The organism is Cyanobacteria bacterium GSL.Bin1, from assembly GCA_009909085.1.
Taxonomy (GTDB): domain Bacteria; phylum Cyanobacteriota; class Cyanobacteriia; order Cyanobacteriales; family Rubidibacteraceae; genus Halothece.
Genome location: JAAANX010000065.1, coordinates 1 through 57671, shown reverse-complemented (window position 1 = coordinate 57671; position 57671 = coordinate 1). Strand labels below are relative to the sequence as shown.

Annotated in this window: 53 protein-coding genes, 1 tRNA gene and 1 pseudogene (1 of these 55 running past the window's edge); 31 read left to right on the top strand and 24 right to left on the bottom strand. The window is 44.8% G+C overall.

Annotation, left to right across the window (positions count from 1 at the left end):
* Positions 1-1164, top strand: the 3' portion of a protein-coding gene (locus GVY04_08015) for a class I SAM-dependent RNA methyltransferase (protein NBD16081.1). It extends 78 nt beyond the left edge of the window; the window shows 1164 of its 1242 coding nt (coding positions 79-1242); its start codon lies off the left edge, out of view; its stop codon occupies positions 1162-1164.
* Between the two features lie 36 nt (positions 1165-1200).
* On the opposite strand, the gene GVY04_08010 is transcribed toward GVY04_08015, so the two are convergent.
* Positions 1201-2232 carry an adenosine deaminase gene (locus GVY04_08010; protein NBD16080.1) on the bottom strand — a complete coding sequence of 344 codons (1032 nt, stop codon included), beginning with the start codon at positions 2230-2232 and terminating at the stop codon, positions 1201-1203.
* Positions 2233-2453: 221 nt separating this feature from the next.
* Here GVY04_08010 and GVY04_08005 point away from each other — a divergent pair, with 221 nt between their 5' ends.
* Together GVY04_08005 and GVY04_08000 are read left to right on the top strand one after the other, a co-directional pair.
* Complete coding sequence (locus tag GVY04_08005) at positions 2454-3824, top strand: adenylosuccinate synthase (protein ID NBD16079.1); 1371 nt, start codon at positions 2454-2456, stop codon at positions 3822-3824.
* A gap of 45 nt (positions 3825-3869) precedes the next feature.
* A complete protein-coding gene (locus GVY04_08000) occupies positions 3870-4520 on the top strand; it encodes a 50S ribosomal protein L25/general stress protein Ctc (protein ID NBD16078.1) in 651 nt (216 codons plus the stop codon).
* Between the two features lie 79 nt (positions 4521-4599).
* Here the strand turns inward: GVY04_08000 and GVY04_07995 are convergent, their stop codons facing one another.
* From GVY04_07995 to GVY04_07985, 3 genes are all read right to left on the bottom strand, one after another.
* Entirely contained in the window at positions 4600-5901 is a 1302-nt protein-coding gene (locus GVY04_07995) for a PDZ domain-containing protein (GenBank protein ID NBD16077.1), read from the bottom strand.
* A gap of 82 nt (positions 5902-5983) precedes the next feature.
* On the bottom strand, positions 5984-6307 hold the full coding sequence (locus tag GVY04_07990; protein ID NBD16076.1) for a DNA-binding protein: 324 nt from the start codon (positions 6305-6307) through the stop codon (positions 5984-5986).
* A gap of 271 nt (positions 6308-6578) precedes the next feature.
* Complete coding sequence (locus GVY04_07985; protein ID NBD16075.1) at positions 6579-8525, bottom strand: FAD-dependent oxidoreductase; 1947 nt, start codon at positions 8523-8525, stop codon at positions 6579-6581.
* A 29-nt stretch (positions 8526-8554) separates the two neighbouring features.
* On the opposite strand from GVY04_07985, the gene GVY04_07980 reads away from it, so the two are divergent.
* The 5 genes from GVY04_07980 to GVY04_07960 all read left to right on the top strand — a co-directional run bounded on the left by GVY04_07980 (position 8555) and on the right by GVY04_07960 (position 13560).
* Entirely contained in the window at positions 8555-9328 is a 774-nt protein-coding gene (locus GVY04_07980; GenBank protein NBD16074.1) for an ABC transporter permease, read from the top strand.
* A gap of 3 nt (positions 9329-9331) precedes the next feature.
* Positions 9332-10225 carry an ATP-binding cassette domain-containing protein gene (locus GVY04_07975; GenBank protein ID NBD16073.1) on the top strand — a complete coding sequence of 298 codons (894 nt, stop codon included), beginning with the start codon at positions 9332-9334 and terminating at the stop codon, positions 10223-10225.
* Positions 10226-10405: 180 nt separating this feature from the next.
* On the top strand, positions 10406-12130 hold the full coding sequence (locus GVY04_07970; protein NBD16072.1) for an MBL fold metallo-hydrolase: 1725 nt from the start codon (positions 10406-10408) through the stop codon (positions 12128-12130).
* A 70-nt stretch (positions 12131-12200) separates the two neighbouring features.
* Positions 12201-13175 (top strand): L-lactate dehydrogenase, encoded by a 975-nt coding sequence (locus tag GVY04_07965; GenBank protein NBD16071.1) that lies wholly within the window; start codon positions 12201-12203, stop codon positions 13173-13175.
* 244 nt (positions 13176-13419) lie between these two features.
* Complete coding sequence (locus GVY04_07960; GenBank protein ID NBD16070.1) at positions 13420-13560, top strand: hypothetical protein; 141 nt, start codon at positions 13420-13422, stop codon at positions 13558-13560.
* Positions 13561-13585: 25 nt separating this feature from the next.
* Here the strand turns inward: GVY04_07960 and GVY04_07955 are convergent, their stop codons facing one another.
* Both GVY04_07955 and GVY04_07950 read right to left on the bottom strand, forming a co-directional pair.
* Positions 13586-14320, bottom strand: a complete 735-nt coding sequence (locus GVY04_07955; GenBank protein NBD16069.1) for a beta-carotene ketolase — start codon at positions 14318-14320, stop codon at positions 13586-13588.
* 45 nt (positions 14321-14365) lie between these two features.
* Positions 14366-14566 (bottom strand): annotated as a pseudogene (locus GVY04_07950) (HEAT repeat domain-containing protein).
* Positions 14567-15797: 1231 nt separating this feature from the next.
* Between GVY04_07950 and GVY04_07945 the strand changes: the two are divergent.
* A complete protein-coding gene (locus tag GVY04_07945) occupies positions 15798-17219 on the top strand; it encodes an NOL1/NOP2/sun family putative RNA methylase (GenBank protein ID NBD16068.1) in 1422 nt (473 codons plus the stop codon).
* A 147-nt stretch (positions 17220-17366) separates the two neighbouring features.
* On the opposite strand, the gene GVY04_07940 is transcribed toward GVY04_07945, so the two are convergent.
* The 5 genes from GVY04_07940 to GVY04_07920 form a co-directional block, all read right to left on the bottom strand.
* Entirely contained in the window at positions 17367-17963 is a 597-nt protein-coding gene (locus GVY04_07940) for a hypothetical protein (protein NBD16067.1), read from the bottom strand.
* Positions 17914-18126, bottom strand: coding sequence for a hypothetical protein (locus GVY04_07935; GenBank protein ID NBD16066.1), 213 nt, complete (start codon positions 18124-18126; stop codon positions 17914-17916). Before GVY04_07935 ends, GVY04_07940 begins: the two co-directional genes overlap by 50 nt.
* Positions 18116-18955, bottom strand: coding sequence for a hypothetical protein (locus GVY04_07930; GenBank protein NBD16065.1), 840 nt, complete (start codon positions 18953-18955; stop codon positions 18116-18118). Before GVY04_07930 ends, GVY04_07935 begins: the two co-directional genes overlap by 11 nt.
* Before the next feature lie 4 nt (positions 18956-18959).
* Positions 18960-19226, bottom strand: a complete 267-nt coding sequence (locus GVY04_07925) for a DUF2584 family protein (protein NBD16064.1) — start codon at positions 19224-19226, stop codon at positions 18960-18962.
* 528 nt (positions 19227-19754) lie between these two features.
* Positions 19755-21050, bottom strand: a complete 1296-nt coding sequence (locus GVY04_07920) for an adenylosuccinate lyase (GenBank protein ID NBD16063.1) — start codon at positions 21048-21050, stop codon at positions 19755-19757.
* 180 nt (positions 21051-21230) lie between these two features.
* Here GVY04_07920 and GVY04_07915 point away from each other — a divergent pair, with 180 nt between their 5' ends.
* The 4 genes from GVY04_07915 to GVY04_07900 are packed head-to-tail and all read left to right on the top strand — an operon-like array spanning position 21231 to position 25807.
* On the top strand, positions 21231-23243 hold the full coding sequence (locus GVY04_07915) for a HAMP domain-containing protein (protein NBD16062.1): 2013 nt from the start codon (positions 21231-21233) through the stop codon (positions 23241-23243).
* 11 nt (positions 23244-23254) lie between these two features.
* Positions 23255-23758, top strand: a complete 504-nt coding sequence (locus GVY04_07910) for a pentapeptide repeat-containing protein (protein NBD16061.1) — start codon at positions 23255-23257, stop codon at positions 23756-23758.
* Positions 23755-24888 (top strand): 5-(carboxyamino)imidazole ribonucleotide synthase, encoded by a 1134-nt coding sequence (locus tag GVY04_07905; GenBank protein ID NBD16060.1) that lies wholly within the window; start codon positions 23755-23757, stop codon positions 24886-24888. The genes GVY04_07910 and GVY04_07905 overlap by 4 nt, the downstream gene beginning before the upstream one ends.
* The gene (locus GVY04_07900) at positions 24872-25807 is read left to right on the top strand and encodes a cation diffusion facilitator family transporter (GenBank protein NBD16059.1); all 936 of its coding nucleotides are present in this window, start codon (positions 24872-24874) and stop codon (positions 25805-25807) included. Before GVY04_07905 ends, GVY04_07900 begins: the two co-directional genes overlap by 17 nt.
* A 326-nt stretch (positions 25808-26133) precedes the next feature.
* On the opposite strand, the gene GVY04_07895 is transcribed toward GVY04_07900, so the two are convergent.
* From GVY04_07895 to GVY04_07880, 4 genes are all read right to left on the bottom strand, one after another.
* Entirely contained in the window at positions 26134-26964 is an 831-nt protein-coding gene (locus tag GVY04_07895; GenBank protein NBD16058.1) for a glycerol acyltransferase, read from the bottom strand.
* A complete protein-coding gene (locus GVY04_07890; protein ID NBD16057.1) occupies positions 26961-28142 on the bottom strand; it encodes a 1-deoxy-D-xylulose-5-phosphate reductoisomerase in 1182 nt (393 codons plus the stop codon). Before GVY04_07890 ends, GVY04_07895 begins: the two co-directional genes overlap by 4 nt.
* A gap of 117 nt (positions 28143-28259) precedes the next feature.
* The gene (locus GVY04_07885; GenBank protein NBD16056.1) at positions 28260-30032 is read right to left on the bottom strand and encodes a DUF1565 domain-containing protein; all 1773 of its coding nucleotides are present in this window, start codon (positions 30030-30032) and stop codon (positions 28260-28262) included.
* Positions 30033-30062: 30 nt separating this feature from the next.
* Complete coding sequence (locus GVY04_07880) at positions 30063-30494, bottom strand: glyoxalase (GenBank protein ID NBD16055.1); 432 nt, start codon at positions 30492-30494, stop codon at positions 30063-30065.
* Positions 30495-30564: 70 nt separating this feature from the next.
* On the opposite strand from GVY04_07880, the gene GVY04_07875 reads away from it, so the two are divergent.
* Positions 30565-31332, top strand: a complete 768-nt coding sequence (locus GVY04_07875; protein NBD16054.1) for a TIGR00297 family protein — start codon at positions 30565-30567, stop codon at positions 31330-31332.
* On the opposite strand, the gene GVY04_07870 is transcribed toward GVY04_07875, so the two are convergent.
* The 3 genes from GVY04_07870 to GVY04_07860 form a co-directional block, all read right to left on the bottom strand.
* Positions 31329-31904 (bottom strand): leucyl/phenylalanyl-tRNA--protein transferase, encoded by a 576-nt coding sequence (locus GVY04_07870; protein NBD16053.1) that lies wholly within the window; start codon positions 31902-31904, stop codon positions 31329-31331. The two genes, GVY04_07875 and GVY04_07870, sit on opposite strands and share 4 nt — an antisense overlap.
* Before the next feature lie 158 nt (positions 31905-32062).
* Positions 32063-33559, bottom strand: coding sequence for a UDP-N-acetylmuramoyl-L-alanyl-D-glutamate--2,6-diaminopimelate ligase (locus tag GVY04_07865; protein ID NBD16052.1), 1497 nt, complete (start codon positions 33557-33559; stop codon positions 32063-32065).
* Between the two features lie 184 nt (positions 33560-33743).
* Entirely contained in the window at positions 33744-34499 is a 756-nt protein-coding gene (locus GVY04_07860; GenBank protein NBD16051.1) for a class I SAM-dependent methyltransferase, read from the bottom strand.
* 163 nt (positions 34500-34662) lie between these two features.
* On the opposite strand from GVY04_07860, the gene GVY04_07855 reads away from it, so the two are divergent.
* The 3 genes from GVY04_07855 (at position 34663) to GVY04_07845 (ending at position 37026) form a co-directional block, all read left to right on the top strand.
* Positions 34663-35262 carry a DUF3177 family protein gene (locus GVY04_07855; protein NBD16050.1) on the top strand — a complete coding sequence of 200 codons (600 nt, stop codon included), beginning with the start codon at positions 34663-34665 and terminating at the stop codon, positions 35260-35262.
* Positions 35262-35558 (top strand): hypothetical protein, encoded by a 297-nt coding sequence (locus tag GVY04_07850; protein ID NBD16049.1) that lies wholly within the window; start codon positions 35262-35264, stop codon positions 35556-35558. The genes GVY04_07855 and GVY04_07850 overlap by 1 nt, the downstream gene beginning before the upstream one ends.
* 64 nt (positions 35559-35622) lie before the next feature.
* A complete protein-coding gene (locus GVY04_07845) occupies positions 35623-37026 on the top strand; it encodes a phosphoglucosamine mutase (GenBank protein NBD16048.1) in 1404 nt (467 codons plus the stop codon).
* A gap of 29 nt (positions 37027-37055) precedes the next feature.
* On the opposite strand, the gene GVY04_07840 is transcribed toward GVY04_07845, so the two are convergent.
* The 4 genes from GVY04_07840 to GVY04_07825 form a co-directional block, all read right to left on the bottom strand.
* Positions 37056-38495 (bottom strand): YdiU family protein, encoded by a 1440-nt coding sequence (locus GVY04_07840; protein ID NBD16047.1) that lies wholly within the window; start codon positions 38493-38495, stop codon positions 37056-37058.
* A 16-nt stretch (positions 38496-38511) separates the two neighbouring features.
* Positions 38512-39132, bottom strand: a complete 621-nt coding sequence (locus GVY04_07835) for a cupin (GenBank protein ID NBD16046.1) — start codon at positions 39130-39132, stop codon at positions 38512-38514.
* A gap of 238 nt (positions 39133-39370) precedes the next feature.
* Entirely contained in the window at positions 39371-40162 is a 792-nt protein-coding gene (locus GVY04_07830) for a hypothetical protein (GenBank protein NBD16045.1), read from the bottom strand.
* A 105-nt stretch (positions 40163-40267) separates the two neighbouring features.
* Positions 40268-41287, bottom strand: coding sequence for an adenosine deaminase (locus GVY04_07825; protein NBD16044.1), 1020 nt, complete (start codon positions 41285-41287; stop codon positions 40268-40270).
* A 100-nt stretch (positions 41288-41387) separates the two neighbouring features.
* Between GVY04_07825 and xdhA the strand changes: the two genes are divergently transcribed.
* From xdhA to GVY04_07780, 9 genes are all read left to right on the top strand, one after another.
* Positions 41388-42842 (top strand): xanthine dehydrogenase small subunit, encoded by a 1455-nt coding sequence (xdhA, locus tag GVY04_07820; GenBank protein NBD16043.1) that lies wholly within the window; start codon positions 41388-41390, stop codon positions 42840-42842.
* On the top strand, positions 42823-45144 hold the full coding sequence (gene xdhB, locus GVY04_07815; GenBank protein ID NBD16042.1) for a xanthine dehydrogenase molybdopterin binding subunit: 2322 nt from the start codon (positions 42823-42825) through the stop codon (positions 45142-45144). The genes xdhA and xdhB overlap by 20 nt, the downstream gene beginning before the upstream one ends.
* A 3-nt stretch (positions 45145-45147) precedes the next feature.
* Positions 45148-45951: a xanthine dehydrogenase accessory protein XdhC gene (gene xdhC / locus GVY04_07810; protein NBD16041.1), complete on the top strand. Its 804-nt coding sequence runs from the start codon at positions 45148-45150 to the stop codon at positions 45949-45951.
* 15 nt (positions 45952-45966) lie between these two features.
* Positions 45967-46941, top strand: coding sequence for a tRNA 5-methoxyuridine(34)/uridine 5-oxyacetic acid(34) synthase CmoB (cmoB, locus tag GVY04_07805; protein NBD16040.1), 975 nt, complete (start codon positions 45967-45969; stop codon positions 46939-46941).
* 67 nt (positions 46942-47008) lie between these two features.
* Positions 47009-47977, top strand: coding sequence for a quinolinate synthase NadA (nadA, locus tag GVY04_07800; GenBank protein ID NBD16039.1), 969 nt, complete (start codon positions 47009-47011; stop codon positions 47975-47977).
* Between the two features lie 105 nt (positions 47978-48082).
* Positions 48083-48343, top strand: coding sequence for a hypothetical protein (locus tag GVY04_07795; protein ID NBD16038.1), 261 nt, complete (start codon positions 48083-48085; stop codon positions 48341-48343).
* Positions 48344-48429: 86 nt separating this feature from the next.
* Positions 48430-49140 (top strand): methyltransferase domain-containing protein, encoded by a 711-nt coding sequence (locus tag GVY04_07790; protein ID NBD16037.1) that lies wholly within the window; start codon positions 48430-48432, stop codon positions 49138-49140.
* Positions 49141-49197: 57 nt separating this feature from the next.
* Entirely contained in the window at positions 49198-50109 is a 912-nt protein-coding gene (locus GVY04_07785) for a rhodanese-related sulfurtransferase (GenBank protein ID NBD16036.1), read from the top strand.
* Between the two features lie 143 nt (positions 50110-50252).
* Positions 50253-51191, top strand: coding sequence for a site-specific DNA-methyltransferase (locus GVY04_07780; GenBank protein ID NBD16035.1), 939 nt, complete (start codon positions 50253-50255; stop codon positions 51189-51191).
* A gap of 120 nt (positions 51192-51311) precedes the next feature.
* Here GVY04_07780 and GVY04_07775 read toward each other — a convergent pair.
* Positions 51312-51383: transfer RNA gene (locus GVY04_07775), tRNA-Asn, on the bottom strand.
* 150 nt (positions 51384-51533) lie between these two features.
* On the opposite strand from GVY04_07775, the gene GVY04_07770 reads away from it, so the two are divergent.
* The 5 genes from GVY04_07770 (at position 51534) to sdhA (ending at position 57192) form a co-directional block, all read left to right on the top strand.
* Entirely contained in the window at positions 51534-53690 is a 2157-nt protein-coding gene (locus tag GVY04_07770) for a glycine--tRNA ligase subunit beta (GenBank protein ID NBD16034.1), read from the top strand.
* A gap of 47 nt (positions 53691-53737) precedes the next feature.
* On the top strand, positions 53738-54538 hold the full coding sequence (locus GVY04_07765) for a succinate:quinone oxidoreductase (GenBank protein ID NBD16033.1): 801 nt from the start codon (positions 53738-53740) through the stop codon (positions 54536-54538).
* A 49-nt stretch (positions 54539-54587) separates the two neighbouring features.
* Positions 54588-54848 carry a DUF4160 domain-containing protein gene (locus GVY04_07760; GenBank protein NBD16032.1) on the top strand — a complete coding sequence of 87 codons (261 nt, stop codon included), beginning with the start codon at positions 54588-54590 and terminating at the stop codon, positions 54846-54848.
* 3 nt (positions 54849-54851) lie between these two features.
* On the top strand, positions 54852-55139 hold the full coding sequence (locus GVY04_07755; protein ID NBD16031.1) for a DUF2442 domain-containing protein: 288 nt from the start codon (positions 54852-54854) through the stop codon (positions 55137-55139).
* A gap of 64 nt (positions 55140-55203) precedes the next feature.
* The gene (gene sdhA / locus GVY04_07750) at positions 55204-57192 is read left to right on the top strand and encodes a succinate dehydrogenase (quinone) flavoprotein subunit (GenBank protein ID NBD16030.1); all 1989 of its coding nucleotides are present in this window, start codon (positions 55204-55206) and stop codon (positions 57190-57192) included.
* 40 nt (positions 57193-57232) lie between these two features.
* Here sdhA and GVY04_07745 read toward each other — a convergent pair whose 3' ends face one another.
* A complete protein-coding gene (locus GVY04_07745) occupies positions 57233-57499 on the bottom strand; it encodes a hypothetical protein (protein NBD16029.1) in 267 nt (88 codons plus the stop codon).
* Positions 57500-57671: the final 172 nt, after the last annotated feature.

Genomic DNA, 57671 nt, shown 5'->3' with positions numbered 1-57671 from the left:
AACAATAAATACCTTGGAGAAGTAACTCTCGCCGGGAAAACGATTGTCGTTCCGGGGAGTATTCCCGGAGAAACGATAAAAGGAGAAGTGATCCGCAACTGGAAGCGTCGTCTGTTATTGAAGCCGGTAGAAGTTTTAGAACCCAGCCGCGATCGCGCAACGCCTCAATGTCAACATTTCACAACTTGTGCGGGGTGCCAATTCCAACACATCAACTACGAAGCGCAGTTAGCTATTAAAGAGACTCGCCTCAGAAGTTATTTTGACAAGGATCATCCGGCTAGTCCTCTGCCTTTGCGAGGGATCATCGGTTCTCCTACCCCTTACCGCTATCGCAATAGTATCAAACTCCACGGACCCGGTGAGCCGGGATTTTGGCAAGTCTTGGGAGTAGATATGATGCGCAATGAAGAATGCCCGATCTGTGTAGAAACCGTTGATGCCGCCCTCCAAAAAGAACGTCAAGAACACTTTCACCGCTTTACCAGTAAAGGGATTCTCAATGTTCTCATTCGCGGCACTAAAATTGGCGAAACCTACATTGGACCGGAAAATCCGGAACCGGATGAAGTCGCTTGGTTAAATGAAAAATTAATCCATCCGTTGACCGGAGTAACTTATCAATTAGTCGTTCCTGCCCATGCCTTTTGGCAAGGCAGTACTCCCATGTTACCGATCTTAGTTGAACAAGTGGTGCGTCCCATCCAAGCTTTTCAACCCGAGATGCTGATCGAGAGTTATTGTGGCATGGGCTTATTTGGTTTAATGAGTGCCCCCTTTGCCAAAGAAGTCATTGGCATTGAAGAACATCCCTTAGCAATTGAAGCCGCCAAGCAGAATCAAGAAAATTTAGGTGTCGCTAACCTCCGCATTTTTCGAGGCAGAACAGAAGATTCTCTATCGGAATATCTCAAAACGCTTCCTGCCGAAAAATCCAGTTTAATTGTTGATCCGCCTCGTAGTGGACTCCCGAAAAAAGTCCTTAAACAAATTTTAAAATCTCCCCCGCAACAGTTAGTTTATGTTAGCTGTAGTCCCGAAAGTTTTGCTCGTAACCTCCATGCTTTGTGTAAAGAGATCTATCAACTTAAAGATATGGTTGGTTTAGATTTATTCCCACAAACCAAGCATATAGAATGCGTGGGAGTTTTGGAACGAATCTAAGTTTCTTCTCAAAAAAATTGAGCTAAAAAATTAAGTTTACAACTGATGATCATAACCGCCCTGTAATAATCCGGTTAATAACGAAGCTGGCGGTTGACTATAGGGCCAAGCAAAGGCATGGCGGAAGGCAGCTTCTTGACAGGCTTGGAGTTGCTCAAAATCAATGACATCAAGGGTGAGCAGGTTTTCGTATTCAAAGGGTAACCGAACATTGTGTAAGCCCGCATTATCCGTGCAGATGGCAATATCGACGCCCGCTTCAAAGCAACGGTCAAATACGGTTTTCAGTTGTGAAAGATTATCTAAGGTTCCGGTTTTGGTGTAGGTGGTGGGACAAACTTCTAAACATTGTCCCCGTTCTGCCACTTCTGGGAGGAGTTCCGGGTATTTGAGGGGAATTTGAATGCCATGACCAATGCGCATTAAATAGGGTAATAAATCGGGGTATAAGCCATCAGTGGTTTCAAAGACATGACCCGTTGTTTTCAGACCGCGCGATCGCGCATAGTGATATAATCCTTTTAATTCATCCAACCGTTCTGCATAGAGAGCATCTCCCCCCGCTAAATCCACTGCACAAATATACTCCGGGTGATCGGCTGCTAAATCGATAATTGCCCGATTCACTTCATAGGAGAGCCGAGAGTGCATACAGAGAATCTGACTGGTGATTATGGGATATTCTCCCACCTTGCTGGCTTCCCCGACAATTTTCACGATATCCCGCATCTGAGTAATGCGTTGGTGAGAGTCTAGGCTTTCATCGGTTCGTAAATAGGGGGTATAGCGTAATTCGAGATAAGCGAGGTTTTCAAACACATATGCTCCCCGAATCAGCCGATAGATAAAATAGGGTAAGGTTTCGAGAGTCTGGACACTTTCCACTAAGGTGTGTAACTCTAAATATTCTTCTAAAGTATTGCGAGGGCGGGTGTAAAAGTCTTCAAACTCAGCATAATTGTCAAATTTTTCCGCTTTTGCAGTATCCCGTCGTTGAAAATAGCGCCACAACACACGAGGAACCACCGATCCCCCGAGATGACGATGTAATTCTGCATACAGTGCCACAATCAATCTCCCCTTAAAATTATTAACGAACGAGCGAATCAGAATTGACAATTCCCAGTTTAAGTGATAAATATTGTAGTTTGTCAGCCATTCCCTGGAATGAAAATTGCAGGTTAAAACGGTGCTGCTAGCTAACTAGCTGGAATCATCCCAGTTAGTAGGCGCGCTTGTGGTTGATTATTGCTGAAAACTGTAGCCCATTAAGAAAAAAAAGAGAACTCTTGGCTAACGTTATTGTAATTGGAGCCCAATGGGGCGACGAAGGTAAAGGTAAAATTACTGACTTGCTCAGTAAGTCAGCCGATATCGTTGTTCGCTACCAAGGAGGGGTCAACGCTGGACACACTGTAGTCGTTAAAGATCAAACCTTTAAGCTGCATCTGATTCCTTCTGGGATTTTATACCCAGAAACCCAATGTATTATTGGTTCGGGAACAGTGATTGATCCCCAAGTGCTGATCGAAGAGTTAGACCAACTCGCAGCACTAAATATTTCCACGGAAAACTTAATGATTTCCCAAACTGCTCACGTCACAATGCCGTATCATCGGCTGATTGATCAAGGATCAGAGCAGAAACGGGGCACCAAAAAAATTGGTACCACCGGACGGGGCATTGGTCCCACCTATGCGGATAAATCTGAACGTACCGGGATTCGGATTCTCGATTTGATGAATCGTGATCAAGTTGAGGAACAATTAGAGTGGACAATCAACTATAAAAATGTTCTTTTAGAAAAGCTATATGATCTCCCACCTTTAGACCCGAAAGCAGTGATTGAGGAATATCTCGGCTATGCGGAGCGTTTACGTCCCCATGTTGTCGATAGTTCCCTCAAAATTGATGAAGGCATTAAGAAAAAACGCAATATTCTATTTGAAGGGGCGCAAGGAACCCTCTTGGATTTAGATCATGGAACCTATCCCTATGTCACCTCTTCCAATCCTGTAGCGGGTGGCGCTTGCATTGGCGCCGGTGTCGGTCCGACGATGATTGATCGCGTGATTGGCGTAGCAAAAGCCTATACCACCCGAGTAGGAGAAGGTCCGTTTCCCACAGAATTAGAGGGAACTTTAGGACAGGAACTCTGCGATCGCGGTGCGGAATTTGGGACAACCACCGGTCGTCGTCGCCGTTGCGGTTGGTTTGATGCCGTCATTGGACGCTATGCGGTCCGTATTAACGGTATGGACTGTCTGGCGATTACCAAGCTTGATGTCCTCGATACCCTCGCTGAAATTAAAGTGTGTGTTGCGTATAATATTGATGGGGTACGTTGTGACAATTTCCCCAGTAGTGCCTTACGCTTTGCCCGTTGCGAACCCATTTATGAAACTTTACCGGGTTGGCAACAGTCAACAGCAGCCTGTCGGAGTTTAGAAGACCTCCCCAAAGCTGCGCTCAATTATCTGAAATTCTTAGCGGAATTAATGGAAGTTCCCATTGCCATTGTGTCTTTGGGGGCGAGTCGTGACCAAACCATTATCGTAGAAGACCCGATTCATGGACCGAAACGGGCGCTTCTTGATGCCAACGGCACACCAGTCACGCAGCAACCCCATGAGTCTTCTAATTCCCCCTTTGCAAACTAATTCCTGATTGCAAATCTGAACACCTAACTCACTCAAGAACAAACCATGACAACAACTGTTAAATTTGAATGCCAAACCCGACCCGAAGGCAGTAAACCCAGAGCATTACGTCGTGAAGGTTTAATTCCTGCTGCTTTATATGGACATAACGGCGCTGAATCAATGTCTTTGGTTGCCAAAGCCAAAGATGTGGAACTGTTGCTTAAAGATGCTTCTGTGAATAACACCCTTGTCGAAGTGAACGTTCCTGAAGCTTCTTGGAAAGGAAGAGCTTTAATTCGGGAAGTCCAAACTCATCCTTGGCGACCGGATATTTATCATCTCAGCCTATTTGCAGTAGCCGGTCAAGATAGCGTGGAAGTTGTGGTTCCTATCAATCTTGAAGGTGAAGCCGAAGGCGTTAGAGAAGGCGGACTCCTTGAACAAGTGATTACGGAATTAACAATTCAGTGCCCTCCGAGTCAAATTCCGGAAGTGATTAATATTGATGTCACTGATATGCCCATTGGGACAACGCTGCACATTAGTGAATTAAACCTACCGGAAGGAGTTACAGCCAGTGATGATCCCGAGCGTACCGTTTTAACGATTGTCGAAGGGAGAACCGAAGAACCAGCCGAAGAAGAAGCCGAAAGTGAAGGCGAAGAAAGCATCGAAGGCGGTGTGGTTGAAGAATTGGGCGATGTTTCCGTTTAGTGTACCCCCATCATCGAATTTTCCTTTTCTTAGCACTCGGGGCGAACCGCGGTTCGCCCTGAAGTTTAATGGCGACTCATTAATTGAACGAGGTAGCTTCCATCGTTACTTTGCCCAGACGTTGATTCAAGGCTGCGATCGCGCTGACATATTGAGGATCTTGTTGGGTTCCCTGCAACTCTGGATTTGCCGATAACCGCAATTGGTCGCTGCGGTTCAAAGCGGTTTTGATATCCGGTTGAATACCAGTTTGATTAATATCGGTTCCGCTCGGGGGATAATATCGGGCTACGGTGACCGCCAAACCTGATCCATCCGAGAGCGCACTTACCGATTGCACTGTTCCTTTGCCATAAGTTTTACTGCCAACAATGACCGCTCGCTTATTATCCTTCAGGGCACCGGCTAAAATTTCACTGGCACTGGCTGAATTGCCATTCACCAGTACCGCCAAAGGGCGATCCGTTAGCTGTGTACTATTGGCTTGAAAATCGCGATCGCCGCCGCCGCGATCAACAGTGGAAACAATCGCACCCTGTTCTAACCACATTCTTGCCATTTCAATACTCGCATAAAGTAATCCCCCTGGATTGTTCCGTAAATCAAGTACATAAGCCTCGGCATTTTGTTCTTTTAAATCCAGGATGGCTTCTCGCATTTGTTCAGCAGCATGGGAACTAAACTCTGTGACTTTGATATAACCAATGCGAGTTTGATTCGTGTCTCGGAGTTCATAAGTGACCCGAGGCAATTCAATTTGAGCACGAGTTAAGGTTAAAGCAAACAAGCCTTTGCCAGCCCGAGAGAGTTGTAATTTGACTTCAGTTCCCGACTCACCCCGAATTAACTCCGACGCCTGTTCTAAGCTGAGTAACGACGTCGGCTGACCGTTAATGGCAACGATTTCATCCCCAGCCTGAATTCCAGCAGCGGCAGCGGGAGAGTTCGCAATGGGTTCGACCACTGTCAGTGATTGACTTTGTTCATTAATTTCGAGGCGTAAACCGACCCCTGATAATTCTCCTGAGGTTTGTGTCGTTAAAGATTCGTATTCCTCGGGATCAAGGAAGCGAGTGTAGGGATCATTGAGTTTGTTGAGTGCTTGACGAATCGCCCGATAGGCTTCTTCCTTTGAGGTGTAATTCCGTTCTAATAATTCCTCTCGGGTCGCTTCCCAGTCATCATGATTAAAGTCCGGATCAACGTAATTGCGATTGACAATTTGCCAAACTTCATCAACTAGGGTTTTTGGACTTTCGGTCAGCGTCGCTGACGCGGGTGCGGTGACACTTGGCATCAACCAAGAAACACTCATAATGGTTCCAGCCAAAGTTAGCGAGCGCAAGTACTGTTTTAAGCGGTGGCAGGGAATTTGATTCATATTATCTTCTCAAGAGCGAGTGCGTTCTCAACACAGTTACAATTGAAACTTAAATTATGATGAAAAGAGTAACCAACCCTGATTATTTTAAGGATTGCGGAAGCTGTCGGACTTCTTGTAAATAAAGTTCCTGAGACTGTTGCTGCTGGAGAACAATTGATTTTGATTTTATTTTGGCTTGAATGGTTATGGTTTGACCACTTTCTGGTGGCAGTTTCGTCGTTATCACCCAGACTTTTCCCGTTTGGTCTTGAAGTTGGTAGGCGGTCTGCTTGATTAAAGGGGCGCGATCGCGCACAGTTCCTTGCACATAAACCAGTGAGTTGGCTTCCTTTTGCTGATCTAATGTCGCAATTGATGTTATTTTTGGATGACATCCCCCTAACCCCAGTAGTGTTAATAACAGACCTTTGAAAATTAATCGAAATAACACAGGCTTGGATTGCTCGTTTCAAATCTTTGGCTTATAAAGCATGAAAATAGTGATTATTGACATACCAATCATCGATTTATGATAACTGATTTTAAACCTATAGTATTACACTCGATGTCAGATGACAGGTGATCAGCCACGATTCGTAAGGAGAGAAGGCGATGCCTCTATTACATCAGACTGGTAGAATTAGAATTGACCATAACAAGCAGTACACAAGAGTGACAAAAACACTATTTCGGATCTAAATTGTAAAAATGCCTTCTGGTTTCACCGATAACAACTGACGCTGTTGTAAGCCTTGCTGATTTAAAATTGCGTTGGCAGCTAAAAAACCACTACTCACCGCTCGTTCCATTAAGCCACAGGGAAAGGGCATTTTCACCCAGTCTCCGGCAAAAAATAGATTCGCGATTTCCGTTTCCGTTGTTGGACGGCTTGCGTAGCTTCCGGGAGGATAACCCGAGAAATTCTTTTGATTAACGAGTTCGCGATGCAACATGGTGGCATTTGCGAGTTCAGGAACAATTTCATAGAGTTCCGCCTCGAACGTATTCAATAATGTGACTTGATCCGGAAATTCCGCTTCAGGATAGCAATATGCGTGGAGTTCGACGACACTTCCCCCAGTCTTTTCATTCCATGCAATGTATTCGGTTTGGATGCGATGATACAAACAAATGCTATCGGTGAGATGATAGCCAGAGAGAGAGGCAAAGTTACTGTGTTCCCAATCAAAATCTTGATTAAACCAGAATCTTGATACTGCAAAGGGATCAGCAACCGCTAGTTCGTTGATTTTTGCGGTTTGTTCGGGGTTGCTCTCTCCTTCAGCAAGGGAGAATAAATGTTTGACTCCAGGAACATCCGTAGCAAAGACAAAATAATCGGCAACTAAGTTGTGTTCGCTCTGGTCATCGGGGTTTGTTCCAACCAGTTGAATTGCACGATCTTTCTGTTGCACCACTTGTAAACGGGGTAAATCCTGTTTAGCCGGACCACTGAGAACTGTACCATCGGCTGCAAATAAGGACCCATGACAGGGACACAAAAATTGACCATCGGCTTGGGGTTTGACTGTACAGCCCTGATGAGTACAGGTAAGAGAGATGGCTTCGGTTGCATCTTTTGTGGGGAGATAGACGTTATCTCCTGCGCCATAGTAGCTAATACTTTCATCACTAAGATGAGGATTTTTTTCGACCCAGAAGGGGGCTTTCGGTTGCGCTGTTCCTTTCTGGTAGTTGAGAGACGTAATTTTTCCGTCTTGACACTGAATTTTCGTCACTTCTGCTTCGGTAACGATGGTTCCTCCTTGGTTTTGTATTGCCTTGGCAATGGGAGTAACAATACTCGTTCCCATATCATCATTCGTGCCATTAAACGCCAATCCTTCGGGATTGCCAAAGAAGTAGAAGTGGAAAAATTGCATCAGTTCCCCGACACTGAGTTTATCCGGTGCATTAAGACTGGATTTGGCAAAGGGAAGGAAATATAAATCATATAAGCCACGGGGAAAACTGCCTTCCACCCACTCGGAAACAGCAATATTATCTAAGCGTTTAAAAGTATCGGGAATATGAAATCCCCCAATTTCTCGGAAGACTTCCCAATGTTTTCGATCCGTGAGATCGATTCCCCAGCGGAGACGGTTAGCGGAAGAGATCGCTAGATCAACGATATTCCAAGGAAACGCAGAATGATTAGGACGGAACACTTCGGGGTTATATTCCCCATCGCGGAAGACAACAGAATAAAACTCAAGGGAATGCAAATTATTCTTGGAGTTGAGTTCTTCAAGCAGACGATTAAAGTTGTAATATTGCGGGAAGAAGCCGTGAAAACCATGTTCCATGCGGAAGGTTTCTTCTCCCACTTGAATGTCCCAACTGGCAATTTTTCCGCCGAGTTGGGGAGATTTTTCTAACAGCGTCACTTGAAACCCGCGCTGACTCAGTTCATAAGCACAGGCTAAACCAGCTAAACCAGCCCCGACAACAACGACACTTTTTTGATTTTGTAGGTGAGTGGGTAGGGCAAGATCACGGGTTTGCGCGATCGCGGGTTGGGGTTTCACTAAACGCGAGTAACCCAAAACACTCGTTACAGTTCCCACTCCTAACAGTTGTAGTAGTCTGCGACGAGAAATTGACGAAAGCAAAGGAAAGTTAGATGATTGACGTTGATCCATAAAAGACAGAAGCGATAATTCCTCACACAATGAAATATTGGCGCGAGACGATAGCAGTGGCCCAGCGCATTTTATTAGAATTGGGACGACGACGACGCAGCTTAATTTTTTGGGGCATCTTCCCAATTACAATTTTGCTTCTCAATGGCGTAATTTTGGCAGAACGCGCTAATTTATCCACCGCAGAAGCGTTTACGAATGCTGCGCCTGTAACCCTAGTGGGGGCAGCCCTTTTTTTTAGCTGCTTGGGGGGAAGCGTGGCGACAGTGGTGGCGGAGAGAGAACAACATACTTTGAAACGTCTCTTCCTTTCGCCGTTAAGTGGCTTCTCCTATTTCCTGGGAATTTTTCTTGCCCATGCTTGTATTGGTATTGGTCAAGGGCTATTGGTTTATTGTGTTGGTGCATTTCTCGGCGTCCGCATTGAACAGCATTTATTATCCGGTTTATTGGTTATTTTAATGAGTATATCTGCTTATGTCGGTCTCGGTTTCATTTTAGGGACTCAGTTAGCTCGTCGAACCGAAGATGTTAATGCACTGGTTGCTGCATTTGGGGTTCCTTTACTCATTTTAGGGGGAACATTTCTCCCTGCTTCTCTATTTCCTGAAAATTTGCTTAATATTGCAGCGTTTAATCCCATTTATCACATGAATGAAGCGTTGTTAGGGCTTTGGGCACAAGAGGAATCCCTCAGTGATTTACAATCTCATTTAGGCTTTCTGGTGGTGTTTACACCGTTGATGATGGGCGGCGGTTGGCTGTCTTATCAGGGAATGCTACGACGAGAAAGGAGACTGTAATTTGTGCTCAAAATTGAGGGGTTAGGTAAGGCGTATGGATCGCGAGAGGTGTTGCGAAATCTCTCGTTAACGGCATATCCAGAAGAAGTTTATGGATTATTAGGTCCGAATGGTGCGGGGAAGACGACCACGATTAATATTTTGTGTAATTTATTATTGCGCGATCGCGGCACGATTGAATTTAATCAACAACCGATTACCGAACAAACCAAAGGCTTAATTGGGATTGCACCGCAAGAGAATTTACTGTATAAAAGTCTTTCTTGCCAAGAAAATCTCAATTTTTACGGTCAATTATATGGCTTAAATCGCAAAAAAAGAAAAGCTAGAATTGAGTGGTGTTTAGAAGCCATTCAATTACGCGATCGTGCCACCAGTGTTGTTGCTAATCTTAGCGGCGGAATGCAACGCCGCCTTAATATTGCGGTTGCTTTAATTCATCAACCGCAACTAGTCATTTTAGATGAACCAACCACTGGCTTAGACATCGAAACGCGTTATGAAATTTGGGCCTTAATTAACAATTTACGAGACTCGGGAATGACGATTCTCTTAACCACTCATCTTTTAGATGAAGCAGAAAAACTGTGTCAACGAATTGGTATTATCAAATCTGGAGCAATTATTGCAGAAGGAACGTTAGACAATCTAAAAAATGTCATTCCAGCAGCAGAAATTATTACGATTCAAACCCCAGCAGAAGAAAAAGCAATTGAACGTGGAAAAGAACTCGGTTATACCCCACGTCGCTATGGCAATGAGTTAGCCTTTTGGCTGCCACAGTTACAAGACTTCCAAACAATTGTTGATTCCTTTACCGGGGTTCCTCTAGACTCTCTCACGCGACAACCAGTTCGTTTAGAACATATTTATCTGGAAATTATGCAACAGAATTAACCCTCTTTTGTTACTTTAGGCAGAGAATAAATGCTAAACCTTTTAATTTATCTTAAATGTTACGAGAGAACTCCGGCTATCACTGAAGGCTCAGTGGGATGAGGATGTCAAGATTCAGAAAAGAGTATGAGATACTGAAGATATACACAAAAATTAATATAAATTGAGGGAGGGACCATTATGGTTGCAACACCCGTACAACAAAAGCGTTTAACGATTCAAACGGCCGATCTGACTTCGGATACCACGGCAATTCGTTGCCTAGATTGGGACCGCGATCGCTTTGATATTGAATTTGGTTTACAAAATGGAACCACTTATAATTCTTTTTTGATTCGAGGAGAGAAAACCGCTTTAGTCGATACCTCCCATGAAAAGTTCCGCGATCAATATTTATCCCAACTCAAAGCTTTAATTGATCCGACAGAAATTGATTATCTTGTCATTAGTCATACCGAACCCGACCACAGTGGCTTAGTTAAAGATGTGTTGGAAATCGCCCCCCAAGCCGTTGTTGTGGGGAGTAAAGTCGCAATTCAGTTTTTAGAAGGGTTTGTGCATCAGCCTTTTGAACGGCAAGTGGTGAAAACGGGTGAACAACTGGATCTCGGCAAGGGTCATCAGTTAGAGTTTGTGAATGCCCCCAACTTACATTGGCCCGATACCATGTTGACTTACGATTGGGAAACCGGCATTTTGTTTACTTGCGATGTGTTTGGTATGCACTATTGCAGTGATGATTTGCTGGATACTGATCTAGAAGCAATTGCCCCTGATTATCGATTTTATTATGACTGTTTGATGGGACCGAATGCGCGTTCTGTGCTATCGGCGTTAAAACGAATGGGGAAACTCGGTGACGTAGCAATGGTTGCCAATGGTCATGGCCCAATTTTACGTTACAACGTCGAAGAATTAATTGATCGCTATCGCACCTGGAGTGAGAACAAAGCGAAGGCAGAAAAGACGGTTGCCCTCTTCTATGTTTCTGATTACGGTTACAGCGATCGCGCCTCCCAAGCCATTGCTTATGGCATTACCAAAACTGGCATCAATGTGGAAATGATGGACTTGTTGGCAGCGGATCAACAAGAAGTGCGAGAACTGGTGGAACGATCCAGTGCAGTAGTGGTCGGAATGCCCCCCGCCAGTGGGGAAAAAGCCAAAGAAGCCAGTGCAACCTTAGGAACGATTCTCGCCTCTGTCTCTTCCAAACAAGCCATGGGGGTGTTTGAATCCTATGGCGAAGATGATGAACCGATTGATCCGATTAAAACCCGTTTCTCTGATTTAGGCTTAAAAGAAGTCTTCCCGGCGATTCGGATTACCGATACTCCTGGCGAAGGGACTTACAAACTCTGTGAAGAAGCGGGAACCGACCTCGGACAATGGCTACAGCGGGAGAAAACCGTGAAACAAATGAAGTCCCTCGATGGGGATTTAGATAAAGCCATGGGACGCTTAAGTGGGGGACTCTATATTATTACCGCCAAAAAAGGCGACCTCAAAAGTGCCATGTTAGCCTCTTGGGTTGCCCAAGCCAGTTTTGATCCCCCAGGAATTAGTATTGCGGTGGCAAAAGACCGCGCGATCGAAGCCTTAATGCAGGTGGGTGACCAGTTTGTCCTCAACATCTTAGAAGAAGGGAACTATCAACATTTAATGCGACACTTCCTGAAGCGATTTAAGCCGGGTGCGGACCGCTTTGAAGGAGTCAATACCCAACCCGCTAACAATGGATCGCCCATTCTCACTGATGCCTTGGCTTACCTGGAATGCGAAGTTGTCAGCCGGATGGAATGCAGCGATCATTGGATTGTTTACAACAAAATTACCCAAGGGCGCGTCTCGAAACCGGAATCTTTAACTGCCGTTCACCACCGGAAAGTCGGCAATCATTACTAATCTCTCTCCCCCCTCAACACACAGAGGGGGGTTAACGATAAAAGAATCACAACCCACGGGAGGCATCATCATGAATCAACTATTTTACGAGTTCCCAAGAAACGAGACCGAGTTTTCGCGCGTTCCCTCCCGAAAAGGTGTCATTATTGGTGCAGGACAAGTCGGAATGGCTTGTGCCTATTCGCTTCTCATCCAAAATACCTTGGATGAAATGGTGATTGTTGATATCAATCAAGAAAAACTGAAAGGGGAAGTGATGGACTTAACGCATGGCTTACCCTTTGTCGAACCCACTCAGGTTTACGCGGGAACGGTTGAAAATGCAGTCAATGCCGATATTATCATTATCACGGCTGGGGCAAAACAAAAACCCGGACAAAGTCGTCTTGACTTGGTCTCTCGTAATGTGGAAATTTTCCGGAGTTTAATTCCCGATCTGGTGCGTTATGCGCCCCAGGCGATTATCCTGATTGTGACGAATCCTGTGGATGTGATGACCTATGTCTCGCAAAAATTCTCTGGTTTACCCCCATCGCAAGTTTTAGGATCGGGAACCGTTTTAGATACCGCTCGCTTTCGTTCCCTTCTTGCCCAAAAATTTGAACTTGATCCCCGTAGCGTCCATGCTTACATTATTGGCGAACATGGCGATAGTGAAGTTCCGGTTTGGAGTGCTCTGAATATCTCTGGGATGCCTATTCTGGAAGGAGAAATGCCTCCGGGCAAATTGGCTCACGTTTTTGAAGAAGTTAAAAATGCCGCTTACGAGATTATTCAACGGAAAGGGGCAACGAGTTACGCGATCGGTTTAGGGGTGACTCAAATTGTACAAGCGATTTTACGCAATCAAAATCGAATTTTAACCGTGAGTACCCTGATTGAAGATTTTGTTGGCATTAAAGATGTTTGTTTGAGTTTACCTGCCGTCACTAACGCTCAGGGAGTCAGCCGAATTGTTAATTTACCCCTATCCGATCAAGAACGGGACCAATTACAACAATCAGGGCAGGTTTTGCGGAAAACAATTGATCAACTCACCCTTTAAGGCGTTAGAGAGTGTTCCTAAAGAAAATATAAAAGAGAAGCGCGATCGCATCTTCTCTACTATTTGGAATGATCAGCCAATAACCATGAGCTTCAAGGTAAGATAAGAACTAACATCAGCACATTCTCTTCATTTGCTTCTGCACAGGGCTAACAAAGAAAGGAGACTGGCAAAAAATTTGTAGTTAACGCTCTGGTTAATCCCCACTTTGATTAATAGCAACTAATCGATAAGAGGTTGTACTGTGGAAATTATTTACCTGGGGATAGCCATGGCATATTTTCTTTGTTTTGGTGCTGGTGTCGTTGTTGGAGTCTTGATTTCCGGGTTATTCGTTTTGATTGCAATCGGGAAAACGCACGAAGAAGCAAAAAGGGAAAAGTAAAGAGTAGAAATTTAGGACATCATCCTTAACCCTGGGTGCGATGATAAATTCCTGGCAACTGCCACCAGGGAACATTGGGCTGTTCGTGATGTTCTTGATGATAGCCGAAATGGTAGCAGGTAATGAATGACCAAAAAACGGGAAGAGCAGTACTTTGAGCACGATGGGGATGGCAATATCCTCCCTGGGGTTTCCGATGCGGGAGAAAAGTCCCAAAATAAAATAATTGCAGTGAACTCAACATTGAAGGCAGTAGGACAAAGCAAAAGAGATTAAGCAGAGGCACGTCTAAGCTGAAGCTGATGAAGCTGAGAGTAGCAAGTAAGCCCACCAACCGCTTCCAACTCCAGTAGTTTTTCAGGAAGTGACAGTACCAAGCCCAAAAAGCGCTATTTTTTCCATCATGAAAATCGGGGTCGAGAGAACTGGCAGGATGGCGATGATGCAACCAATGTTTAGCCAGTAATTTTTTATAGGGAAAAAGAGCGTATAGCTTAACAGCGGTCAAACCGATCAGATGATTGAATTGAAGGTGTTGAGGGCAAATGAGCCCATGCATCCCTTCATGGGCAGTAATGAATAGACCGGTGTAAAGAAAAGTCTGCCACCAGATGGCGATTAAAATTTGCGGAAGGTGATTCTGAGAAATCTCCCAGGTGAAGAAAACTAACAGAGAGCTCATCCACAGTCCAATAATTGTTAAGGCAATGGTGATTCCTAGAAAATTGTCTTGACTTGTCTTAATTTTTTGTCGTGACATCTAAACAAGTCCCTCCAAAGCAGCAGCTACCACTTGGTAATCAGACAACTCAAAGGCTTTATCAGTTTGCTGAGCTCCTAAACCGATTACCACCAACGAACGAATCATAAATTCTTGGTCATTCATGCTTTGCTTGAGTAAAGGGACAGCCAAAACCGGTTCATATTGCCTTAATTCAGTAATGGCTTTCAGGCGATTTTGAGGATTAGGGCTATCGAGATCAGTTTCAATTTGATGGAGTTCCATAAAAATCTCTAAATTTTTTTAGGTGTAAATTTTCGGTGGATAGGACTTCAGAGCTAAAATTTTGCCAGTGGGACTGCTATAGCTAGGTCCAGAGTCCGAAATTCCCGAGAAAGTCAGTCAGATTTTAGTGCCAAACCAGACTGCAGTTCGCCAAATCAAGTTTTGGTCCATTGGACTTTTATGGTTAGTTTTTCAAGCAAATAACTAATTCACATGATGTAAATTATTATAACTTAATGTAAATTTTTGTAATAAAAACTTGACTTTCGAGAGCAAGCAAAAAAGTAAACTAGGGGAAAGGCGTGTACCTGCTGCTCTCCTTCGCAAGCTGCCAGGACTAAACCAGGAAAGCGTCTGAGACTACCCTCGTCCACCGGAAATTCGCTCCGTTGAAGCTCCAATTTATGCTGATCTCGGTGACAACTTAACGAAAGGCAAATATTTCCTGAAGTATCGAGATTTAGAGAAAGCGCGATCGCGCTTTCCTTTAGCATATTACCGCTTCTTTTTTCTTGCGCTTACCCTGGTTCACAGGCAAGTATTGAACGCCTGACTTGTTTAGTTTTATTAATAGCAATCGCTTACACCCATTCGGCTGTAAAAGGAATTGGGCGAATGAGAAAAGTTAAGCAAACAATCACTAAAAACACTAACTTTTGGCTCGGATTATAAAAATTCTATGACCGTCGGCTTGAGGCAACGAAACCCGACCTCCTGCAGACCTTACTCGCGCTGCTTGCATTTCTAGGGAAACCAAAATCGTCAATCGCAGAGAGTTGCTACACAGCAGACGATTTCTGTTGTGTTAAAGGAGACAGCTTGGGGGTGAAGCAAGAGAATAGACAGTTCTCAGGCTACTGGCCTTCGATCATTCTAGTCTTAAGTGATACGAGCTTTTTAATCTCGTGAGTAATGTCCTCTCGGCGCTCATTCAGGACGGTGTACTCTGTAGACTCAGTCCGAATGAGAGATACCACCAAATCTTTTACTGCCTGCTCATCTGTGGAGTCAATAAGGATAGGTTCCATATGGTCGTTCATCACGTCCAAGTTCACCTGTAATACATCGCTTTTTGATTATAGCTAAAAAGTTCGGTTCTATATTGATTTCTGATTCAACTTCTGCTTTTAATAGTAGCTTTATTTCCGCCTCAGTGTATTAGTGTAGTAGGAACACTCAGCGCGTGCTAGTCGAGGATCAAGACGTTCTCAAGTTAGTTTAAATTGTAATTGTGATTAAAGAATCTTTATTGGAACGATATCAATCTTTAATTAATGATCCAGAAGCCTTTCAAAGCGCGATCGCGCAACCTCTACCGACTTGCATTCGGGTGAATCCCCTCAAAACCTCACCAGAAGCAGTAAAACAATTTCTAGAATCTCAGAATCTTTCCTTTGAACCCTTGTCCTGGTATCCCAACGCTTTCCGTGTGCATAATTGGCAAAAACCAGGCTTAACGCTTCCCTTTGCCACAGGTTGGTATAACTTGCAAGAAGAAATTGCCTTAAGTGCGGTGACAATGCTTGATCCACAACCGGGAGAACGCATTTTAGATTTATGTGCAGCCCCTGGCGGAAAAACCGTGCAAATTGCAACACGATTACAGGGAACCGGAACGGTGGTCGCCAATGAAGCCCAAATCTCTCGTCTCTCTCAATTACGGGCGATGTTAGATCGAATGGGAGTCTCGAATGTCGTGATGACCAATTATGATGGGAAGACGATTCCGTTACAAAATCATTCCTTTGATCGGGTACTAGTCGATGTGCCTTGTTCTGGAGAGGGAACACTGCGAAAAGGAAAGGTTACTCGTAACCCCTACAATTTCCAGTACAGTCAAAAAATTGCTGCCACGCAACGGCAATTATTGCATCGTGCCCTACAATTGGTGAAACGGGGCGGGATTGTTGTTTATAGTACCTGTACCTTTGCCCCGGAAGAAAACGAAGCAGTGATTGATGCCGTATTGCGCGATCGCGGTGTTCTTGAATCCGCTACGATTCGGCAATTAAAAGGAATGCCCGGATTACAACAATGGCAAGGACAAACGTTTCGTAAAGATTTAGTACAAGCCCAACGCTACTTTCCTCATTTTAATAATACTGGAGGATTTTTCGTCGCTCGGATTCGGCGCAGTGATAATCATTTAGAAACCACAGGAATAACGAATCAATTCCCTATTGAGTTTCAACCTCAACTTGTTCAAAATCCTCGGTATCTCCCATGGTTTTGTGAAAGATTTGGGATTGATCCAGAGATTTTTTCTCCGTTTCAGCTATGGATGAAAGGGAAAGATAAAATCTGGCTTGCGGATTCCACTTGTCAACCTACATCAGAAGTTCATGTACAAACGCTTGGCATTCCTTTAATGAGAATCAGCAATAAACCTACCACTTCTGCCTTGCAACGCTTTGGATCTCAGATTAAGCGCAATGTTATCTTGCTACATCATTTCAGTGCAGTGCAACGCTTTTTCCTGGGAGAATCCCAACTTGTCAATACGTCCGTAGAACCGGGTTTTGTTCATGTACGCTACGATAACTACGAGTTAGGCTGCGGTATATATAAAAATGGCGTACTTCACTCCCAGATTCCCAAAGGGTTAAGGCTTAAAATTTTAGATAGACGCAACGATCAGCAGGAAATGAAATGATTGAACCGATTAATTTTCTCGTTCCCCTCGCCTTACTCGGTTTAATTGTTTTAGCAGCTATTTTCTTTGTTTCTCGTTCCAGTTAGCATAAAGGATTAAGATTTTAATAGTCAATCTTGATCGCGCTTCTTAATTCCTTAATCCCAATTAACGAGCTAGCATTTTTTGTCTTCGAGTTTTGACAAGTTCTGGAACATATTTATTCTTCTCTGCTTGTCCCTCAAATCCTAATCGCTTATAAACCATAACGCCGATTCCAGGAATCACTTCACCTGATTTTTTACGCTTATCATCACGGGCGAAGTAAAAGAAGTGAAATTGAGGTGCGATCCAAGGGTCGGTTTCCAACCCATTGGAAAGCGCACCTCGATAGATGTCTTCTTCAAACTCGGCTTTGAGTTTTTCTTCCGTACCTTCATAGATAACAGGGGCGACGACAAAAATCTGTTCAGGTTCAATTTTTTGAATGAGATTGGTTAAATTGGTTTTGACAACACAAGCCCCGGAAATAATGGATTTAACAATAATTAAATAGTTAACCTTTGCTTGAGCGGGTTCTTGGTATTTTTTGAGAATGGGTGCGACTTGTAAATCTGAAATATCGAAGGGAGAGAAGCGTTGATTCCAAAAGCAAGCAAAGGAAATGTCGTGATAACGAGTTTCTAAGCCAGAAAGAACACCTTTTGCTAAATAGTCAGCGTCTTCTACGGTAGAGGCTAAATTTTCTTTTGTCCCGAGGCTTATGTCTCCTGCGTCTTGCTTTCAACCAACGGACTAAGCGATTAGAAGCTGATTTGGTTTCCTCTTCTAAACTTTCATAGACAAATGTTTTAGCACTCCCATCCTCAATAACTTCTTTGAGGACTCTTCTGTGCTTGGGAATGCGTGACAACAATTCAGATGTCATTACTTACTCTCCAGATCAACCTAATTACGTTGCTTCTTTCTATGACCCAGTCTAATGCTGTATCATGCAGCAAATTATCCTCCATTTTTGGGATGTTGTCAATTTCATAGGTATCAATTGCTAACAATCCTGCAACTGATCCTTCCTCGAACATCGCAGCGACCAGTACAGCTTGTATATCCCGATTAATTAGGGTTGAATTTTCTCCTGATAGGGGTTTGTAGCTTGCAGGTAAACGAGCATTAGGAGAAACATCAATAAATTCTATGCAATGTTTTTGGTTTCTAAGAAAGGTATAACCAATGACTCCTTCATTAAGGTCTAGCCGTGCTTTTAGTTCTTTAGGACGAATCTCATAAGTATAGCAAACTATCCTAAAAGCCCATTGTAAAAATCCTTGACGAACAGGAATAAAGACAGAGATTCGTACCGTTCCATCTAAGTTAAACTTCCCTACAATCTCATCTCTTAATTTAATTAGTTCGATATTAACGGCTGGAATAACATTTTCTTGAACTGCTACAGAAATTTCTTTCGCCTCTTCTCGACTTGCTAAAAAGCTAGATAGCCACGGTAGAACATAGGAACTTATAATGACAGTAATTGATATAAATGTAGCAATATTTTTATCTTTCAGTAATATCCACTCATCGGGGATTGGACTATCCTCGCCAATGAAAAATGATTGGGTATCGCCTAAAGAAATAATCACTAGGACAATCAGAAATACAAAAAATATTAAAGCCTGAATTAATTGGAATTTTCGCGCTAAATAATCAAATTCATAGCTAATTGCTTTGGTCAAGCATAGCCATTTAGTTTTAAACATATTGCTACTCTTTTGTCAAGAATGGCGTTTGATAAATTCGATCAATTTCAAATTCTACGGTAGTTACTCCATTTTCCCAAATCAGCTTACAAATTTTAATATCTGCATGAGCCAGCCAATTTTCATCGACTAATAGAATGGGAACATCTACAGGAATAATTCTGTAATCTTCTTTAACAGCTTGATATCGTTTACCCATTTCTAATTTTGCAGGGTAGCCTTGGGAGGGCTTTAATTTTAGAATACTGTTGACTTCACAGGGCATTCCCATTGTTTGATACCTCTCTTAAATTTGATCAATGATCTTTTATTTTCTATTAGATTTAGCTGTTTATATTTTATCAAAAATTGAATTATTGATCGCGCTGAAACTTGCTTAATGTAATAACGGATCGCGCTTTCTTTCCCCTAAAATAATCGCGCTTTTCAAAATTGGTTTAAAGTTCAAGGTGGTGGATAACAGAAGCAGCGATCGCGCTGGCAAGCTCGTCGTTTTTGCAGAAACTTTTTAGGTGATCTAATACCAATTCTCAAAAGTGGTTAGAGAGATCCTAAGTCAGACCTTTCTACAAACTGGGGCTATGTTTCCAGTGACTTTTGATAAATGGTATAAATTCATACATCGTTAGATTTAGATCATGAAAGACTTGTTCCATAAACAATTTTTGACCTTACTCTCCAGAAATTTGAATTCAAAGAAAATGCCTCAATTCCTTCTCCAAACAAAAATTTGGCTCGTTTCTTATTTGATGTAGGGGCTAATAACTGCATAGGCGAACCGCTGTTCGCCCTCTCAGCATTAAATGCCTAAGCGCTGATAAATGTCATCTAAATTTTGGAGATGATGTTGCGGATCGAAACAAGCTTCAATCTCACTTTTAGATAGAGTTCTCTGAACTGTTGGGTTTTGAGAAATTAATTGATAGAAGTTGCCGTCACTTTGATTCCAGGCTTGATGGGCACACTCTTGAACGACTTGATAAGCATCTTCCCGCGTCATGCCTTTTTCGACTAAGGTGAGTAACACGCGTTGACTGAAAATGACTCCACCGTAAACGTTCATATTCCGCTGCATATTTTCGGGATAGACCAAGAGATTTTTGACTAGATCAGTGGTTTCATGGAGCATGAAGTGGGTTAAAATGCAGCTATCGGGGAAAATGACGCGCTCTGCCGAACTGTGGGAAATATCTCGTTCGTGCCATAGGGCGACATTTTCTAAGGCGGTCATGGCATTTCCGCGCACGACTCGGGCTAATCCAGTTAGACGTTCTGAACGAATCGGGTTACGTTTGTGAGGCATTGCCGATGATCCTTTTTGCCCTTTGGCAAAATATTCTTCCACTTCTAAAACGTCGGTGCGTTGTAAGTTACGGATTTCAACAGCAAAGCGTTCCAGAGAAGCCGTTAAGACAGCGAGTTGTTGCAAGAACTGGGCGTGCCGATCGCGCGAGATCACTTGTGTCGAAGCGGTATCCGGCTGTAACCCTAACTTTTCACAAGCCAGGGCTTCCACTCTTGGATCAAGGTTGGCATAGGTTCCCACGGCACCCGAAATTTTACCGACCCCAATTTCATTCCGGAGATGAATCGCGCGATCGCGATGCCGGAAGATTTCTGCTAACCAGCCTGCGAGTTTAAAACCAAACGTGATCGGTTCAGCATGAATTCCGTGAGATCGTCCGACCATTACCGTATAACGATGTTGCTGTGCTTGATAGCGAATTGCTTGGGCGAGGGCTTCTATTTCTTCGAGAATCAAGTTCAGACTCGCCACCAACTGCAACGCAATCCCGGTATCCAAGACATCGGAACTGGTCAAACCTAAATGAATATAGCGCCCAGTCTCCCCCACATATTCATTAACATTGGTTAAAAAGGCAATCACATCATGACGAACTTCCTTTTCAATTTCGAGTACCCGTTGCGGATCAAAATCAGCTTTGGCTTTAATTTCTGTTAAGGCAGTCTCTGGAATATAACCTAATTCGGCTTGGGCTTCACATACCGCTAACTCGACCTGCAACCAAGTTTTTAACTTTGCTTCGGTTGTCCAGAGGTCCCCCATTGCGGGCAAAGTATAACGTTCGATCATGTCCGTTTCATTTACAACACAGCCTTATTATCCTAGCTTGCTCAATTCCACTTTGATTTTGGTTTCGCCATGACCTTAAGCTCAGTTAAGCACAGTCTGACTAAACCGAACAACTGACAAAAATATGCCAAAATAAAAGGGACAATCTTGTCGCGATCGCGAAATAAAGGTGTTGGCGCATTGAATACAATCAGAGAAATTCTTGCCCGTTGGTGGTCAGAATTCACGCTGCAAACTCGTTTAATGGCTGTGGGAACGCTCGTGGTTTCTCTAGTGATGAGCGGCTTAACGTTTTGGGCGGTCAACACCATTCAACAAGATGCACGGATGAACGATACTCGTTTCGGTCGGGATTTAGGACTGCTTCTCGCTGCCAATATTGCGCCCCTGGTTGCTGAAGATGACCTGACTGAGGTGGCTCTTTTTTCAGGCCGGTTTTATAGTAGCACTTCTAGTGTCCGTTACATTCTCTACGCCGAACCGGATGGGAAAATTCGGTTTGGCATTCCCTTCTCAGAAGCGGAAGGAGATAATACCCTAACCATCCAACGGCGCATCCAACTCCCCGATAGTTATTCTCCTGATTCGGAACAACCGTTAGTGCGTCAACATCCCACACCGAATGGGGAAGTGACGGATGTTTTTGTTCCTCTCAGCTACGAGAATGAGTATTTAGGCGTTCTCGCGGTGGGAATTAACCCCAACCCAACCGTGGTTGCTTCCTCGAACTTAACGCGGGATGTGACAATTGCAGTTTTTATCTCCATTTGGGCGATGGTCATTTTAGGTGCGGTGTTTAATGCATTGACCATTACTAAGCCTATTAAAGAACTATTAGTAGGGGTGAGAAATATTGCTGCCGGGAACTTCAAGCAACGGATCGAACTCCCTTTAGGCGGAGAGTTAGGGGAACTGATTTCTAGCTTCAACTACATGGCAGAACGGTTAGCCCGGTATGAAGAACAAAATATTGAAGAACTGACAGCAGAGAAAGCGAAACTAGAAACACTAGTTTCTACCATTGCTGATGGTGCAGTTCTCATTGATACAAATCTGCACGTGATGTTAGTCAACCCCACCGCCGAACGGATTTTTGGCTGGGAAGGACGAGAAATGACAGGAGAAAATGTACTACATCATCTTCCCCACGAAGTCAATATGGAAATTAGCGGTCCCTTACAAGAAGTCATTGCTAAAGCCTCAGCAGAAGGAAATGATGGAGAAGATGGAGAAGAGAACGATCCGGTTGAAGACTCCTATAAAGAAGGGGGAGAATTTCGGATTACCCTCACTACCCCTCATGAACGAACGGTACGGATTATGCTGACTCGCGTTTTAGACCAATATCGCGAGACGATTAAGGGGCTTGCCATTACCGTGCAAGACATCACCCGGGAAGTCGAGTTAAACAAAGCCAAAAGTCAATTTATCAGCAACGTTTCCCACGAACTGAGAACGCCATTATTCAACATTAAGTCGTTTATTGAAACGCTCTCTGAATATGGAGAAGAACTGACACAAGAAGAACGGAAAGAGTTTTTGCAAACTACAAATAGTGAAACGGATCGACTCACCCGCTTAGTTAATGATGTTCTTGATTTATCTCGTCTAGAATCTTCAAAAGTCTATCAAATGGGTGCGGTGGACTTAAATCAGCCCATTGAACAAACGTTGCGGAGTTATCATCTCAACGCAAGAGATAAAGAAATTGAACTTTTGCAAGAGGTACAACCGGATCTCCCGCCGGTGATGGGCAATTATGATTTGCTGTTACAAGTCTTTGCCAATTTGGTGGGAAATGCCTTGAAATTCAGCAAACCGGGCGGAAAAGTGATGATTCGTGCTTATTTACTTGATCCAGAGGATCATCCCTATCAACCCAGTCCGCAAGTCCGAGTGGAAGTTGCTGATACTGGAATTGGCATTGATAACGAAGACCAAGAAGCAATCTTTGACCGCTTTTTCCGCGTGGAAAATCAGGTCCATACCTTAGAGGGAACCGGGTTAGGTCTATCCATTGTCCGCAATATTGTGGAGAAACATCATAGTATGGTGCGCTTAGTGAGTGAGTTAGGGGTCGGAACGACGTTTTGGTTCGATTTGTTAGTGGATGAATCGGCGTTAGTGAAAAATGAGGATGGACAAGCCACCCTGAAAGATGAACAATTAATAATGAATTCCGAATCGAATTAGTTTATTAAAAAATGATCAATAAAGTTATGCAAGTGATTTGTTTATTACTGGTGTGCATTGTTTTGGTCTTACCGTTCAATGCGGAAGCCCAAACCTCTACTCGCTTTCAACGGGAATCTTTGATTAGTGCCGATCTCTCAGGGGAAGATTTATCTGGGGAAACCTTGCAGCTGCGAGAGGTGTCTGATGCCAATTTAAGTGCAGCCAATTTGACTGAAGCGGACTTACGAGGTTCGATTTTTACCGCATCGGTGATGAAAGATGCCAACTTACACGGGGCTAATTTAACGTTTACGGTCCTCAATGGGGTTGATTTTACCAATGCGAATCTGAGTCAGACCATCTTAGAAGATGCCATTCTCAGCCGAGCCATTTTTGAAAATGCTGATATTGCCGGTGCTGACTTTACCAATGCGGTTCTTGATAGTCAACAAATCGATCAGCTTTGCGAAATGGCAAGCGGAGTGAATGAGGAAACCGGTGTTGCTACTCGTGATTCGTTGGGGTGTTTATGAGTCAACGTGTCGGTGTAATTGGCGGCGGACAACTTGCCTGGATGATGGGACAAGCGGCGCAAAAACTAGGCGTCTCTCTGTGGGTACAAGCAGTAAATCCGGATGATCCGGCGGTGGCGGTAGCAGAGGAAAGTATTATTGCCCCCTTATCTGATTTAGAGGCAACCGAAAAATTGGCTCAGAATTGTGATGTGATCACGTTTGAAAATGAGTTTATTGATCAAGCAGGATTGAGTCGCTTGCGGGATCAGGTATTATTTCGTCCCAGTTTGTCTTCTCTGGCGCCGTTGTTGGATAAGTATGAACAACGCTGTTATTTGCAGGAATTAGGCTTACCGGTTCCTGCATTTAAGAATGTGATTGCAGGAGAAACCGATTTTCCGGTTGATGAATTACCCGTTGTGGCCAAGGTCCGACGTCATGGCTACGATGGACAGGGAACGTTTATTATTGATGATGAATGGTCTTTGGATCAGGTATGGGAACAGTTAAAAGGTGAGCAAGTTCTCCTAGAAAATTTTATTCCCTTTGAGTGTGAGTTGGCGGTCATGGCAGCGCGCGGGGTAAATGGGGAAACAGTGGTGTATCCAATTGTGGAAACCTATCAGCATCATCAAGTGTGTCAGCGGGTGATTGCACCGGCACGGATTTCTGAAACATTAGAAGCAGAAATTAGCGCGATCGCGCAAACCCTCCTTTCGGCACTCGATTGGATTGGCATTTTTGGCATTGAGTTCTTTCTCACCGAAGATCATCACATTCTCGTCAATGAAATTGCCCCCCGTACCCACAACTCAGGGCACTATACTCTGGATGCGTGCGAGGTTTCTCAGTTTGCGATGCACTTGAAAGCGGTTACCGGTGAAATGCTGACGCCACCGCAAATGAAGGCAGCAGCAGCCGTAATGGTGAATTTATTGGGGTATGAATCCGCAACTGAACAATATTTAGAAAAGCGGAAGCAACTCGAGGTTCTCCCGAATACTCATGTTTACTGGTATGGGAAAACTCAAGCTCGTCCTGGACGGAAGCTGGGTCATGTTACGGTTTTAGGAGAGAGCATCGCCGAAGCCAGCGCGATCGCGGATCAAGTTTCGGAAATTTGGTATCCCCATGACGACGAACGATAATCGCCCCCAAGTCCGCCGAGTCCTCATTCTTACCCTCATCCTCAATCTGTTGGTCATGGGACTCAAGGTCGTGGTGGGTTTTTTTACCGGTTCGTTAAGTATTCAAGCGGATGCCTTGCATAGTTTTACGGATAGTGCGAATAATGTTTTGGGCTTAGTGAGTAATCAGTTTGCGTCTCCTCAGCCCGATCGCGAACATCCTTACGGACACCAAAAATATGAAGCATTGGGGGCATTGGGCGTTGCTGCCTTTTTAGGTATCACTTGCTTTGAAATTCTCCAGCGCATCATCGAGCGTCTGATTGAAGGGGCTGCTGTCATTGAGTTGAGTAGTTGGGAACTATGGTTGTTAATTATTGTCTTAGGGATTAATATCTTTGTTGCCTTTTACGAACGTCGGATTGGACTCCAGTTAGATAGTCCGATTTTGGTAGCGGATTCTTACCATACAATGGGCGATGTTTGGATTACCCTGGTTGTTATTTTGGGCTTGGTGGGAATGTGGCAAGCTCAAATCTGGGAGATCTCGCAATTGCAATGGTTAGATGTCATTCTTGCGTTTCCGGTTGCCCTTTTAGTCCTCAAGAGTGGCTGGAAAGTTTTACGAGAGAATTTACCGTGGTTAGTGGATGAAATTGCCATCCCTCCAGAAGTGATTTATCGGATTGTCATGCAAGTCCCAGGTGTCATTAATTGTCACAATATTGCGTCTCGAGGCGTGGTGGGGCGACAAGTGTTTATTGAAATGCACATGATTGTGGATAGTGATGATGTGGAAGCGGCGCATGACATTACTGAAGCGGTAGAACAAAAATTAGAAGAATATTTTAGCCCGGCGCGAATTCTGATTCATATTGAACCCCCTGAATATGAATCGAATCAAATTAGTTTTTCTGATGATTCACAAGAAGCGAATTGAAAGTTTAAGAAAACAGAATATTATGGGCAAATCATCTGGCAAAAACCGGAGCTAATAAAAGGGTAAAGTGATCGTAAACTGAATGACACTCAACAAGTTAGCCGTCTGACCACATCGTTCCAGACAACGAGAGCTTTCCACATCCCGTATGCTAGATTATCAAATGTCCTGCCTCTTGTAATTTTCATGACGAAAGGAAAGATTGTCGCGATCGCGACGGGAGCATTTTCAATTCTGATTGCAGTCGTTTATCTCATTTTGGTCTTCATCCTTGACAGTCGAGGGGAAATGAAGCCTGCCCCAGTGAGTCATCTCCCCCCGGTTATTCAACTAGATTCGGCAATTAACTGATTGAGCTGCCTTTGCATCTGTTCCACCACAGTGTCATAGCACTGCTGAACATAGTCCAAGTCTTTGGCGGCGTCTCGTCCATAACGCTCAAAGACAATGGGTGGACAAAGGCGCACCCGAATTTTGGCGGGAAGGGGGATATTGATCAAGGGACCAAATGCCACCCCCCACGGCAAGCCCAAATAAATGGGAAATACTTCTGGATCAAGGTTAAATAGCCAAGGGAGGTCAAACGTCTCCAGAAAGGCTTTCATCGGTTCATAAATATCCGCTAAAACGAATAACGTTTCATGAGCGCCCCAAGACACCACAGGAACAATCGGAACCTTCTCTTGCAATGCTAATTTGATAAAGCCTTGCTGATCAAAAAATTTAATCTGATCGCGTTCCCAATACGGACGAAAGACATCCTTTCCGCCACCTGGATACACTAAAACACAAGCCTCTCTGCGTAAAGCGGGAATCGCCAGGCGCGGATTGGCCTGTATCGCACCCATGCGACTGGCAATTTGGGCGATGGGGCGGTACGCTTTCCACATATGAGAATGCATCAGTCCATAGGCGGGTCGTTCGGTGCTAAAATGCTGAAACCAATCATAGATGGTAATCATCGTATCAGGAGCAGCCAGTCCGCCGTTATGGGAACCCACCAGTAGTGCGCCCCCTGAAGCTGGGATATGTTCCCACCCCTCTGTTTCTGCTTGAAAATAATGGTCATAAAACCACTGAAACCCAGCGAGCCAAGTTTGAATGGTTTTCGGGTCACGTTCATCTAGTGACCAGCCGGAAAAAGGAGGATAGGTCACGCAGTTACCGTCTTTAAGGATTGGGCGGCAGAGAGAACATCTTGTCTGGCTTGTTGATTGACTGTTAGGATATCTTCAAGGCTTGGAGTTTGGGTATTATAGTTAGCAGCGCGATCGCAGACCTGTTCAATGAGACGCGGAATATCCAAAAAGCCGATTTTTTCTTCTAAAAATAGACTCACTGCTTGCTCATTTGCCGCATTTAAAACAGCCGGCATTAACCCACCAGCTTTGCCAGCATGATAAGCCAGTTGCATACATGGATATTTATCATGATCCGGGTCTTTAAAGGTCAAGCTTCCCGCTTTCACTAAATCTAAGGGTTCCCAATCGGTATAGAGGCGATCCGGATAGGAAAGGGCATAAAGTAAGGGTAAACGCATATCTGCCCACCCCAACTGTGCGAGAACAGATGTATCTTGTAACTCAATCAGGGAATGAATAATACTCTGAGGATGAATCACGATGTCAATTTGGTCATAATCGACTCCAAAGAGATAATGCGCTTCAATCACTTCTAAGCCTTTATTCATTAAAGTTGCCGAATCAATGGTAATTTTCTGACCCATCGACCAGTTGGGATGTTTCAAGGCATCAGCAACTTTAACCGTTGGCAACTGTTCTACCGGTAAGTCACGAAATGCCCCACCAGACGCCGTTAATAAAATCCGTCGTAATCCATCTTCCGGTACGCCTTGTAAGCATTGAAAAATCGCAGAATGTTCGGAGTCAGCAGGAAGTAACTTCACCCCATGTTTTTCTACTAAAGGTAAAACCACTGGTGCCCCGGCAATCAAGGTTTCTTTATTGGCCAAAGCAATATTCTTTCCGGCCTTGATTGCTGCGAGAGTGGGCAATAAACCAGCACAGCCGACAATCCCCGTGACCACACTTTCGGCATCACCATATTGAGCCACTTCCACCACGCCCTCTTCCCCAGCCAGGAGAATCGGTTCGTAATCTAAGCCCGCTAACGCTGCTTGTAATTCCGGCAATTTTTCCTCATAGCAGGTAGCAACAATTTGGGGACGAAACTGTTCCACTTGTCTGGCTAATAATTCGATATTATTTCCAGCTGCCAGTCCAACAATCTTAAATTCTTCAGGATATTGCGCGGCAATTTCTAAGGTTTGCGTCCCAATTGAACCCGTTGAGCCGATAATCGTAATTAATTTCACGGTTCTGTTTACCTTGATTGATTTACGCTTCTTTAAGTGGTGAAAGAGATTCAAAAAACCGCCTTCACACCAAATTTATTATTTATCTTCCTATTTTCCTCTCTTGCCCTGATTTTGTCATTGATCGTTACTCACTGCGATAACTTGGACTTGTAACCCCGCTTGTCGTAACTTTTGACGAATTTCTTCAGCATTGGCTGTGGTGCGGAAAATGCCCACTTGCATAACTGGTCGTCCTTGATAACGGCTTGCAAAGGCTTGAGGAACAATCTCTTGAACACGACGTTGATCACTGGCTTGAGTAATTTCTACAATCACGCGATACTGTCCCCCGACAGCCGTGACTCGCTCTTCCGGTGACGCACCCGGACGAAACGGCTGTCCAGTAGGGATATTCCCACTGGGAACAGGTAAGGAATTGGCATTACGGCGAGGGGAGGAATTGGGCGGCGAAGCATTGGGTTCTAAAACTAAGAGTTCTTCGAGACTTCTACCGCTAGAACGGTTAGAACTCGCATTAGTCGTTGTATTATTTGCGTTACTAGTGTTATGACTAGGAACTGATTCTGGAGGGGGAGGGTCTAAGGAGAGGGGTTGGCTAGGAGGAAGTGCCCGTTGAGACTCGGAAGGAGATGATGATAATGAGCGATTGAGTGGGGGGAGTGGGGTATTAGATTCCGAATTAGCGGGGGGAACATAATTCGGTGCCGTCCAGACCAATTCTCCAGAGGAGGAATCAGAGTCGGATTCGTTAGTAGCGGTACCTTGATTAGAGGTTGCAGGGAGAGGTGATAAATTACGATTGAGGGGAATGGGAGCCCTTTCAGCAGCGTTGGATTCGTTGGTCGAGGGATCCTGGTTCGGCGTTTCGGCAAGGGGTAATGGATCACGGGGAATGGGGGCAGTTTCAGCAACGGTTGCGCTGAGATCGATTTGACCGGTCGTCTCTCCCGCAATTTGATTCCCACTGGCAGGAATCGTGTAAGTTTTGGTTAAGTTTTTAATTGCTTGCCCGCGGTTACTGCGAAAAATATTGCCACCGGGCGCATCGGATGTACCGAGGTTGGGGCGTGAATTGGTGATGGCGACGAGTCCATCTTCTGTGGAGAGGGCAATTAGGTTCTCTCGAAGAATCGGTTGGGCGTTCCCTTCTACCATGACACCAATGCGATTATGCTTAATTTCATTACCGATTAACTCGGGGCTTGCCTCTTGGGTAATGCTAATGCCAAACCCGGTGCGTTCAAAGGTATTATTTTCAACTGTGGGTTGACTTTGTCCGTAAATCACCATGCCATTGCCAGAATTACTGTAGAAATAGTTATCTTGGATAACAGCTGCCCCTTTGCCATTGACGGCTACTCCAGTGTTATCATTCCGTTCAAAGGTATTTTTGATCAACGTTGGACTGGCTCCTTCAATCCAAACTCCAATTCCGCGATCGCGCTGATTGGTGACGCTGACGCCGGTGAGGGTACTATCTTCTAACAGGGCAATGGCAACACTTTGCCCCGCCCCAGTGGGACTATAAAATTCCCCTCCCCCCTGAATTTTTACCTGATACCCTTGACTACTGGGATGCCCACGAATTTCTAAGGGCTTTTTTACCACAATGGGGAAGGTTTCTCCGGTGTCTTCGCTATAGGTGCCATTGGCTAATTGAATCACGGCATTGGCAGGGGCGGCTGCAATTGCTTGCGTTAAGGTTTGGTAGGGACTGTCGCGAGTGCCGCTTGCGGTTTCATCGTTGCCCGTATTGGCATCAACATAAAGAATTGTTTCTGTCGTTTGCGCTTGCACTGACTGGGTTATCGTCGGGGCCACAAATATTGGCAGCACAGCGCTGACGGTTAAGCTAAGGTAAATACTGGCGCAGGTGAGAGGGTTCAAAGCGTTTCTCCTTTTGGTCTAACAAGGTCTTTAATTTCTTTCTCCCACTGCAGTTAAATTGCGCCCACCGAAAATGGCTTCGGCATAACGATAGTATTTGAACTCCAGCAGGTTATAAAAGGGATCTTGTAAAAAGAAGGTTCGATGTTCAGTAAGTTCCCCCGGAAAGCGATGCTTTGCTGATTGATAGAAGGTTAAATCCTGAGCAGTTGCTCGTTTCCAGACTGCTTCCCAATCCTCTTCACTGGGAAAAATCATGCCAAAATGTCGGGGATAAATTCCTTTTTGGGGGGTTAATTCTTCAGTTGTGGTGTGGGTAACCAGTTGATGTCCGTAGAAGTTGAGAATGGCAGCGCGATCTGTTTCTCTTCCCACTTCACAGCCTAAGCCATCGACATAAAACGTTTTGGCTACGGTAATATCTTTAACGGGAATTGCGAGATGAAAAATGGGCGTTTTCATAGCTTTCTCCTGTTGCTAACGAGTCGCGCGATCGCGTACCATTGTGGCAAATTTAATCTCAAAATGAGCAATGAGCAACTTCCCTTCAGTTTTGGTTCCTTGGCTTGTCGCAGTCGCTCTCAACACTATCTTATTATTAATTGCAATTATCGCTCCGAAAAAATTATTAACCCCAGCTGGATTAGCCAATGCTTGGTTATTGGGAGTTCTCATTTGGGGAATCTTAGGCTGGCAAGGTTACACGGTGGTAATGTTTTACTTTTTAGTGGGTTCAGCAGTCACTCGCATTGGGTTAGCGCAAAAAGAAGCAGCCGGTATTGCGGAAAAGCGTTCTGGGGCGAGGGGTCCGGAAAATGTCTGGGGATCCGCGTTAGTAGCGACCGTCTGTGCCCTCGGTATTGCCCTCAATCAAAGTCCTGATTTGAGCATAATCCCGACACCGATTTTGTTACTCGCATATGTGGCCAGTTTTAGCACGAAATTATCCGATACCACAGCCAGTGAAGTGGGAAAAGCCTACGGGAAACGGACCTTTTTAATTACGAGTTTAAAGCCGGTTACTCCTGGTACAGAGGGGGCAGTCAGTTTAGAAGGAACCCTGGCAGGACTATTGGCTTCTGCTGTGATTGCCGGTGTCGGTTGGAGTGTCGGTTTAACCTCTGCCCTAGGGATTTTATATTGTATTATTGCTGCCTTTATTGCGACCAATTTAGAAAGTTTAATTGGGGCAACTCTGCAGGAAAAGTTTGATCTTTTAACGAATGAAGTGGTTAATATTATTAATACATTGATTGGGGCATTGATTGCCGGCATGATGGCGCTTGTTTTTCCCCTCTAAAGAAACTGACAAGGCTTTTGAATCGCTTGCTCTAACATTTTCTTATACTCTTTTTCCGTCACTTCATACGCCCCGAAGCGAGCTAAATGAGGATTTTGCATTTGCGCATCAAAGAGGACAAAACCTCTAGCTCGTAAATATTCGACTAACTTCACTAAGGCAACTTTTGACCCTTCCGAAATCTGATAAAACATGGATTCCCCAATAAATGCCCCACCAATCGCAATTCCTAAAACACCACCTGCTAAGTCGTCGCCTTGCCAAGTTTCAAAACTAAAGGCAAACCCGGCTTGATAAAGTTGCCAATAAACTGACTTTAAGTCAGATGAAATCCAAGTTGTTTCCCGCTCAGCACAGCCATTACAAACACCCGCAAAATCACGATTAATTGCAACTTCAAACCGATTTTGGTTAATAAATCGTTGCAGCGATTTGGGATAACAAAACTTTTCATTTAAAGGAATAATGGCATGGGAACGACTGGCATACCAACCAATTTCTCCACTTTCATCTGCCATTAAAAAAAGCCCTTGTGCATAACCTGAAATTACATTTGAAATATCAACTTGCATGGTATTTTTGGAGATTTTTATTTCAGATCAAAATTCAACATTTCTTTAATAAAAAATTCTAACTCCTCCAGTGCAAGTTCCTCGATTCAGATTAAGTGCTTACGGCACAGGTGCCTCCTTAAACAGGAGGCGTAATCTCTGACTCAGGGAAATTCAGGTTAACCGATGCTACTTCCTCTCTGCATTAGGGCTTTTCGGGCTTCTTCTCGATCATCAAAATGAACTTTTTCTGTCCCTAGAATTTGATAGTCTTCATGACCTTTGCCGGCAATTAAGACACCATCCCCGGGTTCTGCCATTTGAATGGCTTTGGCAATAGCAACCGCGCGATCGCGCTCGACAATTGTTTCAACATTGTCCATACCATCCAGAATATCATCAATAATCTGCTGGGGGTTTTCGGTACGAGGGTTATCAGAGGTGACCACAGGAATATCCGCTAAGTCACTTGCCACTTTTCCCATGATTGGGCGTTTTGTCCGATCGCGGTCTCCCCCACAGCCAAAGACACAAATCATCCGCTTGGGAATAAAAGGACGCGCCGCCCGTAATAAGTTCTCGAGACTATCTGGAGTGTGGGCATAATCGACAATCACACTAATTTCTGGATTGGGATCGATTGCCACCCGTTCCATGCGTCCCGGAACGCCCTTAAACTGAGGTAACGCCTGGGCAATTGTTTCCAATTCCACCCCCAGGTGTAGTGCTGCACCCACCGCTGCCAATAAATTAGAAAGATTGAATTCTCCAACTAACGGAGAACGGAAGGGAATCTCCCCTTGCGGTGTCTTTAAAGTCCCTTTCACGCCACTGGCTTCGTAAACCAGGTTTTCTGGATAGAGATCCGCATTGGTATTTTCGCGGCTATAAGACCAGACCTTTTCTGGGGCAAGTTCTTCAATTAAGCGTTGTCCATAGGGGTCATCTTGGTTAATAATGGCGCGATCCTTTAAATAGTCGGGTCGAAAGAGGAGGGCTTTGGCTTGGAAATAGTTTTCCATGGTTTCATGAAAATCCAGGTGATCTTGAGTTAAATTGGTAAACACTGAAACTTGAAACTCACAACCTTTGACGCGCCCTTGGGCTAAAGCATGGGAACTGACTTCTAAAACTGCATATTCATTGCCGGCAGCAAGCGCCTCTGCTAATTGTGCTTGTAATTCCGCTGGAAAAGGAGTGGTGTGGGTTGCCACTTGGTTATAGCCTTGCCATCGCGCATAGAGGGTTCCCAGAAGGGCAGTTGGATGCTGGGCTGCGGAGAGGAAAAACTCAATGAGATGAGTAGTGGTGGTTTTGCCATTGGTTCCGGTGACGCCAACCAGCTTCAACTTTTGAGACGGATAGTTGTAAAAAGCAGCGGCTAATTGCGCATAAACATCATTGATTTTGTCGATGGAAAAAACCGGAAAGTCTGCTGCTGGCGGATAACGCTTGGCTGCATCTGGGGAAATAATGGCAGCGATCGCGCCACTGGCCAGGGCACTGCGCCAAAAGTCGCCCCCATCCACTCGCGTTCCCGGTAAGCCAATAAATAACTCTCCCCCTTGGCATTGATGGGAATTGGTCACAATCGCTTTCACTTCTTGCTCTAAATTCGGAGAGTAAGACGCTTGGGAAAGCTGGGGAACCGTTCCGAGTAACTCACGTAGCTTCATGATTTTTCCTCCTCAAACCGATACCGGCGCTGACAATTTTTTCTTATTGTCGCTCCAAAAATTTCTTTTCAGTATAGGTGTTTATTCCCCTCTTTTCCCGGTTCAACGTCATAATCAAGTTTGATGCAGTGAGTTGATTGGGGTCGATCCATTAATGGTTCGCCCCGAAACGGTTAACAAGCCATTAATTGCGCTTGAGAACCCAAATTTCTAACAGTGACCATTCTTCACCGGGATAGTTTTCTTGTTCTAAAGAGGAGAGTCGGCGGTGGCGAGTTGCGGTACTGCCGACAAAATTGAGATGTTCTAGGAGAATACGCTTTGTGGCATCAGCTTTCTCTAAACCAAAGGGATTGAGGAAGTTAACTAGGCAATACCCGTCACGAGGGGCTTTGGCAAACGCAGCAATTAGATCTCGGATCGCGCTTTCTTCTAAATAGACTAAAGCGGCCGTTGAAACCAAGATATCGGCATTTTCCATGGTTTGCAGAACTTGGCGTTTCTTTTCTGCAGGGGGCTGGTTGAGATCGGCTTGAATGATTTGATCAAAGATGCCTGCCTTTTGCGTGTAGTTAAGGGCATTTTCCGAAATATCAATGCCAGTGGTTTGTAAGTTTAGGCGACGGGGTTTAAGGGGGTGTTGCGCACTTTGCTCATCTTTCCAGTTTTCCCGAATTTCCTCCACTGTCATATCGTGCGCGATCGCGAGGGTGGTATTGCCAAAACAGCAACAGAGATCAACATAAGGAATCCCTTTTCCCCCCTGGGTTTGGCACCACGGTAGAATCAAGCGATCAAAGGTTTGCCGGTTATTATTGTCAGAAATATAGTCTAAAGCATCGATAATCCGTTCTTTGAAAGGAACGGGACTCGATTCCATGTAAATATCGTCAAAATGCTGTTTTTTCTCGTCTGTTTTAACACCCGATTCTTGGCTCATGGTTATTTCCCGTTAGACTCAACACGGCAACCATACCGGATTAACCTCCCCTCTCGCAAATCCAAGCGTAGAAACTTCTGTTGATCATCCTGACCAGAACATAATCTTCCGTGACCCAGCAGTTGGTAAGATAACGGATGTTGTTGGTAAGTAGAGGTCAATTATGGAAGCGGACGTTTGGTATCGCCCTTTGGTCTGGATAGACTATCGACTGGCGGTTTTATTTACAGTCCTGATCCCTCTCATTTTATTGTTGTGGGCATTTATCCAGAAAGCGCAGACGATGCAACGTTTACTAGTGATTTATTGGCGGGTGTCTAGCCTATTAATGATTACGGTTTATTTGATGATTCCGGGATGGGCGTTTGGCTATCTCTCGGGATTGTTGGCTCGCGTGTTAATTCCTGTTTCCCTCTGGTTTTGGGCCGATATTAACGAGGATTTAATTGATCAACCGCAACGTCCCTTGAAATTTGTGTTTACGGCTTGGCGCTGGGCGGTAACGGTTTATTCGGCTTTGGGCGCGATCGCGAATCTGCCCTTTTTCGCTTGTGCCTTCTCTGAAGAATTTCAACAACAGCCCTATTGCCAAGTGTGGTTGGAAGCCCCCCAACTTTACAAAGAGTGGTTTCATCCCAATTCCACAGCTAGTTTTCTCGGTATATTGGGGATGATGGGTTTAGTGCTTTATGTCGCTTCTCTCGCTTACTTTGTTATTGTTCGTTTAGCGAAAGAAGGACGGACTGCCATGCAGGAGGATTGATGAGTACGCCAGAAAAACGCTTAGAACAATATACGTTGAAACATCCCGAAGAGGTATTACTGCTGGCTGTAGAAACCGAAGGAGAAACTGACCAGATTTTGATTTTTAAGGGCTTTTCCAGTTCTTTAACCGGTGCCACCGCTTATGACCCAGATGTTCCGGTTTTATCAGAACAAGCCAAAATTCTCAGTATTGACCGCGCACAAAGTCCTTATTCCCCTGATCAGCCGCAATATATTGAACGAGGCGTGAGTTGGGAAGTCATGGAACAACGGTTAACTGCACAGGGGCTTTAGAGAAGTGCTGGATCATGCTATCCTCCAAAGTAAATTATTTTATTTTGTGTGAGGAGTGAGTCAAATGGTTGTTGCAGTGGCTGCTAATTCTTTTTTGAATTTACCCCCGCTTCCTAAGGGTAAACTCTTTGGCACGGATGGCATTCGCGGACAAGCGGGAGATTTATTAACGGCCCCTTTTGCCCTCGCTGTCGGGTTTTGGGCAGGACAAATGTATAAAGAGCAATCAGGAATCGGCGCGATCGCGATTGGTCAAGATTCTCGTAACTCTAGTGATATGCTTGCGATGTCCCTCACCGCAGGGTTAACCGCTGCCGGATTAGAAGTCTGGAATCTAGGGTTGTGTCCAACCCCCTGTGTGGCTTATCTCACTGCCCATACCGATGCCATCGGCGGGATCATGATTTCAGCCAGCCATAATCCCCCAGAAGACAATGGCATCAAGTTTTTTACGGCGAATGGAACGAAATTAGGGAAAGCGCAAGCCAGCGCGATCGAAGCCGGTGTTCGCGGCAATAAAGCATTTACTGCCCCTCATGTCAACTGGGGGCAGCATTATCCCCGTCAGAGACTTGTGCAACAATATACCCATGCCTTAGAACAGTCTTTACCGAGCAATCGTCCTTTAGCGGGCCTCAAAATTGTGCTTGATTTGGCCTGGGGAGCCTCTGTAAAAGTTGCACCATCATTATTCCAAGCCTTAGGCGCAACGGTGATTTCGATTCATGAAACGCCCGATGGCAACCGCATTAATGTCGATTGTGGCTCCACCAATCTCCGTATCTTGCAACAAACCGTTTGCGAAACTGAAGCTGACATGGGCTTTGCCTTTGATGGCGACGCCGATCGCGTTTTAGCCGTCGATCGTCAAGGACGGATCGTGGATGGCGACTATATTCTCTACTTTTGGGGTCAACTTCTCCAAAGTCAATCGCAACTCCCCAATGATCTCTTAATTGCAACCGTTATGGCTAACTTAGGCTTTGAACGGGCGTGGGAAGAACTAGGTGGTTGCCTCATCCGCACCCCAGTGGGCGATCAGCATGTGCAAGCCCAGATGTGGGAAACCGGGGCAATGTTGGGAGGAGAACAGTCTGGTCATGTGATTTGCCATCACTACAGCTGCAGTGGGGATGGGGTACAAACAGCTCTCCATTTAGCTTGTTTGACCCGTCATTTGGGCTTATCTTTAAGTGAAATGCGAGATCAGAGTTTTGAAACCTATCCCCAGTTATTGAACAATGTGCGGGTCGAGGATGTGGAAAAACGGGGTGCTTGGCAAGATTGTGATCCTTTGCAGAGCGCGATTACACAAGCCGAGCAAGCAATGGGCGATCAAGGGCGAGTTCTGGTGCGAGCGTCTGGAACTGAACCTGTGATTCGTGTCATGGTGGAAGCAGCGCATTTAGAAGTGGCTCAGCATTGGAGTCATTATCTTGTTGATACCGTTCACCAACACTTAGCTTAACCAGTGTCGAAAGGTTCGTTCAACCCGCATTAGCCATCACGTTTCAACCGAGCCAGAAGTTTGTTAAAGGGATGCCAATCATCCCCTTGGACAATCCCTGCCCAAACTTCCTTGATCGTCGACTGTAAAGGCACCTGCTTGGGATTATGAGCAGTCAACCGTTCAGCAATGGCAGGCATCTCCGTCTCGGGTTGTTCTTGTAGTAAGCGATAGTACAACCTTCGCCAGGGGTTGAGCGCGATCGCCTGTTCCTTAGAATTGAGAAAACTGCAATCAGCAAAGATAGTCGCTGGATTCTCTCGCCACTGGGAAGAAAATTGGCGTCGCAGTTCTAGAAAAAATTGATGATAGCCCATTTGACTCCTAAATAAGAACTCTACAGTAACGCGAAGTAACATTTCGGCATCGGCTTCAGGCAAATAATCAAAGCCCAATTTACCGAGCATCGCTTGCTGGTAGGCTCGTTCATACTCCGCCGTAAATGATTCCAAGATGGCCTCTAGCTCACTCTGCGGTATCACCAAGGCTAAGGGACGTTGCAGCATTGCCAAGTTCCAGCGACACATTCTCGGCTGATTGCGATAACTGTACCGCCCCCAACGATCAAAGGAGGCAGGGGTAAAGTAGGGAAGGTAAGTTCCAATAAAGGCATAGGGACCATAGTCAAAGCCCTCCCCAGTGATCGACATATTGTCCGTGTTCAAGACCCCATGACAGAAGCCTGCCGCCATCCACTGCGCCACCAGTTGGGCTGTTCGTTGCACCAAGGCCGCATAGAAATGTCGATCTTGATCAGGTTGTTTCCAGAGATGACTGTAGTAATGCTGCACTACATAATCGAGAAGTTGGCGCACGCAATCCCGACGATCATAATACTCCAAGCGCTCAAATGTGCCAAAGCGAATGTGGGAGTGACTAAGGCGAACCATGATTGCACATCGGGTTGGGGCTGATTCATCCTCGCGAGTAATGACCTCTCCCGTTTCGATCAAACAAAGTACCCGGGAGGTAGAGATTCCTAGACGATGGAGAGCTTCCGCTGCCAAAACTTCTCGCACTCCCCCCAGCAAAGACATCCGTCCATCTCGCCCTTGCGAATGGGGGGTTTGACCTGAGCCCTTGGTGCCAAAATCCAGCAATTGCCCGGTTGGAGTCCGCACTTGACCGTAGAGGAAGCCTCGTCCATCCCCCAAGTAGGGATTATATTGACCAAATTGATGGCCGTGATAGCGCAAGGCTAGTCCAACACAGGGGTGGGGAGAAGCTTGGAACTCACCGAAAGCTTCAAGAAAGTGGGCATCTGTCACCTGTTTTGGATCTAAGCCAAGTTGAATCAGCAGCTCGTCATTACGGAACCGAAGAATGGGTTGAGGGAAGGTAGCAGGTTGAACGCGATCATAAAACGCATCCCCCAAGGATTCTAAAGCTGATTCATAAGGTAATTGAAAAAAGGGGTTACTCGCAGCCATAGGGTCTTCAACCGATTTAGTAAGGCTTCGCTCGGTGAGTGGTTGGGTCAAATTCAAATCTGTGTCTACGATTAGTTTCCCCATAGAGATTGAACGTGACCAACTCCTGTTCCCCAATTGCCTGCACACAATGGATCGCCTCTGGGGTAAAGCTAATCACATCTCCGACACCTAGGATTTTTTCTCCCACTGGCATGATCTTGTCAGGAAACTGGGGCTGAGGTGCTCGTTGCCACAACATATTTTTTTCCTGCCCTTGCAAAATCGTGACAATCCCCCAAGTACCATGATTATGAATTGATGATTGGGTTCCCAGTTGATAAGTCTCGATTTGAACAGTGAGCGGATACCCGATTTCATCGTAAAGGTTAAGGGTAGCTGTATTGGTCATGGCGGAAGGCTTGGGTCGCTGAGTTTGCAGCCAATAGGAATTGAGGACAAGTTTTCGCACCAGTTGGCGGAGTTGAGGAAGGCAATCACATTGATCCTCTGTCGTTGCTTGCTTCAGCAGATCGTCGATCTCGGTTAAAAAGCGATGGAAATAGTAAGGCGTTTCCAGCAAATCCCATTCTCGAGGGGTGGGGCAGAGTTGGCACTGCCCAGTTTCTGTAACCATCCAATCCTGACCAGTAGACATAAACCTGAAGCTCTCGATTCGAGTTGACAATCATCGATTTTAGGATAAGTGTCATGGCAAGAGATAGCTGTAAATTTCGCATCAAATAACGAGAAGCGCTATTGTTCTCGTTCCCTCTGTCTACACAAACCTATAGTTATTCAAAATATTTTGCTATTTCTCAAAGGGACATGTTGGTAAGGAGTCGTCTAACTACTACAGTTAGTTTTATTGGCAATCTGGATGAGCATTGTCAACGTTAGACCTCTTGTGAGGAAAGCGTATCGGGATCAATGCCTAATTCTCTCAGCTTTTGCGCCAAGCGATCAGCCCTTTGTTTCTCTTGGTCGGCTCGTTGTCGTTCTTGTTCCACTCGCTGCCGTTCTTGTTCCCGCTGTTCCACTATGGTAGGAATCCAGTTTCCTTGCTCATCCAACCAACGCAACCACTGGCGATTAATCCCATCATAGCTTCCCGACCATAATCCTAACCCTAGTTCTAAACTGGGAATCCAAAGTTGCCCCCTTTCTAAATCTAACTCCTGATATCGTTCTCCTTGTAAAGTAAATGCCCGCAATCGATCCGTGTAGCGATCAAACACCACATAATAGGGAATCCGCAAAATCTGCTCATATACTTCCCATTTAGTGGGTGGTTGAGTAACATCTCGCAAGGTTTGCCCTAAATCTTCTTTTTCCGTACCAGGAGAAAGCAACTCCACCGCCACCAGCGGACTGACCCCTTCTTGCCAGATCACATAACTCAAGCGTAAATCTTGCTGTTCATAAAGACGAGATACACCCACCACTGCAAACCAGTCAGGACGTTTATACCATTGGGGATGACGGACATCGTAGTAAAGATTGAGGTCCGTGCCAATAAAAATTTCTTCGGGGGAATAGGTCGGGGGTTGAAACGTTTCCCGTAGCAGTTGCGGTTGTAAATCATGAAATTCGTCAGGCAAACCCGGTTCCTCTGGATCTTCACTTTTGAGATCGTACATGGTGGGAAGGGTCTCTTTGGGCGGTAAAGGCGGATCGGTTTGATACATGAGGCTTTATCGCGATGAGAAACACTGTTATGATAGCGCGATTAATATTTTACCTAGGAATGCGCGATGTCGCTTTGCGACTGTCCGAAGCACATCGCGTGGCTGTCAATAGCTTTTTTGAATAATATATTCATTAAGCTGTGTTTTCAAGGTAGCTTTTTCAATCGAAGAGAGAAAACTCCCATCAATACTATTTTCTGCTAATTGCTTGATGTCGTCTTGCTGTAAATTGAGTGCTTCGGTAATGGCTTGATAATTTTCAGTCATATAGCCACCAAAATACGCCGGATCATCAGAGTTGACCGTTGCTTTTAGACCTAAATCTAGCATTGTTTTCAGGGGATGATCGCGCAAATCTTTCACACTGCAAAGTTTCAGGTTACTCAGTGGGCAAACCGTTAGCACCACTTTTTCTTCCACAAGGCGCTTGACTAACCTCTCATCTTCCAAGGCACGATTGCCATGATCAATCCGGTGGACTTTTAATTGATCCAGTGCCTCCCACACATAAGCTGGGGGTCCTTCTTCACCGGCATGGGCTACTGCTAGAAATCCCTCAGCATGAGCTTTTGCAAACACCCGTTTAAATTTTGAGGGGGGATGACCCAATTCCGAGCTATCTAAACCCACACCGATTATTTGATCCTGGTAGGGTAAGGCTGCTTCCAGAGTTTGGAAAGCATCTTCTTCACTGAGATGACGGAGGAAACAAAGGATCAGCTTGGACGTGATTCCGAATTGAGTTTGCGCATCTTTTAGCGCTGCAGTAATCCCATTGATCAAGGTTGCAAACGAAACACCACGACTGGTATGACCTTGGGGATCGAAAAAAATTTCAGTATGGACAACATTTTGATCGGCAATGCGTTGCAGATAAGCCCAAGTCAAATCATAGAAATCTTGCTCAGTTTGTAGCACGCTCATGCCTTGATAATAAAGGTCTAAAAAATCTTGTAAGTTGCCAAACTGGTAAGCCTGACGTAACTCTTCCACTGACGGATAAGGAAGTTGAATTTGATTGCGCTGAGCTAAGCTAAACATTAATTCTGGTTCGAGAGTGCCCTCAATGTGGACGTGCAACTCGATTTTCGGTAAGCCTTGAATGAAAGCATGGAGAGGGGACATCTTGTAATTTCCTATACGACTGCTCAGAGAATTATTTTGAATAATATCTAAGATGCGAGTCATTGGAGAACTGGAGTAGGAATTCCAATGAATATTTGCAATGACAGAGCCAATTACATTTATTCTCAATGGCAAAAAACAAACTGTGTCCGGGCTGTCACCCACTATGACAGTTTTGGAATATTTACGGACGCAAGTGCGACTCACCGGGACGAAAGAAGGCTGCGCTGAGGGGGATTGCGGGGCTTGCACCGTTATTCTTGGTGAACCGAGTGCCAAAGGAACGGAAATAATATATAAAGCGGTTAATGCTTGCATTGTCTTCTTCCCCGTTTTAGACGGTCGGGAGGTCATCACCATCGAACATCTCAAGTCTGCTGATGGCACATTACATCCGGTTCAGCAGGCGATGGTGGATTGTCACGGGTCACAATGTGGGTTTTGCACGCCAGGGTTTGTTATGGCATTAAGTTGCTTGAATCATAATCACCCTGCCCCCAATGATGAAGACATTCAAGACGCGATCGCGGGAAATCTTTGTCGTTGCACTGGCTACCGCCCCATTTTAGACGCAGCCCGACAAGCCACACAAAACGGTTCCCATCGCTTAAAAACTCACCCAGAAGCGCTCAAAGACTTGCAACGGACAACGCTGTTCCAATATGAAGACGAGGGCAGTCTATATTTGGCACCCGTTACGGTAGCCGAACTGGCGGAAACCTTAGCGGAATATCCCGAGGCAACTTTACTTGCTGGAGGAACGGATGTGGGGCTTTGGGTAACGAAACAGCACCGTCATCTCCCGGTCATTATTTATACTGGCAATGTGACCGCCTTACGGGAAATCATCACGACGGATCAAGCAACGGAAATCGGCGCTGCCGTCACTTATACTGAGGCATTTGAGGCGCTTTCTGAAAACGATCCCAGTCTGGGTGAATTATTGCGCCGACTCGGTTCAGTTCACATCCGCAATTCCGGGACAATTGGTGGCAACATTGCCAACGGTTCTCCCATTGGCGATAGTATGCCCCCTTTAATTGCGCTGGGGGCAAAAATTGTCTTGCGCCATGTTTCTGGTACGCGCACCCTTTCCTTGGAAGACTACTTTATTGCTTACGGCAAACAGGATCGCCAACCGGGAGAGTTCATCGAGAAAATTATCGTTCCCCATCGTGCGGAAAATGTCCAGTTCAAAACTTACAAAATTTCTAAACGGTTCGATCAAGATATTTCTGCTGTTTGTGCCGGATTTGCTCTGCATTTTGACGGTGAGGTGATTACAGACGCGCGTCTTGCTTATGGGGGTATGGCAGCAACGCCAAAACGATCGCGTCAAGCTGAGGCGGTTCTAATTGGCAAACAATGGAATGAAACGACGCTACAGCAAGCAATGAGAGCAGTAGCAGAAGAATTTACCCCACTAACTGATCTGCGGGCGAGTGCGCAATACCGTCTTCGCATCGCCCAAAACTTACTCGCCCGGTTTTACCTAGAAACGACCAATCCAGAAACTGCAACCCAAGTTTATCGCTATGCCAAATCATCCTCCTGATTCTCCCGCTAAAGGCAGTGTCGGTCGCCCCTATCCCCACGAAAGTGCGCAGTTGCACGTCACTGGTGCAGCAACCTATACCGATGATATTCGCGAACCGGCAGGCTGCTTACACGCTTATGTTCTGCAAAGCCCTTATGCTCATGCTCGCATTAAAAGAATGGATACTCAGCCTTGTCTCCTACCAGGGGTTTATGGGGTAATGACTGCACAAGATTTGCCGGGGATGAACGATGTTGCACCGGTATTTGACGGTGACCCGATTTTTGCGGAAGAAGAAGTGTTGTATGCCGGTCAATCGGTACTGGCAGTGGCTGCGGAAAGTATTGCCCTCGCCCGTCAAGCTGCCCAACAAGCGGTGATTGAGTATGAGGAACTGCCAACAGTCTTAACCCCCCAACAAGCGCTGGCAAAAAGCGATTTTGTCGGTGAAACTTATGTCATGCAACAGGGAGACTCAGAAAGGGGTTTGGCGGACTCGCAACACCGGCTAGAAGGAACGTTGGCAATCGGCGGGCAAGACCATTTTTATCTGGAAGGTCAAATTGCTTTGGCAACCCCGGGTGATGATAGGGAAATGCACTGTTGGTCATCGACGCAACATCCTTCGGAAGTGCAGCATTTGATTGCAAAGACACTCGGCTTAGCGGATCATGCAGTGACAGTGGAAGTGCGCCGGATGGGTGGGGCATTTGGCGGGAAAGAAAGTCAAGCCTCGTTGATTGCCTGTATTGCAGCAGCGCTGGCGTGGCAAACTAATCGTCCGGTGAAATTACGGCTCGATCGCGATGACGATATTAAAATGACCGGAAAACGTCATGATTTCCATGTGGAGTATCAAGTGGGATTTGATGAAACCGGCTTGATTACCGGGCTCGATATTTGTCACCAGCTCAATTGCGGGATGTCAGCGGATTTGTCCAACGCGATCGCGGATCGCGCCATGTTTCATACGGATAATGCCTATTATCTCTCCGATGCAAAAGTAACCAGTTATCGCTGTCGCACCAACAAAGTCTCAAATACTGCGTTCCGAGGGTTTGGCGGACCCCAGGGAATGTTAGCCATTGAATCGATCATTGATGAAATTGCCCGCTATCTGGGAAAAGACCCCTTAACGGTTCGCAAGCGCAATTTTTACGATCCGGCAGATGCACTGGGAGAGCGCAGTCTCACCCATTATGGGATGAAAGTAGAAGATAATATTATCCAGGACCTGATTGCGGAGTTAGAGGAACGCAGTGACTACGCGACACGATTGGAACAGATCCGGGAGTTTAATGCCCAGAACCGGATCTTGAAAAAAGGGATTGCTCTGACACCGGTTAAATTTGGCATTAGCTTTACCCTGAAAATGCTGAATCAAGCCGGGGCATTGGTACACATTTATAAAGATGGCAGCGTGCAACTGAATCATGGTGGAACGGAGATGGGTCAGGGCTTGCACCAGAAAATTTGTCAGGTGGTGGCAGAAGAATTTCAAATTGATCTCAAGCAAGTGCGGATCACAGCGACAAATACCAGTAAAGTGCCGAATACCTCCGCAACGGCTGCATCAAGTGGTTCGGATCTCAACGGGAAAGCGGCTCAAGCAGCAGCCCGCACGATCAAAGAACGATTGGTGGAGTTTGCTGCCAAACATTTTTCAGTTGCCCCTGATGAGGTGGTCTTTAAAGAGGGATGGGTTCAAATGCGCGATCAAGCGATCCCCTTTGCTGAACTGGTACAACTGGCGTATGCCAACCGCATTTCTCTCTCCTCCACTGGCTTTTATGCAACCCCCAAAATTACTTGGGATCGCAAAGCCGCCAAAGGTCGTCCCTTCTTTTACTTCGCTTATGGGGCAGCCGTTTCAGAAGTCATCATCGATACCCTCACCGGAGAATATAATCTCCTCCGTACCGATATTGTCCATGATGTGGGCAAATCTCTAAATCCTGCCCTCGATATGGGTCAAATTGAAGGGGGATTTGTTCAAGGGATGGGTTGGCTAACCACCGAAGAACTGTGGTGGGATGATAAAGGCATTCTCAAGACTCATGCCCCTAGCACCTATAAAATTCCTACTGGGCGAGATATTCCCAATGAATTTCATGTTCACCTCTTTGATAATGAAAATCGAGAGGACACCATCTACCGCTCAAAAGCCGTAGCGGAACCGCCCTTGATGCTGGGCATTTCTGTTTTTCTAGCCCTCCGTGATGCAGTGGCAGCCAGTGCCAACTATCAAAAAATTCCCAAACTGAACGCTCCGGCGACACCAGAGCGCATTTTAATGGCAATTGAAGCACTGAAAGATTAAACCATGTCAGGACTTTACCAAGAGTGGCTACCGGTTCTCAATCAGTTGTTAACAGAAGGAACCCCTTGTGTGCTGGTTACGCTATTGGATGCCCAAGGTTCCACACCGCGGGAAGCGGGGGCAAAAATGGTGGTGACGGCAGATCACTCGTTTAGTACAGTTGGTGGCGGTAACTTGGAATATGAAGCCATCCAGGAGGCGCGGGAGTTACTCGCTACCTCACAAACTGCCCCTTCTCGTCGCGAGTACACCCTATCCCCAAAACTGTATCAGTGTTGCGGGGGAACGGTGAGTCTAATTCTGGAACCCTTTTTGCCCGAGCAGACTGTATTGTATCTCTTTGGAGCAGGGCATGTGGGGCGAGCGATTGTGCAAGTTCTCACTGGCTTACCGATTAAAATTAAATGGATTGATGAACGAGAATCAGAATTTCCGGCTCAAATTCCCAGCCATTGCGAAAAGATTGTTACCCCTTCTCCGACAACTGTCCTAGAAACCGCCCCAGCGAACTGTTATATCCTCGTGATGACTCATTTACACCCACGGGATTTCCAAATTGTTCAGGCCGCATTTACCCACAATCAATTTGCTTACCTCGGGCTAATCGGCAGCAAAACCAAACGATCGCGCTTTGAAAAATATCTCCAAGAGGCAGGAGTCGCCAAAACGGAACTGCAACGCCTCACCTGTCCGATTGGAATTGAGGGGATTACCGGCAAACATCCCCGTGAAATCGCGATCGCGGTGGCAGCGCAACTCTTGCAGCAGGGGATAACAGGTGCTAATGTATGTTCCCCTCACGTTTAGCCAAAACTATCCCTGATGTTTGACTACCAGCCTCTCTATGACCAACTGGCAGCATCTCCTGCCGCCCCCTGGTTAGAAACACTTCCCGAAGCAGTAGATACTGCCTTACAACCCAAACGACATGGACATTTTTTAGAATGGCAAGCCGTGGTTGAGAACCTCCCTGATTTAAAACCGAGTCGAGTGGAACTGCAACATCATGTCAAAATTGGTTGCAAAGAAGACACCGATGAGACGACTGATCAACAGTTAGAAACCGGCTTAAAGCAACTCCGCCCTTGGCGCAAAGGTCCACTAGAATTATTTGGCGTCTATATTGATACCGAGTGGCGTTCCGACTGGAAATGGCAACGACTGGCGGATCACATTACCCCATTAAAAGACCGAACGGTTTTAGATATTGGCTGCGGTAACGGTTATTACGCCTTACGAATGCTGGGAATGGGGGCAAACTTAGTTATCGGTTTAGATCCTTCTGTTTTGTACACGATGCAGTATGAAGTGATCCGTCGTTATTTACCTGACATTAACGGTTATGTCTTACCGTTGGGCGTGCAACACCTTCCAGAAAACTTACAAGCCTTTGACACCGTTTTTTCAATGGGCGTTTTGTATCATCAGCGATCGCCGCTGGATCATCTTCAAACGCTACGGGATAGCCTTAAACCGGGCGGAGAACTGGTTTTAGAAACCCTTGTTGTCCCAGAAGACTACACTGATGTTCTCATCCCCGAAAAACGCTACGCCAAGATGCGCAATGTTTGGTCAATTCCCAATTGCGCCACTTTAGAATCCTGGTTAAAACAATCTGGCTTCACCGAGATCAACTTAGTCGATGTCACCGCTACCACCATTCAAGAACAACGACGCACCGAGTGGATCACCTCCCACTCCTTGGAAAACTTTCTAGATCCCACCGACCACAGTCAAACCATTGAAGGTTATCCAGCCCCTCTACGAGCCATTATGATTGCCCAAGCCCCCACCTGACAATTTTGGTAAATTTAACTATAATATTTGGTACAACTAACTATAATTCAAAAAATCGGACACAACTGTGTTTACAACTGCTTTTGCCAAATCGAAATCAAACGCGAATACAATTCCAACCGACTTAGTCACTGCTGTTGATACCCTCAAACAAGAACTGAATGCAGTCATCTTAGCCCATTACTACCAGGAAGGAGATATTCAAGACGTTGCTGACTACATTGGCGACTCCCTGGGCTTATCCCAAAAAGCTGCCAATACCGATGCAGATGTAATTGTTTTCGCTGGGGTTCATTTCATGGCGGAAACAGCAAAAATTTTGAACCCCGATAAGCTGGTACTAATTCCTGATTTAGATGCGGGTTGTTCTTTAGCGGAAGGCTGCCCTCCCAAAGAATTTGCCGAATTTAAAGCCCAATATCCCGATCATTTAGTGATTTCCTATATCAACTGCACCGCCGAAATCAAGGCAATGAGCGATATTATTTGCACCAGTTCTAATGCAGTGAAAATTGTCAATCAAATCCCCGAAGATCAGCCAATTATTTTCGCACCGGATCGCAATTTAGGGCGCTATGTGATGCAGCAAACCGGACGCGATTTAGTCTTATGGGAAGGCAGCTGTATTGTTCATGAAACCTTTTCGGAAAAAGCAATTGTCCAGCTGAAAACCACTCATCCCGAAGCAGAAATTATCGCTCACCCGGAATGTGAAGAACCCGTTTTACGTCACGCCAATTATATTGGTTCCACAACTTCTTTACTCAAGTATTCTCAAGAAAGTGCTCAGTCTGAGTTTATTGTGGCAACTGAACCCGGCATTATTCATCAAATGGAAAAAGCCACTCCCAATAAAACCTTTATTCCAGCACCGGCGATGAATAATTGCGCCTGCAATGAATGTCCGTATATGCGGTTAAATACGCTAGAAAAACTCTATCTCGCGATGAAACATCGCCAACCGGAAGTGACGCTTTCTAAAGAGATTCGGGTGGCGGCTTTAAAGCCAATTCAACGGATGCTAGAAATGAGTTAAGTTGATCAAGAAATTGGGATGTATTCGTGGCTGACAAAGCTGATTTTGGCTACAAATTAGCTTAAGATCGCCGTCTTCGAAAACTGCTGCGGCAAGAACCGGGAAATGACAAAATCTTTACGCTGGATCATTGGAACAACCGCGATCGCTGCTCCCAGGTTACATCTTATTTCCGAGTTTGGAATTGATTCTTTAAAAGCCAAAGTGTTCTCACCCAGCGCGATCGCGCTTTTTTTGATTGGAATTTCTCTTAACCTTGCTGTTGCGTTACTACCGCTTCCTGATATCCTACAAATTCTGGGGAGTCTCTTTAGAAATGTGGGCTTAATTGCCATGGGAATTACAGTGATCCGAAAACCACTTTAAACTAAAGGTAAACCAATCATCGTTTTTCTCAATTCACGTAGTAAGTTCAGTTTTGAAAATAACCTTGCCCTGATCAATCAAAAATAATGACAAATGTAGGAGATCAAATTGAAGCGGGTAATGCCAATTGGTCATTTAGTGGTGAAATTAGTCAACACTTTGATCAGCATATCAAGAAATCCATTCCCTTTTATGAAACCAGCCATGAATTAGGGATTAGCATATCTGACTTCTTCTTAGGTGATGGGTCAATCTGTTACGATTTAGGTTGCTCGACAGGAACTTTGTTGGCTGGTTTAGCCAAACATCATAACAAGAAACGAGTGCAATTTATTGGCATTGACATCGAAGCTGACATGGTGAATTATGCCCAAAATCTGTGCCAACCGTTTCCCAATATTGAAATTCGCAATGAGAGTTTAATTGATTTAGAATTAGAAAAGGCTGATTTAATTATTGCTTACTACACAATGCAGTTTATTAAGCCGAAACATCGTCAAGTTTTATTTAATCGAATTTATGAAGCCCTGAATTGGGGAGGGGGCTTTCTTTTATTTGAAAAAGTCCGCAGTCCGGATGCCCGTTTTCAAGATATGATGACGACACTTTATACAGATTATAAATTAAACCAAGGCTATTCTGGCGATGAAATTATTGCTAAAAATCGTAGTCTGAAAGGGATTTTAGAACCGTTTTCTCGGGCTGGAAATTTAGGCTTACTCGAAAGAGCGGGGTTTGTTGATATTACAACAGTGATGAAATATATTTGTTTTGAAGGTTTTTTAGCGATCAAGTAAGTGTAATAAGAGATTAAAATAACCACAAAGACACAAAGAGCACGAAGGAGGTTAAAAATGATTGTTGCTACGTTTTATAAGTTTATTGAGTTAGATCAGTTAGAGACATTACAAAGTAAGCTCAAGACGTTTTGTGAAAATAACGGCATTATGGGAACAATTCTTTTAGCGAAAGAAGGAATTAATTCCACAATTGCGGGTGAAAAAGACAGTATTGATCAGTTTTTTAAACTTCTCGAAGAAGATGAACGAATTGCAGATATTCAACCCAAGTTGACAGAGACACAGGAACTGCCTTTTCTTCGTTTAAAGGTGAAAATTAAACCGGAAATTGTGACGATGGGCGTTGATGAAATTGAACCAGCAATTACCACGGGAGAACACATTGACCCCAAAACGTGGAATGAGATTATTTCTGATCCAGAAGTGTTAGTGATTGATACTCGCAATGAGTACGAATATAAAGTGGGAACCTTTCAAAATGCGATTTCTCCCCATACTTATAGTTTTCGTCAATTTCCTGAATTTGTGGAAGAAAATCTTGATCCGAAAAAGCATACGAAAATTGCAATGTTTTGCACGGGAGGCATTCGGTGTGAGAAGGCGAGTGCTTATTTAGTTGAAAAAGGATTTGAGGAAGTCTATCAACTCAATGGCGGAATTTTGAATTATTTAGGAACGGTTTCTTCAGAGGAATCGTTATGGGAAGGGGAATGTTTTGTTTTTGATCAACGAGTTGCAGTTACTGAGGATTTAGAAACCGGAAACTATGAACTCTGTTATGCCTGCAGCCAGCCTTTATCCCCTACAGATCGCCAATCAGAAAAATATGAACCAGGGATTTCTTGCCCTTATTGCTATGATCGCTTAACGGAAAAACAGCGCGATCGCTGCACAGAACGTCGGCGACAACAAGAACTGGCTAAACAACGCAATCAAAAGCATGTTGGCGCAAACATTTCAAAGTAATAGTTAGCTCTTGCGTGTAGAGTAAGGTAATGGTAACGCTGGGTAAAATTCGTCCATAGACAATTTCCAATGGAAAATTTAAAGCACCTTAGGTTAGACTGACAATCACCAAAAGTTGAATTAAATCCTCTAATTTAAACCTAATGGCACAGACAGACAAAGCAAACCGAAATCGAACGATTACCCTCAACGAACAAGAAAAAAATGACTATAAAAAAAAGTTACTCACACTTCAGCAGTCCGTTCCGTTAGAACAAATTATTAATCAAGTTATTCAGCAAGATATATTTACAGTTATCGATCAACTTCCTAACAATTTTATTGATTTATTATTTATTGATCCGCCTTATAACTTGAGTAAAACCTTTAATCGCAGTCGCTTCCAAAAAATGACGGATGAAAATTATGAAGTCTGGATGGAGCAATGGTTGCAGCCATTGGTAAGACTTTTAAAACCAACTGCATCTGTTTATATTTGCGGGGATTGGGTCTCATCAAACGCAATTTATCGGATCATGTCTCGATATTTTATTATTCGGAATCGGATTACTTGGGAACGAGAAAAAGGACGCGGTGCAAAGTCAAATTGGAAAAACTGTTCTGAGGATATTTGGTTTGGGACAGTTTCGGATCAATATTATTTTAATCCTGAGGCAGTAAAATTGAAAAAGAAAGTGATTGCACCCTATAAAGTGAATGGAAAACCGAAAGATTGGACAGAAGAAAAACAAGGCAATTATCGTTTGACGCATCCTTCTAATTTCTGGTCAGATCTCACAGTTCCCTTTTGGTCAATGCCTGAAAATACTGATCATCCGACACAGAAACCGGAAAAACTCTTAGCAAAAATCATCTTAGCCAGTTCTCAAGAAGGGGATATGATTTTTGACCCCTTTTTAGGCGTGGGAACCACTGCTGTGGTCGCAAAAAAACTAAATCGCAACTACAGTGGGGTAGAAATTGATCTCGACTATGCTTGTTTGGCGCAAAAACGGCTAGCCATGGCAGAACACAATCCAACCATTCAAGGGTATGCCGATGGCGTCTTCTGGGAAAGAAACTCCCTTCCTCGCCAACGTTAAGCCTCCCCAATAAGTAACTCCCAGCAAGGGCGGTTTAAATCTCTCTCGAAAAACCTCAAGACACACCTTGGGAACCTTTGTGTCCTCTGTGTCTCTGTGGTTATATCAAATTACTTAAAACTCCCCAGGCAGGATTCGAACCTGCGACTAATCGGTTAACAGCCGACCGCTCTACCGCTGAGCTACTGAGGATTACAGCCGTTGCCTTTGAAGCAACAGTAATTTATTATAAACACAGGGGTAATCTCTTGGCAAGGGGTAAATCAAAATTTTCTCTTACCGCAATGCGCCCACAAGTTGCTAGACTGTTGTAACGGACTTTTGGACGGTTCTCCTTGGATCATGGTAAGTTTTCTCTTAGAAGTTGGCACCGAAGAACTCCCCGCAGATTTTATCGAAAGCGCGATCGCGCAATGGCAAACTCGCATTCCCAACACGCTACAAGAACAGTTTTTAACCCCGGAAACGATTCAGGTTTATGGAACGCCTCGCCGATTAGCGGTTGTCATTAGCGGATTACCCGAGAAACAAGCGGATCGCGAAGAGGAAATTAAAGGTCCCCCCGCCAGTGCTGCCTTTAAAGACGGCGAACCAACAAAAGCAGCGCAAGGCTTTGCCAAAAAACAAGGGATTGCCGTAGAAGACCTGGAAATTCGCCCCACAGAAAAGGGAGACTTTGTTTTTATTAAAAAAGTCATTACTGGTCGCAAGACTGCCGAAATTTTGCAGGAATTGACCCCAGATTGGATTTTTAACCTGGAAGGGAAACGGTTTATGCGCTGGGGAGATGGGGAGTTACGGTTTCCCCGCCCGATTCGCTGGTTAGTTACGTTACTTGATGAACAAGTCTTGTCTGTCGCTTTAGAAAATGGATCAGAAACCATTCAGGGCACGAATCGATCCTGGGGTCATCGGGTATTATCTCCGCAAGAAATTCCGATTCCTCATCCCGAGAACTATGTAGAGACTTTAGCCGAAGCAAAAATTACCGTTGATCCGGAAGTAAGAAAAAGCGCGATCGCGCAACAAGTGCAACAGCAAGCCCAAACCGAAGGGGGATACGCGGTTCTGGATCAAGACTTACTGACCGAAGTGACCAACTTAGTGGAATTTCCCTTTGTGATCACGGGTAAATTTGATGATGAGTTTCTCAATCTTCCTCCAGAAGTGATCACTACAGAAATGATTAGCCACCAGCGCTATTTCCCAGTCTGGAAAGACAAAACAGCAAAAGAACTCCTCCCCTACTTTATTACGGCTGCTAACGGCGATCCCAAGAAAGCCGAGATCATTATCCGCGGCAATGAACGGGTGATTCGCGCGCGCTTAGCTGATGGTCAATTCTTCTACAATACGGATTTAAGTAAACCTTTAGCCGATTATATTCCCCAACTTGATACAGTTACCTTCCAAGAAAAACTGGGATCAGTGGGAGACAAGGTGAGACGGATTCAAGAATACGCCAGCTGGGTGTGTGAACAGCTAGATGTCTCGGAAACGGAGAAGCAGCAAATTCAACGGGCTGCGCAACTCTGTAAAGCTGATCTAGTCACGCAAATGGTTGGAGAATTTCCAGAACTCCAGGGGATTATGGGGGAAAAATATGCCCTTGCTAGTGGCGAAGCGGAAATTGTTGCTCGTGCCATCTCTCAACATTATCTCCCGAAAGGGGCACATGATGATCTGCCTGACCAAATGGTTGCCCAAGTCGTCGCCATCAGCGATCGCGCAGATACCCTGGTTAGCATTTTTGGCTTAGGAATGATTCCCAGTGGTTCCTCTGATCCGTTTGCCCTCCGTCGCGCCGCCAATGGGATTATTAGCATTATTTGGGGCGACAATCTGCCTTTGAACCTCCAACAACTCCTCAAACAAGGAGTCGATCACTTTATTCAAACTTTTGGCGAAAGTGAACACACTGCAACGTTACTTTCCCAACTTCAAGACTTTTTCTTGCAGCGGATACGTACCCTTTTATCAGAGAAAAATATTGATTATGACCTGATCAATGCAGTTTTAGGCGAAAACGACGAAGAATATACCCAACGGGCATTAACAGCCGTTTTAGATGTCCAAGCCAGGGCACAATTCCTCCAAGAGATCCGCGACAACCAAATCTTAGATTCCATTTACGAGACGGTCAATCGTTCTACTCGCTTAGCAGAAAAAGGAACCCTCGATCTGCAAACGCTTGATCCTCGGGGCGTCGTTGATCCTAATTTATTTGAACAAAACTCCGAAAAAGCTTTTTACGACGCATTAATTGAACTGCTGCCCAAAACCCAAGCTAGCCGTGAAAAACGGAACTATCAGCAACTGGTGGATGGCTTAGGAGAAATTACCCCAACCGTCAGCACTTTCTTTGATGGGGAAGATAGCGTGTTAGTAATGGCAGAAGACCCAGCGATTCAGCAAAATCGTTTGTGTTTATTGGGATTACTGCGCAATCATGCCCGAGTTTTAGCCGATTTTGGGCAAATTGTGAAATCACATGGGTAAATAAAATACAATAGGGCTGTTTTCAATCTGAAAATCAACTGCTTTTCATGAGTGTTGTTACTTCTCGCAAGATTCCTTCCCTGATTAAAAAATATTTAATGGCGATTACCGGCTTAGGGATGGTCATCTTTGTTTTTGGGCATCTGCTTGGCAACTTACAGATCTTTTTATCCCCTGAAGAAATTAACGAGTATGCCTATTTCCTCCATGACATTTTGCCAGGAGAAATTCTTTGGGCACTTCGCATCGGACTATTATTAATGGTGGGGGTTCATATTTGGATGGCGGTGCAGTTGAAACTAGAAAATAATGCAGCGCGTCCGATTGGTTATGTCAACAATCAATGGATACAAGCCAGCAGTGCATCTCGCTATATGACTTACAGTGGCGCAGTTGTACTGATCTATATTATTTTTCATCTCCTCCACTTCACCGTTCAGAAAGTCCACCCCGAATTTGGACAACTCACATATTCCCTTGGCAATCATCTGACTCAAGATGTGTATGCCATGATGATCTATGGCTTTTCCAGTGAATTTTGGTATGTATCGCTGTTTTATATCATTAGCATGGGGCTGTTATGTTGGCACTTATCTCATGGTGCAACCAGTCTATTTCAAAGTTTAGGCTTACGGAATGAGCGCACCCGCTACTGGTTAAATCGCTTCGCCTTGGTTTATAGCATTGTAGTTTTTATTGGCTTTGCGTCGATTCCTGCTTTCGTTTTGGTTTCTGAAACAACCAATATTCAGTTAGTGCAAGCAAAAACAGTTCTGACACAAATTAAAGATTGGGATGGCAAGGGAACAATTACCATTGATTACAAAACAGCGACCAGTGGCCAGTAATCAGTGACCGAATCAGATCGAGAAAAAGATAATCTAGATACGCTCCATTATCCCAGAAATTAGCCGTTTTCTTGGAATTATTATAACTATGTATTATAACGATCACTCGCCTCCTCATTTCCACGTTCGCTACAATAAACAGAAAGCGATCATTGACATCAATAGTCTATCAATTTTGCAAGGAAAGTTATCACCAAGAGTTCTGGGCTTAGTAATAGAATGGGCCACCCTTCACCAAACAGAATTAAGAGAAAATTGGGAACGCGCAAGAAATCAACAGCCCATCTGTAAAATTGAGCCTTTGGAGTAAATCATGCTAAAAGATATTATTCAAGTCATTCCCCAAGAGGATTATCAAATTTATCTCAAATTTGAGGATGGTTGCGAAGGAATTGTTGATATTCGTAAACTGATTGAATTTTCTGGTATCTTTGAACCATTACAAGATTTAAACTACTTCCGAAGTGTTGAAGTTAATCCTGAATGGGGAACAATTTATTGGTCTAATGGTGCAGATTTAGACCCAGATGTGCTGTATTCTGTTGTTACAGGGGAAACGATTTCAGTTAATAATTATCATTCATCTGTGACCAGCTACTGAGGGACGCATCGCCCCCCGAATAGAAAAGAAGAAATTTAAAAATAACTAAGAATAAATAACAAAAATGAGATTAGAGTCTAATATTCCCAACGGTTCTCTCGCTGAGAAATGGGATAACCATAAGTTCAATCTCAAGTTAGTGAACCCCTCTAACAAACGCAAATATCACATCCTGGTTGTGGGAACTGGGCTAGCCGGATCATCCGCAGCTGCGTCTTTAGCAGAGATGGGCTATCAAGTCAGTTGCTTTTGCTATCAAGATAGTCCCCGTCGCGCCCACTCCATTGCAGCGCAAGGGGGGATTAATGCTGCTAAGAATTACCAGAATGATGGGGATTCGGTTTATCGGTTGTTTTACGACACCATAAAAGGCGGAGATTACCGTTCCCGAGAAGCAAATGTCTATCGCTTAGCCCAAGTCAGTGTCAATATTATTGATCAAATGGTGGCCCAGGGGGTGCCTTTTGCCCGAGAATATGGCGGGCTACTGGCGAATCGTTCCTTTGGGGGGGCGCAAGTCAGTCGCACGTTTTACGCACGAGGACAAACCGGACAACAGCTTTTACTCGCAGCATATCAGCAATTGAGCCGTCAGATTGCAACCGGACAAGTCAAGATGTATAACCGCCATGAAATGTTGGAACTAGTAGTGGTGGATGGAGAAGCGAAAGGCATTATTACTCGCAATCTGGTGACGGGAGAAATTGAACGTTGGGCAGGAGATTGTGTGGTGCTGTGTACGGGAGGCTATGGCAATGTTTACTTCCTCTCAACCAATGCCCAAGGGTGTAATGTCACTGCTGCCTATCGGGCTTATCGTCAAGGGGCGGGGTTTGCCAATCCCTGTTATACGCAGATTCATCCCACTTGTATTCCTGTACAGGGCGATCAACAATCGAAATTAACCTTGATGTCAGAATCGCTACGGAATGATGGACGGATTTGGGTGCCGAAAGAGCGCGCGATCGCGCAGAAAATCAGAAACGGTGAACTTTCCCCCAATGATGTCCCAGAAGAAGCCCGAGATTACTATTTAGAACGGAAATATCCCAGTTTTGGTAATCTTGCCCCCCGTGACATTGCCTCTCGTGCTGCAAAAGAAGTGTGTGATGAAGGGCGAGGCGTTGCACCCACAGGCTTTGGGGTGTTTTTAGACTTTCGTGACGCTATTTCTCGTATTGGGGAAACAACCATCTCGGAACGCTACGGAAACCTCTTTGACATCTACAACCGCATTACTGGCACTAACCCTTATCAAACCCCCATGATGATTTATCCCGCAGTTCACTACACCATGGGCGGACTTTGGGTGGACTATAACTTACAAAGTAATCTCCCTGGGCTTTTTGTCGCTGGGGAAGCAAACTTTTCCGATCATGGGGCAAACCGTCTCGGTGCATCGGCACTGATGCAAGGTTTAGCGGATGGCTACTTTGTCTTACCTTACACCATTGGTCATTATTTAGCCGGAACGGTTGGCTTATCCGGTTCGGGAAAAGTCAAAACCGATGCACCAGAGTTTGAGATTGCAGAAAAAGCTGCCCAAGATAAAATCAAACGCTTGCTTGGGAATAAAACGACAGGAAAAGCTAGCCCACGCTACTTCCATAAACAAATCGGTGAGATTATGTGGAATCAGTGTGGAATGAGTCGCTCTAAAGACGGATTAAAGCAAGCCCTCAGTGATATTACTGCCCTCCGGGAAGACTTCTGGCAGAATGTGAAAGTCGTTGGCAGCGAAACTAGTATTAATCAGGAATTAGAACGTGCCGGGCGTGTGGCTGACTTTATCGAGTTTGGCGCCTTAATGTGCCGAGATGCACTAATGCGAGAAGAATCTTGCGGGAGTCACTTTCGCGTTGAACATCAATACACGGAAAAAGATGAGGAAGTCAAAAGCGGTTTTCTTTCTTCTGGTGAAGCCAAACGAAATGATCAAGATTATGCCTTTGTTGGCGTTTGGGAATATCAAGGAGAGGAGAAAGAACCGATGTTGCAAAAAGAACCTTTAGTTTATGAGGAGGTCAAGTTCTCAACGCGATCCTATAAGTAAGTCGAAAAAATGATAATGCTCTCAGTTTAATTGTCTGATTTTATTCTTTATTTTTATCTAAAGCAAATAAGACAACTCCAACTATTAAAATAATCCCCCCAGTCATAGTTTGTTGATCTTGTTCTTGCATCAAGCCAATGTTACTAACACGATTACCAGTAGTTGTTGTAACTGTCGTATCCATGCTTGTTGCGTTCAGCAACATAATTGCTCCTATTGCACCTAAAATAAATCCTAATAGTTTCTGTCCATTCCAAAGAGAGTTATTTTTCTTAGCTTGATTAACCCATTCTCCTTTTTCTTTCACATCCAGATATTGTTGAGTAGTAATTGTGACAGTTTGTGGAGGATTCCATAAAACGCAATAAATGCAGGGTAAGCGCAAGAAAAATGAAGCTGTAATATGCTATTAGAATCCATCTAGCAATCAGGATTGGTCATGGCAAAAGGTTTTGGTGAAGCATCTATTTCCCCTAAAG

What these genes read in the sequence shown, in the direction of transcription:
- GVY04_08000 (NBD16078.1), top strand. Translation starts at nt 3,870, where the DNA reads ATGACAACAACTGTTAAATTTGAATGCCAAACCCGACCCGAAGGCAGT.
- GVY04_07995 (NBD16077.1), bottom strand. Translation starts at nt 5,901, where the DNA reads ATGAATCAAATTCCCTGCCACCGCTTAAAACAGTACTTGCGCTCGCTA.
- GVY04_07985 (NBD16075.1), bottom strand. Translation starts at nt 8,525, where the DNA reads ATGGATCAACGTCAATCATCTAACTTTCCTTTGCTTTCGTCAATTTCT.
- GVY04_07980 (NBD16074.1), top strand. Translation starts at nt 8,555, where the DNA reads ATGAAATATTGGCGCGAGACGATAGCAGTGGCCCAGCGCATTTTATTA.
- GVY04_07970 (NBD16072.1), top strand. Translation starts at nt 10,406, where the DNA reads ATGGTTGCAACACCCGTACAACAAAAGCGTTTAACGATTCAAACGGCC.
- GVY04_07965 (NBD16071.1), top strand. Translation starts at nt 12,201, where the DNA reads ATGAATCAACTATTTTACGAGTTCCCAAGAAACGAGACCGAGTTTTCG.
- GVY04_07955 (NBD16069.1), bottom strand. Translation starts at nt 14,320, where the DNA reads ATGTCACGACAAAAAATTAAGACAAGTCAAGACAATTTTCTAGGAATC.
- GVY04_07935 (NBD16066.1), bottom strand. Translation starts at nt 18,126, where the DNA reads ATGACATCTGAATTGTTGTCACGCATTCCCAAGCACAGAAGAGTCCTC.
- GVY04_07930 (NBD16065.1), bottom strand. Translation starts at nt 18,955, where the DNA reads ATGTTTAAAACTAAATGGCTATGCTTGACCAAAGCAATTAGCTATGAA.
- GVY04_07925 (NBD16064.1), bottom strand. Translation starts at nt 19,226, where the DNA reads ATGGGAATGCCCTGTGAAGTCAACAGTATTCTAAAATTAAAGCCCTCC.
- GVY04_07920 (NBD16063.1), bottom strand. Translation starts at nt 21,050, where the DNA reads ATGATCGAACGTTATACTTTGCCCGCAATGGGGGACCTCTGGACAACC.
- GVY04_07910 (NBD16061.1), top strand. Translation starts at nt 23,255, where the DNA reads ATGATCAATAAAGTTATGCAAGTGATTTGTTTATTACTGGTGTGCATT.
- GVY04_07905 (NBD16060.1), top strand. Translation starts at nt 23,755, where the DNA reads ATGAGTCAACGTGTCGGTGTAATTGGCGGCGGACAACTTGCCTGGATG.
- GVY04_07900 (NBD16059.1), top strand. Translation starts at nt 24,872, where the DNA reads ATGACGACGAACGATAATCGCCCCCAAGTCCGCCGAGTCCTCATTCTT.
- GVY04_07880 (NBD16055.1), bottom strand. Translation starts at nt 30,494, where the DNA reads ATGAAAACGCCCATTTTTCATCTCGCAATTCCCGTTAAAGATATTACC.
- GVY04_07875 (NBD16054.1), top strand. Translation starts at nt 30,565, where the DNA reads ATGAGCAACTTCCCTTCAGTTTTGGTTCCTTGGCTTGTCGCAGTCGCT.
- GVY04_07870 (NBD16053.1), bottom strand. Translation starts at nt 31,904, where the DNA reads ATGCAAGTTGATATTTCAAATGTAATTTCAGGTTATGCACAAGGGCTT.
- GVY04_07865 (NBD16052.1), bottom strand. Translation starts at nt 33,559, where the DNA reads ATGAAGCTACGTGAGTTACTCGGAACGGTTCCCCAGCTTTCCCAAGCG.
- GVY04_07860 (NBD16051.1), bottom strand. Translation starts at nt 34,499, where the DNA reads ATGAGCCAAGAATCGGGTGTTAAAACAGACGAGAAAAAACAGCATTTT.
- GVY04_07855 (NBD16050.1), top strand. Translation starts at nt 34,663, where the DNA reads ATGGAAGCGGACGTTTGGTATCGCCCTTTGGTCTGGATAGACTATCGA.
- GVY04_07850 (NBD16049.1), top strand. Translation starts at nt 35,262, where the DNA reads ATGAGTACGCCAGAAAAACGCTTAGAACAATATACGTTGAAACATCCC.
- GVY04_07845 (NBD16048.1), top strand. Translation starts at nt 35,623, where the DNA reads ATGGTTGTTGCAGTGGCTGCTAATTCTTTTTTGAATTTACCCCCGCTT.
- GVY04_07840 (NBD16047.1), bottom strand. Translation starts at nt 38,495, where the DNA reads ATGGCTGCGAGTAACCCCTTTTTTCAATTACCTTATGAATCAGCTTTA.
- GVY04_07835 (NBD16046.1), bottom strand. Translation starts at nt 39,132, where the DNA reads ATGTCTACTGGTCAGGATTGGATGGTTACAGAAACTGGGCAGTGCCAA.
- GVY04_07830 (NBD16045.1), bottom strand. Translation starts at nt 40,162, where the DNA reads ATGTATCAAACCGATCCGCCTTTACCGCCCAAAGAGACCCTTCCCACC.
- GVY04_07825 (NBD16044.1), bottom strand. Translation starts at nt 41,287, where the DNA reads ATGTCCCCTCTCCATGCTTTCATTCAAGGCTTACCGAAAATCGAGTTG.
- xdhA (NBD16043.1), top strand. Translation starts at nt 41,388, where the DNA reads ATGACAGAGCCAATTACATTTATTCTCAATGGCAAAAAACAAACTGTG.
- xdhB (NBD16042.1), top strand. Translation starts at nt 42,823, where the DNA reads ATGCCAAATCATCCTCCTGATTCTCCCGCTAAAGGCAGTGTCGGTCGC.
- xdhC (NBD16041.1), top strand. Translation starts at nt 45,148, where the DNA reads ATGTCAGGACTTTACCAAGAGTGGCTACCGGTTCTCAATCAGTTGTTA.
- cmoB (NBD16040.1), top strand. Translation starts at nt 45,967, where the DNA reads ATGTTTGACTACCAGCCTCTCTATGACCAACTGGCAGCATCTCCTGCC.
- GVY04_07795 (NBD16038.1), top strand. Translation starts at nt 48,083, where the DNA reads ATGACAAAATCTTTACGCTGGATCATTGGAACAACCGCGATCGCTGCT.
- GVY04_07790 (NBD16037.1), top strand. Translation starts at nt 48,430, where the DNA reads ATGACAAATGTAGGAGATCAAATTGAAGCGGGTAATGCCAATTGGTCA.
- GVY04_07785 (NBD16036.1), top strand. Translation starts at nt 49,198, where the DNA reads ATGATTGTTGCTACGTTTTATAAGTTTATTGAGTTAGATCAGTTAGAG.
- GVY04_07780 (NBD16035.1), top strand. Translation starts at nt 50,253, where the DNA reads ATGGCACAGACAGACAAAGCAAACCGAAATCGAACGATTACCCTCAAC.
- GVY04_07770 (NBD16034.1), top strand. Translation starts at nt 51,534, where the DNA reads ATGGTAAGTTTTCTCTTAGAAGTTGGCACCGAAGAACTCCCCGCAGAT.
- GVY04_07765 (NBD16033.1), top strand. Translation starts at nt 53,738, where the DNA reads ATGAGTGTTGTTACTTCTCGCAAGATTCCTTCCCTGATTAAAAAATAT.
- GVY04_07755 (NBD16031.1), top strand. Translation starts at nt 54,852, where the DNA reads ATGCTAAAAGATATTATTCAAGTCATTCCCCAAGAGGATTATCAAATT.
- sdhA (NBD16030.1), top strand. Translation starts at nt 55,204, where the DNA reads ATGAGATTAGAGTCTAATATTCCCAACGGTTCTCTCGCTGAGAAATGG.